General features: G+C 64.9%; 55 protein-coding genes, 2 tRNA genes and 1 riboswitch (2 of these 58 cut by a window edge). Of the genes, 21 read left to right on the forward strand and 36 right to left on the reverse strand.

The genetic code is table 11. The features are described 5' to 3' along the window. From ruvA to AXYL_RS04950, 6 genes are all read right to left on the reverse strand, one after another. Positions 1-42, reverse strand: partial view of a Holliday junction branch migration protein RuvA gene (gene ruvA / locus AXYL_RS04925; RefSeq protein WP_013391723.1) — the 5' portion only. It extends 531 nt beyond the left edge of the window; the window shows 42 of its 573 coding nt (coding positions 1-42); its start codon is at positions 40-42; the stop codon falls past the left edge of the window. A gap of 125 nt (positions 43-167) precedes the next feature. Beyond that, on the reverse strand, positions 168-716 hold the full coding sequence (gene ruvC / locus AXYL_RS04930) for a crossover junction endodeoxyribonuclease RuvC (protein WP_013391724.1): 549 nt from the start codon (positions 714-716) through the stop codon (positions 168-170). Continuing rightward, complete coding sequence (gene purH / locus AXYL_RS04935) at positions 716-2,305, reverse strand: bifunctional phosphoribosylaminoimidazolecarboxamide formyltransferase/IMP cyclohydrolase (RefSeq protein WP_013391725.1); 1,590 nt, start codon at positions 2,303-2,305, stop codon at positions 716-718. The genes ruvC and purH overlap by 1 nt, the downstream gene beginning before the upstream one ends. Before the next feature lie 103 nt (positions 2,306-2,408). After that, the gene (locus AXYL_RS04940) at positions 2,409-2,648 is read right to left on the reverse strand and encodes a helix-turn-helix domain-containing protein (RefSeq protein ID WP_006217670.1); all 240 of its coding nucleotides are present in this window, start codon (positions 2,646-2,648) and stop codon (positions 2,409-2,411) included. A gap of 36 nt (positions 2,649-2,684) precedes the next feature. After that, positions 2,685-3,710, reverse strand: coding sequence for a tRNA dihydrouridine synthase DusB (dusB, locus tag AXYL_RS04945; protein WP_013391726.1), 1,026 nt, complete (start codon positions 3,708-3,710; stop codon positions 2,685-2,687). A gap of 115 nt (positions 3,711-3,825) precedes the next feature. Continuing rightward, on the reverse strand, positions 3,826-4,995 hold the full coding sequence (locus tag AXYL_RS04950) for a UbiH/UbiF/VisC/COQ6 family ubiquinone biosynthesis hydroxylase (protein ID WP_013391727.1): 1,170 nt from the start codon (positions 4,993-4,995) through the stop codon (positions 3,826-3,828). 79 nt (positions 4,996-5,074) lie between these two features. Here AXYL_RS04950 and AXYL_RS04955 point away from each other — a divergent pair, with 79 nt between their 5' ends. Then, positions 5,075-5,539: a hypothetical protein gene (locus tag AXYL_RS04955; RefSeq protein WP_013391728.1), complete on the forward strand. Its 465-nt coding sequence runs from the start codon at positions 5,075-5,077 to the stop codon at positions 5,537-5,539. A gap of 23 nt (positions 5,540-5,562) precedes the next feature. Here AXYL_RS04955 and AXYL_RS04960 read toward each other — a convergent pair whose 3' ends face one another. Beyond that, positions 5,563-6,906, reverse strand: a complete 1,344-nt coding sequence (locus tag AXYL_RS04960; protein WP_041654941.1) for an aminopeptidase P N-terminal domain-containing protein — start codon at positions 6,904-6,906, stop codon at positions 5,563-5,565. Between the two features lie 129 nt (positions 6,907-7,035). Next, positions 7,036-7,235: riboswitch (yybP-ykoY riboswitch) on the forward strand. A gap of 41 nt (positions 7,236-7,276) precedes the next feature. On the opposite strand from AXYL_RS04960, the gene AXYL_RS04965 reads away from it, so the two are divergent. From AXYL_RS04965 to AXYL_RS04990, 5 genes are all read left to right on the forward strand, one after another. Next, positions 7,277-8,281 (forward strand): sodium:calcium antiporter, encoded by a 1,005-nt coding sequence (locus tag AXYL_RS04965; protein ID WP_013391730.1) that lies wholly within the window; start codon positions 7,277-7,279, stop codon positions 8,279-8,281. Between the two features lie 440 nt (positions 8,282-8,721). Then, positions 8,722-9,075, forward strand: a complete 354-nt coding sequence (locus tag AXYL_RS04975) for a hypothetical protein (RefSeq protein ID WP_013391732.1) — start codon at positions 8,722-8,724, stop codon at positions 9,073-9,075. Between the two features lie 422 nt (positions 9,076-9,497). Continuing rightward, complete coding sequence (mgtA, locus tag AXYL_RS04980; RefSeq protein WP_013391733.1) at positions 9,498-12,296, forward strand: magnesium-translocating P-type ATPase; 2,799 nt, start codon at positions 9,498-9,500, stop codon at positions 12,294-12,296. A gap of 52 nt (positions 12,297-12,348) precedes the next feature. Then, positions 12,349-13,452 (forward strand): porin, encoded by a 1,104-nt coding sequence (locus AXYL_RS04985; protein ID WP_013391734.1) that lies wholly within the window; start codon positions 12,349-12,351, stop codon positions 13,450-13,452. An 87-nt stretch (positions 13,453-13,539) separates the two neighbouring features. Continuing rightward, the gene (locus AXYL_RS04990; RefSeq protein ID WP_085947786.1) at positions 13,540-14,415 is read left to right on the forward strand and encodes a cytochrome c oxidase assembly protein; all 876 of its coding nucleotides are present in this window, start codon (positions 13,540-13,542) and stop codon (positions 14,413-14,415) included. 31 nt (positions 14,416-14,446) lie between these two features. Here the strand turns inward: AXYL_RS04990 and AXYL_RS04995 are convergent, their stop codons facing one another. Then, the gene (locus AXYL_RS04995) at positions 14,447-15,298 is read right to left on the reverse strand and encodes a MerR family transcriptional regulator (protein WP_013391736.1); all 852 of its coding nucleotides are present in this window, start codon (positions 15,296-15,298) and stop codon (positions 14,447-14,449) included. 295 nt (positions 15,299-15,593) lie between these two features. Between AXYL_RS04995 and AXYL_RS05000 the strand changes: the two genes are divergently transcribed. Both AXYL_RS05000 and AXYL_RS05005 read left to right on the forward strand, forming a co-directional pair. Then, on the forward strand, positions 15,594-16,958 hold the full coding sequence (locus tag AXYL_RS05000) for an NAD(P)/FAD-dependent oxidoreductase (RefSeq protein WP_237709978.1): 1,365 nt from the start codon (positions 15,594-15,596) through the stop codon (positions 16,956-16,958). A gap of 91 nt (positions 16,959-17,049) precedes the next feature. Next, positions 17,050-18,495, forward strand: coding sequence for an amino acid permease (locus AXYL_RS05005; RefSeq protein WP_013391739.1), 1,446 nt, complete (start codon positions 17,050-17,052; stop codon positions 18,493-18,495). 28 nt (positions 18,496-18,523) lie between these two features. Here AXYL_RS05005 and galU read toward each other — a convergent pair whose 3' ends face one another. Next, on the reverse strand, positions 18,524-19,375 hold the full coding sequence (galU, locus tag AXYL_RS05010) for a UTP--glucose-1-phosphate uridylyltransferase GalU (RefSeq protein WP_013391740.1): 852 nt from the start codon (positions 19,373-19,375) through the stop codon (positions 18,524-18,526). 56 nt (positions 19,376-19,431) lie between these two features. On the opposite strand from galU, the gene AXYL_RS05015 reads away from it, so the two are divergent. Next, positions 19,432-20,958 carry a M48 family metalloprotease gene (locus tag AXYL_RS05015; RefSeq protein ID WP_013391741.1) on the forward strand — a complete coding sequence of 509 codons (1,527 nt, stop codon included), beginning with the start codon at positions 19,432-19,434 and terminating at the stop codon, positions 20,956-20,958. Positions 20,959-20,991: 33 nt separating this feature from the next. Here the strand turns inward: AXYL_RS05015 and AXYL_RS05020 are convergent, their stop codons facing one another. The 4 genes from AXYL_RS05020 to AXYL_RS05035 form a co-directional block, all read right to left on the reverse strand. After that, positions 20,992-22,092: a YheT family hydrolase gene (locus AXYL_RS05020; RefSeq protein ID WP_013391742.1), complete on the reverse strand. Its 1,101-nt coding sequence runs from the start codon at positions 22,090-22,092 to the stop codon at positions 20,992-20,994. 17 nt (positions 22,093-22,109) lie between these two features. Beyond that, the gene (locus tag AXYL_RS05025; RefSeq protein ID WP_013391743.1) at positions 22,110-22,532 is read right to left on the reverse strand and encodes a YybH family protein; all 423 of its coding nucleotides are present in this window, start codon (positions 22,530-22,532) and stop codon (positions 22,110-22,112) included. A gap of 37 nt (positions 22,533-22,569) precedes the next feature. Further along, positions 22,570-22,791 (reverse strand): zinc-finger domain-containing protein, encoded by a 222-nt coding sequence (locus tag AXYL_RS05030; protein ID WP_013391744.1) that lies wholly within the window; start codon positions 22,789-22,791, stop codon positions 22,570-22,572. Positions 22,792-22,869: 78 nt separating this feature from the next. Beyond that, positions 22,870-23,790, reverse strand: a complete 921-nt coding sequence (locus AXYL_RS05035; protein ID WP_013391745.1) for a branched-chain amino acid transaminase — start codon at positions 23,788-23,790, stop codon at positions 22,870-22,872. Positions 23,791-23,986: 196 nt separating this feature from the next. On the opposite strand from AXYL_RS05035, the gene AXYL_RS05040 reads away from it, so the two are divergent. The 3 genes from AXYL_RS05040 to AXYL_RS05050 all read left to right on the forward strand — a co-directional run bounded on the left by AXYL_RS05040 (position 23,987) and on the right by AXYL_RS05050 (position 26,873). After that, entirely contained in the window at positions 23,987-24,736 is a 750-nt protein-coding gene (locus AXYL_RS05040; protein WP_013391746.1) for an AzlC family ABC transporter permease, read from the forward strand. Beyond that, on the forward strand, positions 24,733-25,068 hold the full coding sequence (locus tag AXYL_RS05045; protein WP_013391747.1) for an AzlD domain-containing protein: 336 nt from the start codon (positions 24,733-24,735) through the stop codon (positions 25,066-25,068). Before AXYL_RS05040 ends, AXYL_RS05045 begins: the two co-directional genes overlap by 4 nt. A 323-nt stretch (positions 25,069-25,391) precedes the next feature. Further along, the gene (locus AXYL_RS05050) at positions 25,392-26,873 is read left to right on the forward strand and encodes a DEAD/DEAH box helicase (RefSeq protein WP_013391748.1); all 1,482 of its coding nucleotides are present in this window, start codon (positions 25,392-25,394) and stop codon (positions 26,871-26,873) included. 88 nt (positions 26,874-26,961) lie between these two features. Here AXYL_RS05050 and AXYL_RS05055 read toward each other — a convergent pair whose 3' ends face one another. Continuing rightward, a complete protein-coding gene (locus tag AXYL_RS05055) occupies positions 26,962-27,345 on the reverse strand; it encodes a thioredoxin family protein (RefSeq protein WP_013391749.1) in 384 nt (127 codons plus the stop codon). Positions 27,346-27,408: 63 nt separating this feature from the next. Here AXYL_RS05055 and AXYL_RS05060 point away from each other — a divergent pair, with 63 nt between their 5' ends. The 3 genes from AXYL_RS05060 to AXYL_RS05070 all read left to right on the forward strand — a co-directional run bounded on the left by AXYL_RS05060 (position 27,409) and on the right by AXYL_RS05070 (position 30,100). Next, on the forward strand, positions 27,409-28,218 hold the full coding sequence (locus AXYL_RS05060; protein ID WP_013391750.1) for an EI24 domain-containing protein: 810 nt from the start codon (positions 27,409-27,411) through the stop codon (positions 28,216-28,218). A 34-nt stretch (positions 28,219-28,252) separates the two neighbouring features. Beyond that, complete coding sequence (locus AXYL_RS05065; RefSeq protein WP_013391751.1) at positions 28,253-29,068, forward strand: competence/damage-inducible protein A; 816 nt, start codon at positions 28,253-28,255, stop codon at positions 29,066-29,068. Between the two features lie 168 nt (positions 29,069-29,236). Beyond that, positions 29,237-30,100 (forward strand): IclR family transcriptional regulator, encoded by an 864-nt coding sequence (locus AXYL_RS05070; protein ID WP_013391752.1) that lies wholly within the window; start codon positions 29,237-29,239, stop codon positions 30,098-30,100. Positions 30,101-30,178: 78 nt separating this feature from the next. Here the strand turns inward: AXYL_RS05070 and AXYL_RS05075 are convergent, their stop codons facing one another. Further along, positions 30,179-31,156: a tripartite tricarboxylate transporter substrate binding protein BugD gene (locus tag AXYL_RS05075; RefSeq protein WP_013391753.1), complete on the reverse strand. Its 978-nt coding sequence runs from the start codon at positions 31,154-31,156 to the stop codon at positions 30,179-30,181. A gap of 381 nt (positions 31,157-31,537) precedes the next feature. On the opposite strand from AXYL_RS05075, the gene phaP reads away from it, so the two are divergent. After that, the gene (gene phaP, locus AXYL_RS05080; protein WP_013391754.1) at positions 31,538-32,116 is read left to right on the forward strand and encodes a TIGR01841 family phasin; all 579 of its coding nucleotides are present in this window, start codon (positions 31,538-31,540) and stop codon (positions 32,114-32,116) included. Positions 32,117-32,267: 151 nt separating this feature from the next. Here phaP and AXYL_RS05085 read toward each other — a convergent pair whose 3' ends face one another. The 5 genes from AXYL_RS05085 to AXYL_RS05105 all read right to left on the reverse strand — a co-directional run bounded on the left by AXYL_RS05085 (position 32,268) and on the right by AXYL_RS05105 (position 36,449). Continuing rightward, positions 32,268-33,308: a quinone-dependent dihydroorotate dehydrogenase gene (locus tag AXYL_RS05085; protein WP_013391755.1), complete on the reverse strand. Its 1,041-nt coding sequence runs from the start codon at positions 33,306-33,308 to the stop codon at positions 32,268-32,270. 67 nt (positions 33,309-33,375) lie between these two features. Further along, a complete protein-coding gene (locus AXYL_RS05090) occupies positions 33,376-34,113 on the reverse strand; it encodes an arginyltransferase (RefSeq protein WP_013391756.1) in 738 nt (245 codons plus the stop codon). Positions 34,114-34,154: 41 nt separating this feature from the next. Further along, positions 34,155-34,928: a leucyl/phenylalanyl-tRNA--protein transferase gene (gene aat, locus AXYL_RS05095; RefSeq protein ID WP_013391757.1), complete on the reverse strand. Its 774-nt coding sequence runs from the start codon at positions 34,926-34,928 to the stop codon at positions 34,155-34,157. Next, positions 34,925-35,506, reverse strand: a complete 582-nt coding sequence (locus tag AXYL_RS05100) for an NUDIX hydrolase (RefSeq protein ID WP_013391758.1) — start codon at positions 35,504-35,506, stop codon at positions 34,925-34,927. The genes aat and AXYL_RS05100 overlap by 4 nt, the downstream gene beginning before the upstream one ends. Positions 35,507-35,516: 10 nt before the next feature. Further along, positions 35,517-36,449: a LysR family transcriptional regulator gene (locus AXYL_RS05105; RefSeq protein ID WP_013391759.1), complete on the reverse strand. Its 933-nt coding sequence runs from the start codon at positions 36,447-36,449 to the stop codon at positions 35,517-35,519. A 129-nt stretch (positions 36,450-36,578) separates the two neighbouring features. Here AXYL_RS05105 and AXYL_RS05110 point away from each other — a divergent pair, with 129 nt between their 5' ends. Together AXYL_RS05110 and AXYL_RS05115 are read left to right on the forward strand one after the other, a co-directional pair. After that, a complete protein-coding gene (locus AXYL_RS05110; RefSeq protein WP_013391760.1) occupies positions 36,579-36,980 on the forward strand; it encodes a DoxX family protein in 402 nt (133 codons plus the stop codon). A 96-nt stretch (positions 36,981-37,076) separates the two neighbouring features. Further along, a complete protein-coding gene (locus tag AXYL_RS05115) occupies positions 37,077-37,541 on the forward strand; it encodes a nuclear transport factor 2 family protein (protein WP_013391761.1) in 465 nt (154 codons plus the stop codon). A 9-nt stretch (positions 37,542-37,550) separates the two neighbouring features. On the opposite strand, the gene AXYL_RS05120 is transcribed toward AXYL_RS05115, so the two are convergent. Together AXYL_RS05120 and AXYL_RS05125 are read right to left on the reverse strand one after the other, a co-directional pair. After that, positions 37,551-38,141, reverse strand: coding sequence for a DUF2946 family protein (locus AXYL_RS05120; protein ID WP_013391762.1), 591 nt, complete (start codon positions 38,139-38,141; stop codon positions 37,551-37,553). Positions 38,142-38,143: 2 nt separating this feature from the next. Further along, positions 38,144-38,506, reverse strand: a complete 363-nt coding sequence (locus AXYL_RS05125) for a hypothetical protein (protein ID WP_013391763.1) — start codon at positions 38,504-38,506, stop codon at positions 38,144-38,146. A 157-nt stretch (positions 38,507-38,663) separates the two neighbouring features. Between AXYL_RS05125 and AXYL_RS05130 the strand changes: the two genes are divergently transcribed. Then, positions 38,664-39,137: a hypothetical protein gene (locus AXYL_RS05130; RefSeq protein ID WP_013391764.1), complete on the forward strand. Its 474-nt coding sequence runs from the start codon at positions 38,664-38,666 to the stop codon at positions 39,135-39,137. A gap of 60 nt (positions 39,138-39,197) precedes the next feature. Here the strand turns inward: AXYL_RS05130 and AXYL_RS05135 are convergent. The 14 genes from AXYL_RS05135 to AXYL_RS05205 form a co-directional block, all read right to left on the reverse strand. Continuing rightward, positions 39,198-39,271, reverse strand: a tRNA-Cys gene (locus tag AXYL_RS05135). Between the two features lie 55 nt (positions 39,272-39,326). After that, positions 39,327-39,402: transfer RNA gene (locus AXYL_RS05140), tRNA-Gly, on the reverse strand. Between the two features lie 152 nt (positions 39,403-39,554). Beyond that, positions 39,555-40,202, reverse strand: a complete 648-nt coding sequence (locus tag AXYL_RS05145) for a ProQ/FinO family protein (protein WP_013391765.1) — start codon at positions 40,200-40,202, stop codon at positions 39,555-39,557. A 134-nt stretch (positions 40,203-40,336) separates the two neighbouring features. Then, a complete protein-coding gene (locus AXYL_RS05150; protein ID WP_013391766.1) occupies positions 40,337-40,990 on the reverse strand; it encodes a hypothetical protein in 654 nt (217 codons plus the stop codon). 35 nt (positions 40,991-41,025) lie between these two features. Then, entirely contained in the window at positions 41,026-41,577 is a 552-nt protein-coding gene (locus AXYL_RS05155) for a hypothetical protein (protein ID WP_013391767.1), read from the reverse strand. Between the two features lie 19 nt (positions 41,578-41,596). Further along, positions 41,597-42,097, reverse strand: coding sequence for a hypothetical protein (locus tag AXYL_RS05160; protein WP_013391768.1), 501 nt, complete (start codon positions 42,095-42,097; stop codon positions 41,597-41,599). Positions 42,098-42,105: 8 nt separating this feature from the next. Beyond that, entirely contained in the window at positions 42,106-43,140 is a 1,035-nt protein-coding gene (locus AXYL_RS34825; protein ID WP_148260580.1) for a hypothetical protein, read from the reverse strand. 28 nt (positions 43,141-43,168) lie between these two features. Beyond that, positions 43,169-43,852: a pilus assembly protein gene (locus AXYL_RS05170; protein ID WP_013391770.1), complete on the reverse strand. Its 684-nt coding sequence runs from the start codon at positions 43,850-43,852 to the stop codon at positions 43,169-43,171. A gap of 24 nt (positions 43,853-43,876) precedes the next feature. After that, entirely contained in the window at positions 43,877-46,138 is a 2,262-nt protein-coding gene (locus AXYL_RS05175) for a TcfC E-set like domain-containing protein (protein ID WP_013391771.1), read from the reverse strand. A gap of 68 nt (positions 46,139-46,206) precedes the next feature. Next, the gene (locus tag AXYL_RS05180; protein WP_013391772.1) at positions 46,207-46,734 is read right to left on the reverse strand and encodes a hypothetical protein; all 528 of its coding nucleotides are present in this window, start codon (positions 46,732-46,734) and stop codon (positions 46,207-46,209) included. Positions 46,735-46,904: 170 nt separating this feature from the next. Further along, positions 46,905-47,708, reverse strand: coding sequence for a hypothetical protein (locus AXYL_RS05185; RefSeq protein ID WP_148260581.1), 804 nt, complete (start codon positions 47,706-47,708; stop codon positions 46,905-46,907). A 189-nt stretch (positions 47,709-47,897) separates the two neighbouring features. Then, complete coding sequence (locus AXYL_RS05190) at positions 47,898-50,339, reverse strand: hybrid sensor histidine kinase/response regulator (RefSeq protein ID WP_013391774.1); 2,442 nt, start codon at positions 50,337-50,339, stop codon at positions 47,898-47,900. A gap of 34 nt (positions 50,340-50,373) precedes the next feature. Continuing rightward, positions 50,374-51,606, reverse strand: a complete 1,233-nt coding sequence (locus tag AXYL_RS05200; RefSeq protein WP_013391775.1) for an EAL domain-containing protein — start codon at positions 51,604-51,606, stop codon at positions 50,374-50,376. A 7-nt stretch (positions 51,607-51,613) separates the two neighbouring features. Then, positions 51,614-54,322 (reverse strand): ATP-binding protein, encoded by a 2,709-nt coding sequence (locus AXYL_RS05205; RefSeq protein ID WP_237709980.1) that lies wholly within the window; start codon positions 54,320-54,322, stop codon positions 51,614-51,616. Between AXYL_RS05205 and AXYL_RS35150 the strand changes: the two genes are divergently transcribed. After that, positions 54,321-54,650, forward strand: a complete 330-nt coding sequence (locus AXYL_RS35150; RefSeq protein ID WP_162470880.1) for a hypothetical protein — start codon at positions 54,321-54,323, stop codon at positions 54,648-54,650. The genes AXYL_RS05205 and AXYL_RS35150 overlap by 2 nt on opposite strands. 254 nt (positions 54,651-54,904) lie before the next feature. Continuing rightward, positions 54,905-55,098, forward strand: partial view of an autotransporter outer membrane beta-barrel domain-containing protein gene (locus AXYL_RS05210; protein WP_013391777.1) — the beginning only. It continues 2,803 nt past the right edge of the window; only the first 194 of its 2,997 coding nucleotides appear in the window; the start codon lies at positions 54,905-54,907; the stop codon falls past the right edge of the window.

Genomic DNA, 55,098 nt, shown 5'->3' on the forward strand with positions numbered 1-55,098 from the left:
CGGGAGTTTTTCGATCAGGGTTCCGGTGATGCGTCCGATCATGGTGATGGTGGCCTGGCAATGGTGAGACCGCTGAATGCGCGGCGGATGCGGGGATTCTATACGCGCGGGCGCGCAATCGGCGGGAACCGGTCCCGCCCTGCGGCAAATCGCGGTGAATCAGGCGGTCAGCCGACCAGGCGGCCGTTGCGGATGCGGGTCTTGCCGCCCATGCGCAAGCTCGCGCCCAGGCGTTCCAGCTTGTCCTGCATGGGGCCGACGTGGGCATGGCAGATGGCGCAGGCCAGCGCGTCGGCCGAGTCTGGCGCGGGCGCGCCGTCCAGCGCCAGCAGGTGCTGCACCATCATCTGCACCTGCTCCTTGGCAGCGCGGCCGGTGCCGACCACGGCTTTCTTGATCTGCAGGGCGGTGTACTCGTGCACGGACAGCGAGCTGTCGGCCAGCGCGCACAGCGCGGCGCCGCGCGCCTGGCCCAGCAGCAGGGTAGAAGCGGGGTTGGTGTTCAGGAAGATGATTTCCAGCGCGGCCACGTCGGGTTGCGTGTCGCGCGCCACCTGGCGCAGATTGTCCAGGATGACTTTGAGGCGTTCGGACAGCGCCAGCGCCGGCGGGACCACGATGGTCCCGCTGGCCACATAGCGCAGCCGCGGGCCGTCGGCATCGATCACACCGAAGCCGGTGCGGCGCAAGCCGGGATCGATGCCGAGGACGCGCATCAGTGGCGGAAGTGACGGGTGCCGGTCAGCACCATGGCGATGCCGTGCTCGTCGGCCGCGGCGATGACTTCGTCGTCGCGCATGCTGCCGCCCGGCTGGATCACGCAGGTCGCGCCCGCCGCCACCACTACGTCCAGGCCGTCGCGGAACGGGAAGAAGGCATCCGACGCCACGGCCGAGCCCTTCAGGGTCAGGCCGGCGTTCTCCGCCTTGATCGAGGCGATGCGGGCCGAATCGATGCGGCTCATCTGGCCGGCGCCCACGCCCAGGGTCATGCCGCCGCCCACGAACACGATGGCGTTGGATTTGACGTACTTGGCGACCTTCCAGGCGAATGCCAGGTCGTTCATTTCAGCTTCAGTGGGCTGGCGCTTGCTGACCACCTTGAGCGCGTCGCGCGGCACGTTGTAGGCGTCCGGGCTCTGCACCAGCCAGCCGCCGCCCACGCGCTTGATGTCGAAGGCGTTCTGTCCCGTGCCCATCGGCACTTCCAGCACGCGCACGTTCTTCTTGGCGGCCAGGATGGCCAGCGCCGCGCCGTCATAGGCGGGCGCCAGCAGCACTTCCAGGAACTGCGCGCTGACGGCTTCGGCCGTGGCGGCGTCGACCGGACGGTTGAAGGCGATGATGCCGCCGAAGGCCGAGGTCGGGTCGGTCTTGAAGGCTTGCTGGTAGGCGCCCAGCGTGTCGGCCGCGACCGCCACGCCGCAGGGGTTGGCGTGCTTGACGATGACGCAGGCGGGCGCTTCGAAGCTGCGCGCGCATTCCCAGGCGGCGTCGGCGTCCGCGATGTTGTTGTAGGACAGTTCCTTGCCCTGCAACTGGCGGTAGTTGCCCAGCAGGCCGGCCTGACGCTGCGCGTCGACGTAGAAGGCGGCGGTCTGGTGCGGGTTCTCGCCGTAGCGCAGGGCCTGCTCCTGCTTGACCTGCAGGGTCAGGGTGCCGGGCCATTCGTTGCGGGCCGGCACGGCTTCCTGCTTGGGCTCGGCGTCGACCAGGCTGGTCAGGTAGGCGGCGATGGCGCCGTCGTAGGCGGCGGTGTGGGCGTAGACCTTGGAGGCCAGCGCCAGGCGCAGGCCGTAGGAGGTGTTGCCGCCCTTGTCCATTTCCGACAGCACGCGCGAGTAGTCCACGGGGTCGATCACCACCGTGACGCCGCCGGCTTCGGTGCCGTGGTTCTTGGCCGCCGCGCGCAGCATGGCCGGGCCGCCGATGTCGATGTTTTCGACGGCGTCGGCGAAGGTGCAGTCCGGCTTGGCCACGGTTTCGCGGAACGGATACAGGTTGACCACCAGCATGTCGATACGGTCGATGCCCGCCGCCTTGATGGTGTCCATGTGCTCGGCGCTGTCGCGGCGCGCCAGCAGGCCGCCATGGATCTTCGGGTGCAGCGTCTTGACGCGGCCATCGAGAATTTCGGGCGAACCCGTGTGGGCCGCCACTTCGGTGACGGTCAGGCCGGAGTCGGCCAGCAGCTTGGCGGTGCCGCCGGTGGACAGCAGGCGCACGCCGCGCGCGGCCAGGGCGCGGGCAAATTCAACGATGCCGGTCTTGTCGGACACCGAAAGCAGGGCGGTTTCGATTTTCATGGTGAGGGACGGGAGTGGGGCGGGAGCGCCTTTCTCGTTCAGGTCGGATGGGAAATCTGGGGGGAGCGGGCGGCGCGATGCGCCTGCCGCCCGCGCGCGAAAGCTATACCTGGATATTGTGCGCCAGCAACTTCTTGCGCAGGGTGTTGCGAGTGATGCCCAGCATTTCGGATGCCCGCGACTGGTTGCCGCCCGAGCGTTCCAGCGCCACTTCCAGCACCGGGCGCTCCACGCAGCGCATCACCATGTCCCACATGTCGTGGGGTTCGGATTCGCCCAAGTCTTCGAAATAGCGCTCCAGGCTGGCGCGCACGCATTCTTCCAGGACATCTTTCTTGCTCATTTGAGTACAGATATTTTTATGTTGGTGTTGAGGCGGTTATGCCGCCAGCAGGGCTTCTGCGACTGGCGCCGGATGGGGTCCGCCGTCGCGCGAGATGAGATCGAACCAGTCCGACACGGCCCGCCACTGGTCGCGGGTGTTGTCGATCAGATTCATGCGGGCGCAGAACGAATCCGCGCCCGGCAGGCCGTCCAGATACCAGCCTATGTGCTTGCGCGCCGTGCGTACGCCGGTGTGCTCGCCATAGAACCGGTAGTGGTCGTCGAGATGTTCGAGCAGCAGCTCGCGCATTTCCCCATAGGAGGGAGGGGCCAGTGTTTCGCCCGTGCGCAGGTAGTGGTCGATTTCGCGGAAAATCCAGGGACGGCCTTGAGCCGCCCGGCCGATCATGACCGCGTCGGCGCCAGTGTAATCCAGGACGTGCTTGGCTTTTTCGGGCGTCGTGATATCTCCGTTGGCGACAACGGGGATTTTCAGCTCGGCCTTGACGGCGCGGATAGTGTCATATTCCGCCTCCCCCGTATAGAGGTCGGCGCGGGTGCGCCCATGCAGGGTCAGGGCAGCGATGCCGGCGTTTTCAGCCATTTTCGCCACCCGCAAAGCATTGCGGCTTTCGCGGTCCCAGCCGGTACGGGTCTTCAGCGTCACTGGCACGTCCAGGGGCGCGCAGGCGCCCACCACCGCGTCCAGGATGCGGGCGATCTGGTCTTCATGGCGCAGCAGCGCCGACCCGGAGGCCACGTTGCAGACCTTCTTGACCGGGCAGCCCATGTTGATGTCGATGATCCGGGCGCCCTTGCTGGCGTTGAACACCGCCGCCTCCGCCATCATGGCGGGGTCGGCGCCGGCGATCTGCACGGAAATGGGGGCGATCTCGCCGTCGTGGTTCAGGCGCCGGGAGGTTTTGACGCTATCCCATAGCTTGGGATTGCTGGCGGCCATTTCCGACACGGCATAGCCCGCCCCCAGCTTCTTGCAAAGCTGGCGGAAAGGACGGTCCGTCACGCCCGCCATGGGCGCGACCAGCACGTTGTTGGGTAGGGTCCATTGACCTATGCGCATGCTCACATTTTAACCGGCTCGATCGCACCCCCTTTGTCACCGGGAGAACAATTCGTAACAGAGGAAGGCGAAAACAGACAATCCGCCCCTTTTATCGGGACGGAACGGGTGGAATTCAGGCGCGAAAACCCTGCAGCAAATGCTGCGCCAGCGGCGCGCGCAGAGGGGACGCCAGATCCATCCCCAATAAGGCCAGGCCGCAGGCGTGCTCTACCGGCGCCAGGCCGGTCGAAAAGATGCGGGGCATCAGATCGGTCAGGCCGGCGGTGATGAAGCGGTCCAGGTGGCGCGCGCCGGCGAATTCCGCCAGGGCGGCCCCGGGATTGGCGTCGGGATGGGCCAGCCAGCCGCCCAGGGTCTGGGCCAGGCGGGCCGCGTCGCGCAGGCCCAGGTTCAGGCCCTGGCCCGCGACCGGATGCAGGGTCTGCGCCGCATTGCCGATAGCCGCCACGCGGCCGTGCACCTGGGCGCGGCGGGCGCTGAGCGCCAGCGGAAAGACATGCCGCGGCGCCTGGCTGGACAGCCGTCCCAGGCGGTCGCCGAACGCTGCGGACAGCGCCCGCGAAAAGGCGGCGTTGTCCAGCGCGGCCAGTTCGGCGGCGCGTTCGGGGGCGCTGCACCAGACCACCGAATAGGCGTCCGGGGTCTGCGGGTGCGGCAGCAGCGCCAACGGCCCTTCGGCGGTGAAGCGTTCCCAGGCCCAGCCGCGGCGCGGCAGGGTGGCGTGGGCGGTGGTCAGCACGGCGTGCTGGTCGTAGTCGCGGCGCAGGTCGGTCGCGCCCGCGCCGTCGGATTGCACGGCGACCTGGCACAGCAGCGTCGCGTCGCCTTGTTCGACGCGCACGCCGTCCGCATCCTGCCGGCCGATCCGGGCGGGCGGGCCCTGCAGCACGGTGACGCCACAGGCGGCCACGCATTCATCCAGCTTGGCGTGCAGGCCGGAATAGGCGACCACGCTGCCCAGCTGCGGCACGCCGAAATCGGTGTTCTGGATCAGGGTGCGTCCGAGCCTGCCGCGTTGCGACACATGGATGTTGCGGATGTCGGCCGAGCGCTCGGGCCAGGCATGCAGCGATTCCAGCAGCACCCGGCTGCCGTGGTTCATGGCCAGTACGCGGGGATCCGTGGCGGGCACCGCCGCCGACGGCGCGGCCGGAGCGGGCGCGCTGCTTGCAAGCAGCGCGATGCGCGCCGGGTCCGGCGCCACGCGGGCCAGCATCAGGGCCAGCACCCGGCCCACCGGGCCCGCGCCGAGTATCGCTATGTCGAAGGCGGATGAAGTCATGCCCGGATTTTAACCGTCCACTACAATCCGCAGCAGCCGGCGCGTCTTGGCGCCGTGGTTCCCTTTCCGGTCGATCGATATGACGCAGCTCCAGGCTTCCTCTCCGCTGTCCGCCGTTACCGCCCGCCGCCCGCGCGGCAAAGTCGCGGTAGGGCTGCTGGCCTGCCTGTTCGGGGCGGTGGGGGCGCATTGGTGGTATCTGGGCCGGCGCCACGCCTGGCTGGTGACCGCGTACACCTTGGTCAGCCTGTTCTGCGCGTTCAGTTTCTATCCCGTCTGGTACGACAACCCCGCTTTCTTCCTGGTGTTCATTCCCATGGTCGACGGCTTCATCGAGAGCGCGGTGTTCTCGCTGATGCCGGACGAGAAATTCGACCGTCTCTATAACGACGGCCTGGGCAGGCCGACCCGGACCGGCTGGGGGCCGGTGCTGGTCGCCATCCTGGCCTGCCTGGTCGGCGCCATCGTCTCGATGTTCGCCATCGCCATGGTGGTGGTCTATACCTGGATCGCCATGGGCTGGCTGGACGGCTACGTCTTCTAGCGCGGGCCAGGCGCGTTGCCTGCCTATTCGCGCATCAGCGCTTCGATTTCCCCGGCCTGCACCGGCACGCCGCGGGTGATGAGTTCACAGCCTTCGTCGGTGACCAGCGCATCGTCCTCGGTACGGATACCGATGTTCCAGTACGCCTCGGGAACGTCGTCGGCGGGCCGCACGTAGATGCCGGGCTCGATCGTCAGCATCATGCCCGCTTCCAGCTTGCGCCAGGGCCGTTCGGCGCCATGGGCCGGGCCGGGCTGGCGGTAGTCGCCCACGTCGTGCACGTCCAGGCCCAGCCAGTGGCCGGTGCGGTGCATGTAGAAGCGGCTGTAGTCGCCGGATTCCAGCACGCCGTCCAGGGAACCCTTCAAGAGCTTCAGGTCCAGCATGCCTTGCGCCAGCACCCGCAGGGCGGCCTGGTGGCTGTCGTTGAAGCTGCGGCCCGGCGCCGTGGCTTGGGCGGCGGCATCCTGCGCGGCCACCGTCAGATCGTACAGGGCGCGTTGCGGACCGCTGTAGCGGCCGTTCACGGGAAAGGTCCGGGTGATGTCGCTGGCATAGCTGTCGACCTCGCAGCCCGCGTCGATCAGCACCAGATCGCCGTCGCGCAGCGTCGCCTCGCCAGCCGGGTAATGCAGCACGCAGGCGTTGGCGCCCGCGGCCACGATGCTGTTGTAGGCGACCGATTGCGCGCCGTGGCGGCGGAACTCGTACAGCAGTTCGGCTTCGATCTCGTACTCCCGCATGCCGGCACGGGCGACGCGCATCGCGCGCACATGCGCGCCGGCGGAGATCTTGGCCGCGCGCCGCATCGCCGCGATTTCGGTGGCGTCCTTGATCAGCCGCATTTCGGCCAGCAGGGCGCGGACGTCCTGCTGGCGGGAGGGCGGCGCATGGCCGCCGCGGCTGGCTTCGCGCGCCGCGGCCAGCCAGCGGTGCAGGCGGCCGTCGCTGCGCTTGTCGCCCGCCAAGGGCGCGTACAGGGTGGCGTGGTCCTGCAGCAGCGCGGGCATCAGCTCGTCCAGCGCATCGAGCGGATGCGCGTCGTCAAAGCCGAAATGCGCTGCCGCCGCTTCGGGGCCGAAACGCTTGCCTTCCCAGATTTCATGTTCGATGTGACGCGGGCGGCAGAACAGTATGGCGCGGTCGGTCGCACCCGCGCTCAGCACCAGCCAGGCACCGGGTTCGGTGAACCCGGTCAGGTAGAAAAAATCGCTGTCGTGCCGGTACGGATACTCCGCGTCGCGGTTGCGCGTGGCCTCTGGGGCGGTCGCCAGTATGGCGATGCCGCCGCCATCGGCGCGCATCTGCTCCATCAGGCGTTGGCGCCGTGCGGCGTAGGGGGCAATGTCGTCGGGAGGCAGGCTCATGGCGGACTGGGGCGCGAACCCCGGCAGGGTGAGGATGCCGTTTACTTTACCCGCCATCCCCCGGATGCAACAGCCCACGCGGCCTGCGCGGAATTCACTGGATACCGATGGGCAAGCTGCTACAATCGCCGCTCTGTCATTGGGGAGTAGCCATCCTTTGTCCCCTCAAAGGAGCTAGCGTCAACAGACTTGGTGGTTCAGCGCTGCGCAGCAGCCGCTAGAACTCCATGGCGCTAGTAGCGGTTCCATGCATGTCGGCAAGCCCGCCGCATGGACCAGCCAGGCGAGACCTTTGGCCGCGTTGCGTTCACCCCAGCCGGGCGAGCCGCGACGTCGCGCCAATTGGTTTCTGCTCGTCCGGCTCGCCTATATGTTTCTCACCCTGTTCCTGTTTTTCCTGTCAGCGGCAGTGATCTACTTCGCCTGCGAATATTTCGTAAATGGCGTTGAATGGGTCGGCCATCGCTTTCAGCTCGGCGCCACCGCCACCGGCACCGTGCTTGCCGCGTTCGGCACCGCCTTGCCGGAAAGCGCGGTGACCTTCATGGCCGTCGTGTTCGGCGAAACCCCTGAGCAAAAAGACATAGGCGTCGGCGCGGCCATGGGCGGCCCGCTGGTGCTGGCGACACTGGCGTACGCGGTGGTCGGCCTGGCCCTGTGGCGCGCTCGGCGCGGGCAGGCCACGCAGGCGGACTGTATCAACGCGGACCAGCGCCGGCTGGCCCGCGACCAAGCCTGGTTCATGGGCATCTTCATCTTCAAGGTGGGCCTGGGTCTGCTGGCCTTTGCCTGGAAGCCCTGGCTGGGCATCCTGTTCCTGGCCACCTACGGCCTCTACGTCAAGCGCGAACTCAGCCGCGACGAGGCCAGCCTGGATGCCGAGGAACTGGAACCGCTGAAGCTGCGCCCCCGCGATGAAGACCCGGCCATGTTTTGGGCAGTCGCGCAGACGCTGCTGGCCTTGGTGGTCATCGCCGGCGCATCGCATGTGTTCGTGAATCAGATCGAGTTGTTGGGCGTAGCCATGGGCGCGTCGCCGCACGTTGCCGCCCTGTTGCTGGCGCCGGTGGCGACCGAGTTGCCGGAAATCATGAACGCGCTGATCTGGGTGCGCCAGGGCAAGGAGCGGCTGGCGCTGGCCAACATCTCGGGCGCCATGATGATCCAGGCGACCATTCCCAGCGCGCTGGGGATTTTCATGACGCCGTGGCTGCTGGACGCGCCCTTGCTGGCGGCTGGTCTGTTCACGATGTTGTCTATCGGTCTCCTGTGGTTGCGTTTCCGCCGTTCAGCCATGAGCGTGCCGGCTTTGTCGGCGGTGGGCGGGTTGTATGCGGTGTTCGCCGCCTATCTGGGCTGGCATTTCTACGTCTGACAGTGGTTTGCGCGCGGGGCTGCGGCCCCGCGCCGGTTTTTGCGGCATTCAAGTCCGATTTAGCGGCAAAAACCTTGTCCATAAGTGGAAACCCGCGTAAAATCCTGCCTGTTATCCATCCCAGGAGCAGTCTTCGTGAATACCGATTCCGGCGAAAGTAGTCGATCTTGCATCGACGTCGCTGTTTAACAGGTCCACGCAGAACTCCGTCTGCCGCAGCCTGTTGAACAGGTTGCGGTTGTATCCCAAGCTCCAGGCGCAAGCCCGGGCAATCGCGCAAGCCAGCGGCTTGCCGGGAACCTCCCCAACGTAAACCGCCAGAACCGCCGCCATCCGCAGCGTCAGCGTTCGTGCACGTTTGCCCGTGCCAGTCCGCCGAGCGCCGCGCGAGTGCGCGCGTATTCGCGATCACGCTCCCCATTCTTGCAATGGAGGTCGTTATGCGTTTCTTCGACTTGTTCCTACGCCGCGCCGGCGTGGACCGCGCCACCGCCCTGGGCCGCCGCCGCGGCACTTCGCGCCTGACGGTCATCTGTCCGCGCGACGAGCTGGGCGCCTTGCGCAAGCAGATCTGCCTGGACTTCAGCGCCGCCGGCCTGGATGTCTCGCAAGTGCAGATCGACCAGGGCCGGGATCCTGGCATGGCATCGGCCTGCATCACCGTCAATTGCCCGCCGGAGCTGCGCGGCGAATTGATGTCGCAGGCGCGCCGCCTGAGCGCCAATCCCGCCGTGCGCCACGTCCATTTCGGCGCGCAAGCCACGCAAGCCGCCGCGCAAGCCGCGCTGGCCTGACGGCAGCCGATTCATTCCACAGGAGAGATCATGCCTAGTGCCTTAGACCCCGAGCCTCGATTGCGCCCAGTGCGCGGCGCCGGCATGCCTGTCTGATCTGTCTACTCGCTGCGAGCCGACAGGCAGGATAGTCATCCTGGCCCGTACGGAGTCCGCAGCCAAGAATCCCCGGCCTGGCCCACACCTTGTGCGCCCTTGCCGCCGGTATCGATTCCCCCGCTAGCTCCCTTCCGTTTTCCGCACCCGGCGCATTTCATGCGATCCGGACACCGGCAACATTGCTCCGGCGCCTGCGCACGCCTGTACGCGGCGGCTTGACGGCTTTCTGCGCGAAAGCCGCGGCCTGCTGCTGCCTGCGCGCGGGCGCGGCGGGCAGGGTCGTCCGTGTCTCCGACAACGATACGTACAACCGGAGCACTCCCATGTTCAAGTTCCTCAAGTCCTTCTTTACGTCCGCGGCCGGCCTGCGGCAAACCGCAAGGCACTTCCGCCGCTCGCCCCTGCCGGAACAAGGCGCGGCGGCCGCCGCCGCAGCCTCCGACACCGCGCGCCACGCCAACCGCCAGATGCTGGACCTGTCGCGCATGGACTTCGGCGCCGTGTTCGCGCTGTTCGGCAGCAGCCGCGGCGGGCTGTCGGAAGCCCAGGCACAGGCCGCGCGCGAACGCTACGGCGCCAACGAGGTCGACCATGAAAAGCCGCTCTCCTGGCCTGCCCATCTCTGGCTGTCCTACCGCAATCCGTTCAACCTGCTCCTGACCGCGCTGGCGGCGCTGTCCTGGCTTACCGACGTGCACATGGCCGTCCCGGACGACCAGTCCTGGACGGCGGTGTTCATCATCGGCGCCATGGTGCTCATCTCCACCGTGTTGCGCTTTGCGCAGGAGCAGCGCTCCAGCCGCGCCGCCGAGTCGCTCAAGGCCATGGTGCAGAACACCGCCACCGTGCTGCGCAGCGATCCCGCCACCCAGGCCGAAGGCGACGCCCGCCGCTTTTTTGGCGTGACGCTGCATGTCAGCGGCTCGCGCCAGGTGGAGGCGCCGCTGACGGAACTGGTGCCGGGCGACGTGGTGCTCCTGTCCGCCGGCGACATGATTCCCGCCGACTGCCGCATCCTGGGCGCCAAGGACCTGTTCATCGCGCAAGCCGCGCTGACGGGCGAATCCCTGCCCGTCGAAAAATACGCCACGCAGCGCACGGACACCGCCAACGCGCTGGAACTGGAGAACATGGCGTTCATGGGCACCAACGTGGTCAGCGGCTCCGGCAGCGCCATGGTGGTGGCCACCGGCTCGCGCACCTATTTCGGCCAGCTGGCCGGGCGCGTCACGCAGACCAGCCGAGCCCCGACCCAGTTCCAGCAAGGCATCAACCGGGTGAGCTGGGTGCTGATCCGCTTCATGCTGGTCATGGCACCCATCGTCATGCTGATCAACGGCTTTACCAAAGGCGACTGGATGGAGGCATTGTTGTTCGCGCTGGCCATCGCCGTGGGCCTGACGCCCGAAATGCTGCCCATGATCGTCACGGCCACGCTGGCCAAGGGGGCGGTGCGCATGTCGCGCCGCAAGGTGGTGGTCAAGCGGCTGGATGCCATCCAGAACCTGGGCGCGATGAACGTGCTGTGCACCGACAAAACCGGCACCCTGACCCAGGATCGCATCGTGCTGGAACGCCACACGGATGTGTATGGCGCCAGCAGCGACGATGTGCTGGCCTACGCCTATCTCAACAGCTACTACCAGACCGGCTTGAAGAACCTGCTGGACGTGGCGGTGCTGCAGCACGCCGAGGTCGAGCGCAAGCTCGATCTGGCGGCGAAGTACCGCAAGGTCGACGAAATCCCCTTCGACTTTTCCCGGCGCCGCATGTCGGTGGTGGTGAACGAGACCGAGAACGGCCGCGAGCACCACGAACTGATCTGCAAGGGCGCGCTGGAAGAAATGCTGTCGGCCTGCACCCGCCTGCGCGTGGGCCACGAAGAACATCTGCTGACCGATGCCCGCCGGGCCGATATCCGCCGCGTGACGGCGGACCTGAACCGTGACGGCCTGCGCGTCATCGCGGTAGGGGTCAAGGAAATGCCGCCGACCCAGCAAACCTATGGCGTGGCCGACGAGTCCGACCTGGTGCTGGTCGGCTACATGGCTTTCCTGGATCCTCCCAAGGAATCCACCGCTCCCGCGCTCAAGGCGCTCAGGAACTCCGGCATCGAAGTAAAGGTGCTGACGGGCGACGTCGAGCTGGTAACCCAGAAGGTCTGCCGCGAGGTGGATTTCGAGGTGCGCAAGGTCTACCTGGGCGCCGAGATCGAGGCGATGGACGAGGCGCAACTGGCCGCGGCCGTGCGCGAGGCCAATGTGTTCGCGCGCCTGACGCCAGCCCACAAGGAGCGCATCGTGCACAGCCTGCGGGCCCAGGGCAACACCGTGGGCTTCATGGGCGACGGCATCAACGATGCCCCGGCCCTGCGGGCGGCGGACGTGGGCATTTCGGTGGATTCGGCGGTCGATATCTCGAAAGAGGCGGCCGACATCATCCTGCTGGAAAAGAGCCTGATGGTGCTGGAGGACGGCGTCATCGAAGGCCGCAAGACCTTCTGCAACATGCTCAAGTACCTGAAGATGACGGCCAGCTCGAACTTCGGCAACGTTTTCTCGGTCCTGGTGGCCAGCGCCTTCCTGCCGTTTCTGCCGATGCTGCCCATCCATCTGCTGGTGCAGAACTTGATGTACGACATTTCCCAGACGGCGATTCCGTTCGACAATGTCGACGAAGAGCTGTTGAAGCAGCCCCAGCAGTGGGACCCTGACGGCCTGGGCCGCTTCATGGTGTTTTTCGGTCCGATCAGTTCCATATTCGATATCGCTACGTATGCGCTCATGTGGTACGTATTTCAGGCCAATGCACCGGAACACCAGACCCTGTTCCAGTCGGGCTGGTTCGTCGAAGGCTTGCTGTCGCAGACGCTCATCGTCCATATGATCCGCACGCGCAAGATCCCGTTCCTGCAAAGCCGCGCCGCCTGGCCGCTGATGGGCATGACTTTGATGGTGGTGGCGATGGGGCTGCTGCTGCCGTTCTCGCCGCTGGCGGAATACCTCCAGCTGCAGCCGCTGCCATGGAGCTATTTCCCCTGGCTGGTGGGCATCCTGTTGGCCTACTGCACGCTGACGCAGTTGTTGAAGGGAATCTGGGTCCGCCGTTATGGCTGGCAATAAGTAGATGAGGACCGCGGCGGGCGCATGCCCGCCGCGCAATCAGGAGAAACGCATGAGAATCGCTACTTTTGCCGCGCTGATGGCGGCCGGCCTGGCTCTTCCCCTGGCGGCGCGCGGCGCCGATACCGCACAGGGGCTGTCGTTGTACGGTGTGGTCGACGCGGGCGTGGCCGTCACCAAGGTGTCGGGGCAGGGCAGCCATAGCGGGCTGCTCAACGGCGGCTTGACCGACTCGCTGTGGGGCATGACGGGGGCGGAAGACATGGGCGGCGGCTGGAACGCCCGCTTCCAGCTGGAAAGCGGCTTCGATCCCTCGTCGGGCAAGCGGGCCGACGATGATCGCCTCTTCAACTACGCCGCCTGGGTGGGCCTGGCCCATGACAGCTACGGCGACTTGCGGCTGGGTCGTCAGCACACCATAGGCCAGGTCTACGGCAATTCCCTGGAAATCGCCTCCTGGAAGGAAATGGGGATGGGCGCCACGTTCAAGGCGTCCGACAACTACCAGTTCAGTAACCTGGTCAATTACTACACGCCGGTCTGGCAGGGCTTTCAGGCCGGCATCGGCTATTCCTTCGACGCCGACGACCGCAGCCGCTTCCGTACCGCCAACAATAACCGCGCCCTCAGCCTGGGGCTGAAATATGAGGACGGCCCCTTGCTGGCGGTCGCCACCTGGGACCAATTGCGCCTGGCCGAAGCCCCGCCGGGCAGCAATGGCCGGCCGCAGGCGGTGCAGTTGGGCGCCTCGTATGATTTCGAGGTGCTGAAGCTGTCCCTGGCCTGGTCGCGCCAACGCAACGGCGACGTCGGGCTGGACGGCGGCGATCCGGACGGCCTGGGCATGGGCCTGGGACCGGCCGCCTTCGTGCGCGGCGGCACGGTCAACGCCTGGCTGGTCGGCGCCAGCGTGCCGGTGGGGCCGGGCACGGTGCTGCTGCAATGGTCGCTGGCGCGGCCGGACTGGCATTGGGACAACGGCATGACGGCGCGCAATGCGCAGGTGATGACTCTGGGCTATACCTACGGCCTGTCCCCGCGCACGACGCTCTATGCCTTTACCGGCTATGTGTCGAACTACACGCTGGACGACCAGTTCGATCCTGCCCATTCCCACACCACGCGCGTGGGCACGGGCATTTCACACCGTTTCTGAGCGCCGGGGCAGGGCGGGCCGGGGTCAACTACAATCGGCGGGTGCGGCGCATGGCGCCCGTCCTCGTACAGCCCCGACGTTTTCCGGATGGTTTGCATGGATAGTCTCGAATGGCTCATACCCTGGGAGTTCTCTCCCACGCTGGTGGCCTCCTTCCTGGTGGCCATCGCACTGTTCGTGCGCGGCCAAAAAGTCCATCACGTGACCGTCGCCCGCCGCATCCTGTTCTGGACCGGCATGGTGCTGCTGTACCTGTCCATGCATACCCGGCTGGACTACTACGCCGAGCGCATGTTCTTCATCCATCGCATCCAGCATCTGGTGCTGCACCATCTGGGGCCGCTGCTGGTCATGGCGGCTTTCCCGGGGCAGGTGATGCGGGCGGGGCTGCCCATGAGCTGGCGCATCCGCCTGCGCGACTTCCTGCGCACCGGCGCCGGTCGCGCCACGGTGACGCTGCTGACCCACAAGATCTTCGTGCCGGCGCTATTCGTCTTCCTGGTGATCGTCTGGCTGATCCCGTCGGTGCAGTTCTATTCCATGCTGGACTGGCGCCTGTATCGCCTGATGAACTGGTCGGTGGTGATCAGCGGCTTCATGTACTGGAACCTGATCCTGGACCGCAGGCCCGCGCCGCCGGCGGCCATGACGCCGGGCGGCCGCGTCATTTCGCCCGTGCTGACGATGCTGCCGCAGATGGTGGCGGGGGCCATCATCGCCTTTACTGAAAGCGATATCTACCCGCTGTTCGAGCTGTGCGGCCGGGCCATCGCCATGTCGGCCCAGACCGATCAGACCATAGGCGGCCTGACCATGTGGATTCCGGCTGCGCTGGTCGAAGTGATCGGCCTGATGGTGGCCCTGGGAACCTTGATGCGCCTGTCGGCCAAGGGACGCCTGCGCAAGGCGGACCGCGATGCCCAGGCGCGGGCCAGGGCTCGCGCGCGCGCCGCTTCAGCCTAGGGCTTCATGATGGGGCGCTGCCCTGCGGGCTTCAGAAGCTCTTCGGCGTGTTGACCCAGAACAGTTCCACGGGTTCCTCGCCGACGACTTTCCACGAGTGAGGCCGTGCGCTCAGGAACGAAATGCTGTCTCCGGCATGCAGTGTCACGGGCGCAGACAGATCCACCGTAATGCTGAATTCGCCGCGGAGGACGTGTATGCACTCCTCTCCATGGTGTGCGTAGGCGCCCTCGCTGCGGGCGCCTGGCGCCAGGATCCATTTCTGGCAGTCGAGCGAGGGCAGGCTGGTAGCCAGTTGCAGGATCTGGATGCCGGCGCCGAAAGACGGAGCTTGCGCTTCGTGGCCCCGGCGCACCACCTCCGCCGCGTTGCGCGATGGCTTGGGCGACGCTTCCGACAAGGCGGTCAACGAGGTGCCATAACAGGTGGCCAACAGCTTCAGGCTCGCGACGGTGGCGCCGCGCCCGGTCCGTTCAAAGGTGGAAATGAAGGATACCGGCAGACTGGTTTCGTCCGACGCTTCTTTCAGCGACAGATCCGCGTGTCGACGCGCGGCGCGAAAGCGCAGTCCGAGCGCGACGGCGTCAGCCATTTCGCGGGCCTGAGGCGCGGCGGCGGCCGCACCAGCGGATGGCGGCGGCGCCACGGCCCCGGCCGCGGCCTGCGATTCTTCCAGGACGCGGCGGATTGCAGGCATGTTGAGGCCGTTGATCTGCCGCAGACGAACAATGTGGGATACGCGCGCCAGATCCGCATCTGAATAGATGCGCTGCCCCGTTTCGGTGCGCGCCGGGACGAGGAGTCCGTGTTGCTCCCACAGCCGCAGCGTCGAGATGTTCGTACCCGTGAGACGCGCGACGTCGCCGATTCGATATTCAGACATGCAGTGAGTTCCTATGCAGGGCGCGGGGACCCTTGGCCAGCGTGGCGGACCCGCTGGCATCGTAAGACATACAGAATATATATAGATAAATTATATAAACCTCGTCCTTCATGAATGGACCGTAGGTATAAGGGAAAGCCCCTATTTTTCGTGAAAATCAGCTTGGATAGGATCGCAACCTACAGAAAATATGTAGATATATTTTCCTAAACGATAGTCGGATAGGGACGCTTCGCTCATGCTTACTCCACGCCGTTCAAGGCCTGCCTTGCTCCCTCTGCAACGCAGCTTCTGGATGCAGGAGGCCGAACCCGCCTTGCAGGCGTGCGCGCCCCTGACCGGCAGCCAGGCTGCCGACATCGTGATTGTCGGCGGCGGCTATGTCGGTCTGTGGACGGCGTTGACCATCAAGGAGGTCAGTCCTCAGTCCAAAGTCGTCGTCCTGGAGCAGGACGTCTGCGGGGGCGGGGCTTCAGGACGCAATGGCGGCATGGCCATGTCCTGGTGGCCCAAAATCGCAACGCTGCTCGCTTTCGCCGACGTCGACGATGCCTTGTTCCTGGCCCGGGCTTCGGCGCGCGCCATCGATGACATCGAACAGTTCTGCGGCAGGCATGGCATCGACGCGCACTTTCGCCGCGGCGGATGGCTCTGGACTGCCACGTCCGACGCGCAACGCGAGTCATGGGAAGGCACCGTCCGGGCCTGCGCGCGGGTCGGTGCGCATCCCTTCGAGGCCATGCTGCCGGAGGACGTCGCGCGTCGCACCGGGTCCCGCTTGCACAGGGCGGGCGTATTCGAACGCGGCAACGCCACGGTGCAGCCGGCACGGCTGGTACGAGGCATGCGCCGGGTGGCCCTTGAACGCGGCATCGTGATTCACGAACACACACCCGTACTGGAATGGAGTCAGGGTCGCCCTTCGGTGATTCGTAGCGCCCGCGGCACCATCCTGGCAAAAAGCGTCGTGCTGGCGACCAACGCGTGGGCGGCCTCCATCCCCGGAATTGCACGGCTGATCGTGCCCGTCAACAGTTCCATCGTCGTGACGCAGGCCATTCCCGGCCGCCTGGCCTCCCTGGGCTGGACCGGCGGGGAAGCCATCACCGATTCCCAGTTGATGGTCGGGTACTACCGAACCACAAGAGACGGGCGAATCGTATACGGCAAGGGCACGGGGGCGCTCTCCTGGGGTGGCGCCATTGACGACACCTTCAGCCGCCACGAAGCAAGCTGCCGGATGGCGGAGCAGGATTTCCGCCGCGCCTATCCCACGCTTGCCGACGTACGCGTCTCTCATGCGTGGTCGGGTCCGATCGATCGGACCTATGACAGCCTGCCCGTTTTCGGCACCTTGGCGGGCACCGAGCATATCCATTACGGCGTGGGCTGGAGCGGCAATGGCGTCGCGCCCAGCCTGTTGGGCGGCAGGATCCTGGCCAGCCTTGCGCTGGATCGCCACGATGAGTGGCGCCGCTGCGCCCTGGTCGGCCGCAAGGCCAAGCGATTTCCGCCCGAACCCATCAAGTATCTGGGCGGCTCGCTGGTCCGCAACGCCGTGCGCCGAAAGGAGTGGCGTGAAGCGCGGGATCTTGCGCCGCGCCGAATCGACGTGATGCTCGCGGGGCTGGCTCCCGCTGGCCTTGAAGACAAGGCTTGAGCGTCGCCATCCATCGGGCCTGCCGTGCGGCCCGCCCCGGAAAAATCAAAAAAACGCGCCCCATGCCGGGGCTGCGGTCTAAGGAGAAAGCATGTCTAAGGGTGAGGGACTCAAAGGTGGGCTGCAATCGCGTCATATGACGATGATTTCCATCGCGGGCGTGATCGGCGCAGCCTTGTTTGTCGGGTCCGGCAAGCAAATCGCGCTGGCCGGACCCGCGGTGATCCTGGCCTATCTGGGGGGCGGGATCCTGGTATTTCTGGTGATGCGCATGCTGGGCGAGATGGCCGTGGCCCAGCCAGATACCGGTTCATTTTCGACTTACGCGGACCGGGCCATCGGACGCTGGGCGGGTTTCACCATCGGCTGGCTGTACTGGTACTTCTGGGCGTTGCTGATGGGTTGGGAAGCCTATGTCGCGGGACAGATTCTGCACGGCTGGTTTCCCGCGGCGCCCGATTGGGTCTACGCCTTGCTCCTGACGCTTGGGCTGATCGGCGTCAACTTCATGAACGTCAGGAACTACGGGGAATTCGAGTTCTGGTTTGGCCTGATCAAAGTCGTCGCCATCGTGTTGTTTCTGGCGATCGGAACCTTGGCGGTCGCGCATCTGTGGCCCTTGGGCGATGCCGGCGGGATGTCCAACCTGACCGATAGGGGCTTCATGCCCAATGGACCCAGCGCCGTGGTCACCGCCTTGCTAGGCATCATGTTCGCCATGATGGGCGCGGAAGTCGTCACGGTGGCGGCGGGCGAAACCTCCGAGCCCGGCGGCCAGATCGTGAAAGCCATCCGGTCGGTGGTCTGGCGGATCTGCCTGTTCTATGTGGGGTCCATCTTCCTGGTGGTATGCCTGGTGCCTTATGACACTCCGGCCCTGGTCGATCCCACGCGCGGCAGCTACAACGTGGTCCTGGACGCAATGGGCATTCCCTACGCGCAATGGATCGTCAACGCCATTGTGCTGACCTCCGTCTGCAGCTGCTTCAACTCGGCGCTGTATGTCTCGTCGCGCATGCTCTATTCATTGGCCCGCCGCGGCGACGCCCATCGCATCATGGCGGTGACTGGCGTCTCCACCGGCGCGCCGTACGTGGGCGTGGTCATATCCAGCGTGTTCGCATTCGTTGCCGTCTACATGATGGCAACGTCTTCGATGGACCTGTACGACATCCTCATGCAAACCACCGGTTGCGTGGCGCTGTTTGTCTACCTGACCATCGCATTCTGCCAACTGCGCATGCGGCAGCGCCTGCAGGCTCAAGGCGTCGAACTGAAGTTCAAGATGTGGCTGTTCCCATGGCTGACCTGGGCGGTCATCCTGTTCATCTGCGCAGCCTTGGCGACGATGGTGGTGGAGGGAACGTATCGCCAGGAAGTGCTGTACACGTCCGCGCTGGGCGCCGTGATCGTCCTGATGGGCGCACTGGCGCAGCGTTATGGCATAGGCGGGCCAAAAGGCCGGGATCAGACGGTCCGGAAGGCCCTGGAACAAGGCTTGAGCAGCCCGAGGGAGGCCGCGGCGCTCAAGCCTTGATGGACCATGAACGGCCGCAGGCTTGCGGCTATTCCGGCAGCAGGCCGTGGTACTTCTTGCCCAGCGCCACGGTGGCCTGGAACATGCCGGCCTTGCTGCCGCAGTCATAACGCACGCCTTCATAGCGGTGCGCATACACGGCGCGCTCGCGCATCAGCGAGGCAATGCCGTCGGTCAGCTGGATCTCGTTGCCAGCGCCCATCTTGGTCGAACGCAGGTGGTCGAAAATCGCCGCTTCCAGCACATAGCGGCCCACCACGGCCAGCGTCGACGGCGCGGCTTCGGGATCCGGTTTTTCCACGATATGGGTGACGCGTTCGGTGCGGCCGTGGGCGCTGGCATCCCCCTGGCGGGTGGCCACGATGCCGTACTTGCGGGTATCGGCGCGCGGCACGTCCTGCACGCCCAGCACACTGGCGTTCTGCGCCACGGCCACCTCGATCAGCTGCTTCAGCGCGGGCTGGTCGGAGTCGATCAGGTCGTCGGCCAGCAGCACGGCAAAGGGTTCGTCGCCCACGGCGGGCGCGGCGGACAGCACCGCATGGCCCAAGCCCAGCGGCGCCGATTGGCGGATATAGAGGCAATTCACATGCGCGGGTAGAATGCCCCGCACCATGGCCAGAAGCTCATGCTTGCCCTTGCTTTCCAGGTCCGATTCGAGTTCCGGCGCGGAATCGAAGTGGTCTTCGATGGCGCGCTTATTGCGCCCCGTCACGAAGATAAGGTCCGTGATTCCGGCGGCCACGGCTTCTTCCACGGCATATTGGATCAGCGGCTTGTCGACCACGGGCAGCATTTCCTTGGGCATCGCCTTGGTGGCGGGCAGGAAGCGCGTGCCCATGCCGGCGACAGGGAAAACAGCTTTACGGACAGGACGCATTGAAACCTCGTTGGGCTATCGATGAAACATTTTAAGCGCATCGCTATCATAGGCTTATGAACCGCAGGAAAATGCCATCCATTTGCTCGATTGCGAAACGGGGTGCAATCGTCGGGCTGTCCGTGGCCCTGACCGTGCCCGCTCTCCCCATTGCTGCCTGGGCGCAGCCCGTGGGCCTGCCCTCCATGGGGGCGGCGTCCGCGGCCGAACTGTCCCCCATGCTGGAGCGCAGCCTGGGCGAGGCCATCATGGCCCAGGGGCGGCGCGACCCGACCTACGTGGACGATTCCGAGCTCAGCCAGTACCTCACTACCATGGGGCGCAAGCTGGCGGCGTTCGCGCCCGGCGCGGTCCCCGAGGTCGAGATGTTCGGCGTGCGCGACCCCGAGATCAACGCCTTCGCCATGCCTGGGGGCTTCATCGGCGTCAATACGGGGCTGATCGTGGCTTCCGCCAGCGAGTCCGAGCTGGCCGCAGTGCTGGCGCACGAAATCGGCCACGTCGTGCAGCGCCACATCGCCCGCGGCATGACCCAGCAGAACCAGAACAGCATGGTGATGCTGGCCAGCCTCGCCGGCGCGCTGCTGGCGGCCCTGGCCGGGGGCGGCGGCAATCTGGCGGTGGGCGTGGCGGCTTTCGGCCAAGCCGCGGCCATCAACCGTCAACTGGGCTTTTCCCGTGATGCGGAACGCGAGGCCGACCGGGCCGGGCTGCAGATGCTGACCAAGGCGGGGTACGACGCCGAAGGCATGGCGCAGATGTTCGGGCGCCTGATGAACGCTTCGCGCCTGAATGAAGGCGCCGGCGGCGGCTCATGGGCCAGCACCCACCCGCTCTCCATCGAGCGCATGTCGGACGTGCAGAATCGGGTGCGCAACCAGTCTCCCGTGACGCGCCACGTGGACAGCGACGATTTCTGGTACATCCGCGCCAAGATGCGCGTGGTGCAGGGCCGCGACGCGGTCAGCCTGCGCACCGCCGGCCAGCAGTTGCAGGACGAGGCCCAGGCGCTGTCGGGCGTGCGCAAGTCGGCCGCCTACTACGGCCTGGCGCTGCAGGCGTTCCAGCGCAACAACCTGGCGGAGGCCGAGCGCAACTGGAATCTGGCGTCGGCGGACGGCCGCAGCTCGGCCCAGTTGGCCAAACTCAGCGTGGATATCGCCCTGGCGCGCAAGGAGTACCCCCGGGCGCTGGAGCTGGCCCAGGCCGGCACCAAGCGCTGGCCCGGCCACCGGGCCCTGGGCATCGCCTACGCCCAGGCGATGCAAAGCATCGGCCGCCACACGGACGCGCAGGAGTACCTGCGGGCCAGGATCAAGCAGTGGGGCAGCGACGAGCCCAGCCTCTACCAGATGCTGGCGCAGAGCGAAGACCGCAACGGCAAGCCGGTGGCGGCCCGCCGCGACCAGGCCCGCTACTACGTCATGACGGGCGCCTACGCAGCCGCGGAATCGCAGCTGCAGCAGGCGCGCAACATGTCCACCGATTTCTACGAGCAGTCGCAGATCGACGTGCAGATCAAGGAAGTCAAGGACAAGCTGGCCGAAGAGCGCCAGTTGCTCGAACGCTTCAAATCGGGCTGAGCGCCGGGCCGGGCGGGGTAGGGCGCAGGCGCCCTACTGGCCGGTTTCGAAGAAGCGTCCCAGCCGCTGCGGCAGCCAGTTCAGATGAGCCGGGAAGCTGCCCGTCGGAAAACCGGCATGGCCGCCGTCCGTGGGCTGGTGCAGCAGTATGGCGGGCGAGCAATCCTCGGGTGTCGGCAGCGACGCGGCCGGCACGAACGGATCGTTGCGCGCATTGAGCACCAGCGTCGGCACGGATATCTTCGGCAGCCAGGGCTTGCTGGACGCGCGCGTCCAGTAGTCCAGCGCATTGCGGAAACCATGCATGGGCGCGGTGTAGGTGTCGTCGAATTCGCGCAGGTCGTGCGCATGCGCAATGCGCATGACGTCGACGGCGCCAGGATAGCGATGCGCCTTCTCCAGCACCTTGTGCTTGAGCGTCTTCAGGAAATGAGCGGTGTAGACCCGGCGGTTGAACATGCCGGTGGATAGCGTCTTGCCGCAAGCCACCAGGTCCAGCGGCACGGACACGCCCGCGCAGGCGGTCAGCCAGCCGGTGTCTTCCTGGTGCTCGCCCAGGTACTTGAGCAGGGCGTTGCCGCCCAGCGATACGCCGACCGCATGCCAGCGCGCATGCGGGATGCGCTGGCGCACGGTTTCCAGCATGAAGCCGACCTCGGCCGAATCGCCGGAGTAATAGGCGCGGGCCAGGCGGTTCGGCACGCCGGAACAACCGCGGAAATGCGCGATCACCACGATCCAGCCGCGCGCGCGGAAATGATGCGCGATAGATTGCGCGTAGCGGCTGTTGCTGCCGCCTTCCAGGCCATGGAACAGAATCAGGGCGGGGGTGTCAGGCGTATGCGGCAGGGACTTCCAGTCCGCGTCCGTCATCCACCTGGCCGCGGCAGTCTTGCCATTCGCGACCGGGCGCTGGCCGCTGACGGGCGCGCCGTCGGCGGACTTGTGCGGGAACAGGCCGGGGCCGGTCCAGTCGAAGTCGACGAAGTCGGTATCGGGCGTGTCCACCCGTTCGCGCACGAACGCGATGCGGTGGTACTGCGCGAACAGGGCGGCATAAACCGTCTGGCTGTCGCCTCCGGGCAACCAGGAGGGAACGGGACAGGGCGTTGTATCAAGACGAGCAGCGGCCAACTAAAAATCCACCCGATTCAATGCAGCATGTCGGGTACGTCGTGCAAGTCGAGCACCCCGGCTTCCGTGGGCGCCGGCGAGGCATGGTGCATGACCATGCGCCAGCCGGTGGGGCCCTTGTGGTAGATGTTGGTGGCATAGCAATTGGCGAATTGCGTGCCTTCCCGCGTCTGTACCGCCACCTGTTCCACCAGCACGTGCACCGCGCACATCATGCTCAGCATGACCAGCGGGCGCAGGGGCCGCACGTGCAGCGGGCCGTTGGTCAGCACCTGCTGCCAGGAGTCGTGCACCGCCGAATGGCCGACGATGCGCAGGCCCCCCGGATGGATGCAGACGACTTCCTCGTCGTCCGCCCACACTTGCATCAGGCGCACGACGTCCGCCTGCTCGAGGGCTTCGTAGAACGCGTGCTCTGCTTCTTCGGGCGTGGCGAACATGATGGCGGATACGGGTCGACGTTGTAGAGCGGGTGACTCAGTGCCCGTGGCCGTGCAGCACGGTGCCGGGCTTCAGACGGTACTCGGCGCCGCAGTAGGCGCAGCTGGCCGAGCCGCTGCGGGCCACGTCCAGGAACACGCGCGGGTGCATGCTCCAGAGCGGCGCCTTGGGGCCCGGACAGAACACGGGCAGGTCGTCGGCGCCGACCTCGATGACTTCGTGGGGGTGGGGGACGGCGGCCGGAGCAGCAGCGGTCATGGATATTCCTGAAAAAAAAACCGGTAAACGGCAGGTTGGGGCAATGATGCGGCCTGGTCGGGGACCGGGCCGCGCGGATCAGACTTTACTCAGCCAGTGATGGTACTTCGGGTTGCGGCCATTCACCACGTCAAAAAATGCTTTCTGCAGCTTCTCCGTGATCGGGCCGCGCCGGCCAGTGCCGATCTGGCGGTTGTCCACTTCGCGGATGGGCGTTACCTCGGCGGCGGTGCCGGTGAAGAACGCCTCGTCGGCGATATAGACGTCGTCGCGCGTCAGGCGCTTGGTCACCACGCGCAGGCCCAGGTCGGCGGCCAGCGCATGGATGGTGGAGCGGGTAATGCCGGTCAGGGCGGACGCGATCTCCGGTTCGCAGAGCACGCCGTCCTTGACGATGAAGAGGTTTTCGCCCGAGCCCTCGGCCACGAAGCCTTCGGTGTCCAGCAGCAGGGCTTCGTCGTAGCCGTCCTGCAGGGCCTCGGTATTGGCCAGGATCGAGTTGGCGTAGGTGGTGGCGACCTTGGCGCGCGGCATGGTGACGTTCACGTGCTGGCGCGCGAACGACGATACCTTGACGCGGATGCCCGCGGACAGCGCCTCTTCGCCCAGGTAGGCGCCCCAGGGCCAGGCGGCGATAGCCACGTGCACCCGGGCGCCCTTGGGCGACACACCCATCTTCTCGGGGCCGTAGAACACCAGGGGGCGCAGGTAGCCGGCTTCCAGCTGGTTCTCGCGCACGACCGTCCGCTGCGCCTGGTTGATCGTGTCGCGATCGAAGGGCATGGGGATCTGGTAGATGTGCGCCGAATTGAACAGGCGGTTGGTATGGTCTTCGAGGCGGAAGATGGCGGTGCCGATCTCGGAGCGGTAGGCGCGCACGCCTTCGAATACCGACAGGCCGTAGTGCAGGGAGTGCGTCAGGACGTGCGTGGTCGCGTCTCGCCACGGTACGAGCTTGCCGTCATACCAGATGAAGCCGTCGCGGTCTGCCATCGACATGGTCTACTCCCAAGAGCCCAAGAATCTCGAGGCCCGTATTGTATCAAGCAGCGAGGTTACAATACGCGCCTATTCGCGCCCCGGCGCGGCGCCGCCAGGCCCGCGCGCAGTGATCCCGGCGGGCGAACGGGTTGTCGTGCGTTCCTTTTCCTTAGAGTTTCCATGTCGTCCTGTCCGAATCGCCAGGGGCCTGCCGTTGTCCTCTGAATCTGCGCTTCCTGAAACCGAAGACCCCATTGCGGTCCGCCAGGAACGCGTCACCGCCTTCCGCGCTGGCGTCCACGCCATCGTGCCCGCCCTGATTGCCACCGCCACCTGGGGGCTGGTCACCGGGGTGGCCATGGTCAAGTCCGGCCTGACGGAGACCATGGCGCTGGCCATGACCCTGCTGCTGTACGCCGGTTCTGCCCAGCTGACATCCCTGCCGCTCATCGCCACCGGCGCGCCGCTCTGGCTGATCTTCGCCGCCGGTTGTGTCGTCAATCTGCGCTTCCTCATTTTCGGCGCGGCGCTGCATCCCTATTTCCGCCACCTGTCCTGGCCCAAGCGGCTGGGGCTGGGCTATTTCACGACCGACATGGGTTTCGTGCTGTTCATGCCGCGCTACGGCGATGCGGCCGTGCGCGGTACGCGCGAACAGCTTTGGTTCTTCCTGGGCGCCATCGCGCCGGGCTGGTTCGTCTGGCAGACGTCCTCCATTGTCGGCATCTATCTGGGCACCATGGTGCCGACGGGCTGGTCGCTGGACTTCGCCGCGGTGCTGGCGCTGCTGGCCATTACGGTGCCGCTGGCCAACACCAAGCCCATGCTGATTTCCATGTTGGCCGCCGGCGTCGTCGCCTGGACGGGCCAGGTCCTGCCGCTGCGCCTCGGCCTGGCGGCCGCCGTCGTGGCGGGCGTGGTCGCCGGCATCTGGGCGGAACGCTACTTCAAGGCCCGCGCATGACCCTCTGGCCCGCCGAAATCTATGTCTATTCCGCCATCCTGCTGCTGGCGCTGTGCAGCGTGCTGACGCGCGCCGGCTTCATGCTGTTCGGCGACTACATCCCCCTGCCGGAGGGCGTGCGGCGCGCCTTGCGCTATGCGCCGGCCGCCGCCCTGACCGCCATCATCGTGCCGGACTTGCTGCCCTGGAAGGCTGGCCTGGGGCCGGTGTTCGACTACAAGCTGGTCGCGGGCGTGGTCGCCATCCTGGTTTTCCTGCGCACGCGCAGCGCGGTGCTGGTCATCATCGTGGGCATGCTGGCCCTGTGGGGCCTGCGCTGGCTAGCTGGTTGACGGGTTTTTTTCGAAACGTCCATCCAGTGGACGCTGCTGGTATGCCCGGCGGGCGCTTTCTGGCGGCTGCCGGAAGGCGTTTGCAATGCCTTTCGAACGCGGACCGAACCGTGTGGTAATGCGGCTGCGCTAAAATCATGTTATCCACAGCAATCCGGGCCTGGTACTGCCCTCATAAGTATCGAATCCAGAATGCGCCGCCTGCCCTGCAAGGCAGGATGCTGATTGCGCGTGTTCAGGTTGTTCCGATGCATATGTAGTGCAGTGCGCGTAGCACTCTCGTTTTGTTCTTTTTCACTGGTCCCGGTATCTGCCTAACCCTGATGACTGAATCCACTCAATCCGTAGCACCCGCCGCTGACGCGCCCGCGCCGACGTTCACTGATTTCGGTCTGCATCCCCTGCTGCTGCAGTCCATCGCCGAAACCGGCTACACCACCCCCACGCCCATCCAGGCCCAGGCCATCCCCGTCGTGGTGGAAGGGCGCGACGTCATGGGCGCGGCCCAGACCGGCACCGGCAAGACGGCCGCTTTCACGCTGCCCATCCTGCACCGCCTCATGCCGCTGGCCAACACCAGCGCATCGCCCGCGCGCCATCCGGTGCGCGCGCTGATCCTGACGCCCACGCGCGAGCTGGCTGACCAGGTCTACGAAAGCGTCAAGCGCTACAGCAAGCAGACGCCGCTGCGTTCGGCGGTGGTGTTCGGCGGCGTGGATATCGGTCCGCAGAAGGAAGCCCTGCGCCGTGGTTGCGAAGTGCTGGTGGCCACGCCCGGCCGCCTGCTCGACCACGTCGAGCAAAAGAACGTGAACCTGAGCCAGGTCGGCATCCTGGTGCTGGACGAAGCCGACCGCATGCTGGACATGGGCTTCCTGCCCGACCTGGAACGCATCATCCGCCTGCTGCCCGCGCAGCGCCAGGGCCTGCTGTTCTCCGCGACGTTCAGCAATGAAATCCGCAAGCTCGGCCGCTCGTACCTGAATCATCCGGTCGAAATCGAAGTCGCGGCGCGCAACGCCACCGCCAACACGATCACCCAGATCGCCTACAAGATGCCCAGCGACGCCAAGCGCGCCGCGGTCGTGCACCTGGTGAAGTCGCGCGGCCTGAACCAGGTCATCGTGTTCTCCAACACCAAGATCGGCACGGCGCGGCTGGCCCGCGACCTGGAACGCGATGGCGTCAAGGCCGAGTCGATCCATGGCGACAAGACGCAGGCCGACCGCATGAAGGCGCTGGAAGCCTTCAAGGCCGGCGAACTGGAAGTGCTGGTGGCCACCGACGTGGCCGCGCGCGGCCTGGACGTGGCCGGCGTGCCCTGCGTCATCAACTATGACCTGCCGTACAACGCCGAAGACTACGTGCACCGTATCGGCCGTACCGGCCGTGCCGGCGCCTCGGGCGAGGCCATCGCCTTGTTCACGCCCGACGAAGAGCGTTTCCTGCTCGACATCGAAAAACTCATCAAGCGCGAAGTGCCGCGCGGCACCCTCGACGTGCCGGCCGAACTGGTCGCGCGCAGCCACCGCCGCAGCGACGAGCACCGCGGTTCGTCCTCGCGTGAAGGTCGTGAAGGTCGTGAAGGCCGCGACAGCCGTGGTGATCGCGGCCGTTCGTCCGACCGCCGCTCCGGCTACTCGTCCGGGGCGTCGCGCCAGCCCGTGGACGATTTCTTCCTCAAGCCCTACGAGCCCTCGGCCCCGTCCGCACCGGCCGACGAGCCGGCGCCCAGGAGCAACGGCGCATCCGCCGGGCCGAAGCGCCAGATCGCCGTCTTGCTCGGCGGCAGCCGCAAGCCCTGAACCGGGTCCGCATGAAAAAACCCGCAAGCCTTTGGGCGTTGCGGGTTTTTTTATGGCTGGCGCGCGTAGCGTGCCAGAGCGCTACTGCTCAGGCTGCCAGCAAGCGCGGCAGGTCCGGCAATGCCGCGGCGACGGCGGGACTATTTTCATTCAGGCTTTCGAGCAGGCGTTCCAGGTGGCCGATATGCGGCAGCATCGGGCCGTAGAACACCACTCGCGCGCCGATCTGCACCAGCAGCGTGGGGAAATTCTCGACGTCTTCGTCGCCCAGCAGTTCGGCGTGGTCTTCGATATCGATCCAGGCGAAGACGTGTTGGGGCAGGGCGTCGGCCAGCGCTTGCAGCTTGGGCTTGTATTGCTCACAGGTATCGCACCAGGCCGCGCAGAAGCAGGCTACCAGCCAGGCGTCGGGCGATGAGCCCAGCCGCGCGCGCAGCGCGGCCAGATCGGTATCGGGTACAAGTAGAGACATGTGGGCAGATCGAGGCGTGTTTGACTATCATACCCGGGATGTCTACCCCCTCATTCCTCGTCCATGACCGCTTTGCGCACTGATTCCGTCCCGCCTGAAAACGGCCGATTTTCCGCTGCCGGATCCGGCGCCGTCAGCGTGGGCCAGGCGTTCAAACGCGCCCTGGTGTCCCAATGCCACCCCACCATGCTGTTCGCGGTGCTGCTGCCATTCCTGATTGCGCTGGTGGGGGCCCTGTTGTTGCTGTACCTGTTCTGGACGCCGCTCAATGAATGGCTGGCGGCCGAGGCGGCTCGCTGGGACTTCGTCAATCGGGCCGAGGACTGGATGCTGGCGATGGGGCTGTTCTCGCTCAAGGTCTACATGATCCCCGTGATCGCAGTGGCCATCCTGTTGCCGGTATCGGGCATCCTGGGCCTGGCGATTGCCGCCGTCTTCGTGATGCCGCTGGTGCTGCGTCACGTCAGCAAGCGTGAATACGTGAGCGTCACGCCGCAAGGCAAGCACGCGACCGCGGTCAGCGTGTGGAACGCAATCTGGGTGTCGCTGGCGTTTGCCGCGGGCTGGTTGCTGACGCTGCCGCTATGGCTGGTGCCGCCCATGGCCATCGCCTTGTCGATCTTCTGGTGGGCCTTCGCGTTTTCGCGCATGATGCGGGTGGACGCCATCGTCGAACATGCCAGCCCCGCCGAGCGCAAGCTCATCCTGGAGCGCAACAACGGCGGCTTCTGGACCATAGGCCTGATCTGCTCGTTGCTGAACCTGTTGCCGCCCGCATGGGTCATCCTGCCGGTGTTTTCGGCCCTGGTTTATGCCCACTACGGTCTGGAAGCGCTCAAGCGCTTGCGCGAGGACCGCGTCATCGACGTCTGACCAGCGTCACCCCTCTCAACTTCTGGAATCGGACATGGCCGCAGAATCCGCCGCCCGCCGCATCGGCCTCATCATCGTGGGGGACGAGATCCTCTCGGGCCGCCGTCAGGACAAGCATTTTTCCAAGGTCGTCGAGCTTCTGGGCGCGCGCGGCATGCAGCTGAGCTGGGCCGAAATCGTGCCCGACGACCGCGGCACGCTCATCGCCACCTACAAGCGCAGCTTCGCCACCGGGGACGTGGTGTTTTCCTGTGGCGGCATCGGCGGCACGCCCGACGACCACACCCGCCAGGCCGCCGCGGCCGCGCTGGGCCTGCCGCTGGCGCTGCATCCCGAGGCCGAGCAGGCCATCGCCTTGCGCACGGCCGAGATGGCTGCCAAGGGGCAGGGCACCGCCGACATGAGCGCGCCGGAAAACCAGCAGCGCCTGCAGATGGGCGTGTTTCCGCAAGGCTGCGAAGTCGTGCCAAACCCCTATAACCGCATCCCCGGCTTCTTCATCAAGGACCATACCTTCGTGCCGGGCTTCCCCGTCATGGCCTGGCCCATGCTCGAATGGACGCTGGATACGCGCTATCGTGCGCTGCAGCATGTGCGCGCCCATGCGGAGCATTCCTTCCTGGTGTTCAGCATGCCCGAATCGCGCATCACGCCGGCCATGCAGGCCGTGGAAACGCGCTGGCCGGGCGTGCGAGCGTTCAGCCTGCCCAGCGTGGGCGAGGCTGGCGGCACGCCGCATATCGACCTCGGCGTGAAGGGCGAGCCGGCCGCGGCCGCTGAAGCGCTGGAGTATTTGCGGGCCGAGGTGCTGCGCCTGGGCGGCAAGCTGGCGCCCCCTCCAGCAGCGTGAAGCCAGGGCCGCCCACTATGCGCGGCCCTTTTTTTGATACAAAAACCGGTTGCCAAACGCGCCAGTAAATTTCACAATACGGGAAAGAACTGTTTGCTGCGATGCCGCAAGTCCGGTTCCCGAAGGTGGGGCCCTACAGGCGGCGCGGCTGTCCTCGCCCCCCTTTCCATGTCCCGTCTCCCCACTACCCGCAATGCCCTGGACGCCGAGACCGAAGGCGCCTCCGCCCATCCCATCGCCATCCAGGTGATCGAACGCGCCATGCGCCTGCTCGACGCCCTGGCCGCGCAGCCGGATCCGGTAACGCTCAAGGAACTGTCCGCGACCACGGGTCTGCATGCGTCCACTGCGCACCGCATCCTGAATGACCTGGTCGTGGGCCGCTACGTTGAACGCGTCGACAACGGCCTGTATCAATTGGGCATGCGTCTGCTGGAGCTGGGTTCGCTGGTCAAGGGACGCCTGAACGTGCGCGAGGCAGCCATTTCCGCCATGCGCTCGCTGCACAAGCTGACCGGGCAGACCATCAACCTGTCGGTGCAGCAGGGCGATGAGATCGTCTACATCGAACGGGCCTGGAGCGAGCGTTCGGGCATGCAGGTGGTCCGCGCCATCGGTGGCCGCGCGCCGCTGCACCTGACCTCCACCGGCAAGCTGTTTCTGTCCACTGCCGATGCGCGCCAGGTCCGCGCCTACGCGTTGCGCACCGGCCTGGCCGGCCACACGCGCAACAGCCTGACCGACCTGGACCGCCTGGAACGCGAACTGGCGCTGGTGCGGCGCCACGGCTATGCGCGCGACAACGAGGAACTCGAACTCGGCGTGCGCTGTATCGCCGCCGGCATTTTCGACGACACCGGCAAGCTGGTCGCGGGCCTGTCCATCTCGGCCCCGGCCGAACGACTGCAGGACGACTGGATCAAGGCCCTGGTCGACACCGCCGCCAGCATTTCCGAAGCGTTGGGCTACGAGCCCTCGGTATCCTCCGGCTTCAACGGCCTGGGCATGGCGGCAGAGGCCCTGCGCCCGTAATCCAAGGCGCCCGGCCAAAAAAGAAAAGCCCCTGATGGGGCTTTTCTTCGATGTGCGCCGTACAGGCGCCCGTTCGGATTACTGCTGTTCGACGCCAGCCTTCTTGAACAGCTCGCCCCACTGCGGAACTTGCTGCTTGACCTTGGCATCCAGGGATTGCGGATTGGCTTCGGACGTCAGCACCGTGGCGCCCAGCTGCTTCATGCGGTCCTGGAACTTGGGATCGGCCAGACCGGCCTGCAGGCTCTTGATCAGCTTGTCCACGACCGGCTTGGGCGTGCCCTTCGGCACCCACATGCCATGCCAGATGCCCACTTCAAAACCCTTGTAGCCGGATTCGTCCATGGTCGGCAGGTTCGGCAGCGTGGGGACGCGCTTCAGGCTGGTGACGGCGTAGGCCTTCACCTTGCCGCTGTCGATCTGCTGGGTGGTGTTGGTGGTCTGGTCGCACAGCAGGTCCACCTGCTTGCCCAGCAGGTCGTTCATGGCCGGCGCGGTGCCCTTGTAGGGGATGGTCAGCAGTTGCACGCCCAGCGCTTCGACCAGCATGGTGCCGCACAGATGGCTGGCGGCGCCGATGCCGGCGTTGGCCAGGGACACCTTGTCCTTGTTCTGTTTGACGTACTCGGCCAGTTCCTTGATGTTGTTGGGCGGGAAGTCGGAGCGCGCGATGATGGTCATCGGCACGTCGACCACCAGGCCGATAGGCTCGAAGCTCTTGTAGGGGTCGTACCCCGGATTCTTGTACAGCGAGGGCGCGGTCGAGAAGCCGGCGTGCATCAACAGGACGGAATAGCCGTCAGGCTGCGCGCGCGCCACCTGGGTGGTGCCGATGGTGCCACCGGCGCCGCCCTTGTTCTCGACCACGACCGTCTGGCCCAGGCTCGGCCGCATGGCTTCCGCGAGCGAACGCGCGACGTTGTCCGTCGGGCCGCCAGCGGCGAACGGCACCACCATATTGATGGGGCGATCCGGATATTCGGCTTGGGCGGCGCCGGCTGCGAGCATGGCGCTGGCCGCGAGCAAGGCCGAAAGCGTGCGGGGGATGAGGGTCATGGAGTCTCCAATTGCAGGGTTTTGCTGCTGCGATTTCATTGTTGCGCGCTGACTTGTGGGTTTATTTGTCTGTCATCAGCGTGAAAGCAGTTTAGAAAACAATTGATACGTCGTCACTTCGGGTATTTCCTGAATCCTGGGAAATCTTTGTGCTGGATCAAGCCCGTATGAGGCGTGCACCGTCGAAGTGCAATTCTTTGTTGCGTTGCACAAAAACTCCTTGACAAGTTTTTTTGCCAGTCTAGAATGTGAATTGTGCAGTGCATCAAACGGGCCGGCGGTAGCTTGTAGTACCAGTTTCCGCGCACGTTTCTCTAGTTCGTCGCAGACAACCATCCTTACTTGCCGGACAGCCTCCGGCTACCCCTAAAGGAGCATTCTATGAGCGCTATTCCGCAACAAGTCCTGGACCGTCAAAAGGCCAGCATCAACACCATCGTGGCCGCCCAGACCGCTGTTTTCGCCGGCTTCGAAAAGCTGGTCGAACTGAACCTGAAGGTCGTCCGCGCCACGCTGGACGAAGTCGCCCAGAAGTCGCAGCAAGCCGCTGAAGTCAAGGATCCGCAGGAAGCCGCCGCTTTCGCCTCGGGCCTGCTGCAGCCGGGCGCCGAAAAGGCCATGGCCTACACCAAGCATGTGTACGACATCGTCGCCGGCGTGCAGACCAGCCTGGTCAAGCTGACCGAGGAACAGATCGCCGAAGGCCAGCAGCAGCTGAGCGAAGCCGTCGACCAGTTCTCCAAGAACGCCCCGACCGGCTCCGAAAGCGCCGTTGCCCTGATCAAGTCCTCGCTGGCCACCGCGACCAGCGCCTACGATTCCATGACCAAGGCTGCCAAGCAGGCTGCTGAAGTCGCCGAATCGAACCTGAATGCCGCCGCCAACGCGACCTTCAAGGCTGCCTCGGATGCTGCCGACGCCGCCACCAAGGTTGCCAGCCGCAGCCGCCGCAGCGCCTAAGTTTTTGGCGCGCAGTGCTGCGCAAACCGCAGTTATGTAGTACTGTTGAGTGACAGAGCAGAGCTGGAATTAGGGCCACCCACCGGGTGGCCCCTTTTTTTGCCTGCTTTTTTGTCCTTATCGCCGCGGTGGATGCCGGCGCCGTTTCCGGTCAGCGCGCCACGGCGCGCACGCACTCGCCCACCAGGGCCGGACCGCGGTAGATCAGGCCGGTATAGAGCTGCACGGCGTCGGCGCCCGCGTCCATTTTCTCGCGCGCCTGGCGGCCCGACATGACCCCGCCCACGCCGATGATGGCCAGGCTGCCGCCCAGCCTTTCCTTCAGGCGGCGGATGACTGCCAGCGACAATTCATGCACCGGGGCGCCCGACAGGCCGCCGGCTTCCTCGGCATGCGGCTGGCCGGTGACGGCATCCCGCGAGAGGGTGGTGTTGGTGGCGATGACGCCGTCGATGCCATGGCGCGGCAGCGTTTCCGCGATGGAGTCGATCTGCTCATGCGTCAGGTCGGGAGCGATCTTCACCGCCATGGGCACGCGCCGCTGGTGTTTGTCTTCCAGGGCGCGGCGCTTGTCCGCCAACTGCGCCAGCAGGGCCGACAGCTCGTCGCCGCCTTGCAGCGCGCGCAGGTTCTTGGTGTTGGGCGAGGAAATGTTCACCGTCACGTAGTCGGCATGCGGATACACGCCTTCCAGCCCGATCAGGTAGTCGTCTGCGGCGCGCTCGATGGGCGTGTCCGCGTTCTTGCCGATGTTCAGCCCCAGGATGCCGCCTTGCTTGCGCCAGGCGCTGCGCTGCACATTGGCCAGGAAGGCGTCCAGTCCCTGGTTGTTGAAGCCCAGCCGGTTGATCAGCGCGTTGGCGCGCGGCAGCCGGAACATGCGCGGCTTGGGGTTGCCGGGCTGGGCGCGCGGAGTCACCGTGCCTACCTCGATAAAGCCGAATCCCAGATTGCCCAGCGCGTCGATATAGGCGCCGTTCTTGTCCAGGCCCGCGGCCAGCCCGATCGGGTTGGCCAGTTGCAAACCCATCAGCGTGCTCGGCGCCTTCGGCTGCGCATGCATGAGCTTGCGCGTCGCCCCGCACTCATAGGCGCGTTGCAGGCCCGACAGGGTGACTTCGTGGGCGGTTTCCGCGTCCATGGCGAACAGCGCCGGGCGGGCCAGGGGATAGGCGTGGAAGAGGATAGACATGGGGCGGAATTGTAGAGCGAATTTTGCCGGCCCTGCGCCGCGCCGGGCGCCCCAGGCGAGACCAGAATCAGGCGGGCGGCGGGGCGGGCTGCTCGCCCCACGCGCCGTCGACCAGGAACTGGGCCGGGTGGAAGCTCGATTTGTAAGACATCTTGCGGCTGTCGGCGATCCAATAGCCCAGGTACAGCCAGGGCAGGTTCAGCGTGCGGCATTGCTCGATCTGCCACAGGATGCTGTAGGTGCCCAGGCTGCCGGCAAGGTCCGGATCGTAGAAGGTGTAGACGGAGGACAGGCCGTCGTCCAGCACGTCGATGATGGACACCATGACCAGCGCGCCCGTTTCATCGCGAAATTCGACCAGGCGGGTGTTGACGCGGCTGGTGAGCAGGAATTGCGCATACTGCGTACGGCTGTCCTCGTCCATGCCGCCGCCCGGATGGCGGCCCTGCTGGTAACGCGTGTACAGCCGGTAGTGTTCGGGCGACCAGGCCAGCTCCGCCACGAACGATTGCAGGCCCTGGTGGTCGCGCCAGGCGCGGCGCTGGCTGCGATTGGGCGCGAAGCCTGCCGTATCCACGCGCACGGGGATGCAGGCATGGCAGTTGTCGCAATGCGGCCGGTAGGTAAACAACCCGCTGCGCCGGAAGCCTTGCTCCACCAGTTGCGAATACGTGCCCGCGTTGATCAGGTGGCCGGGCGCGGCGACCTGCGACCGTGCCTGGCGACCCGGCAGATAGCTGCAAGGGTAGGGAGCGGTGGCGTAGAACTGCAGGGTGGAGAAAGGGAGTTCTTTGAGCTGGCTCATCGGAGGTCCCGCGTTGCGGCGGCAGGCCCGCAAGGGGCTGGCTACATATTAACGCCGAACCCCGCGCCCGATGCTGTGTCGGGATGCAAGCGGCCGGCGCTGTCCAGCGTACCGCGGGCCCACGCGATGGCGGGCAGCGCCGTGGCTGCCCGCACATGCTGCAGGAACGCGGCGCGCGGGATGGGGCGCGCGCCCAGGCTGGCCAGATGGCGCGTCTGCTGCTGGCAGTCGATGCGCTCCACGCCTTGCGCCGCCAGGTAGCGCACCAGATAGGACAGGGCGATCTTGGAGGCGTTGGGCGCGCGGGTGAACATGGATTCGCCGAAGAACATGCGGCCCAGGCTGATGCCGTAGAGGCCGCCGGCCAGTTCGCCGTCGATCCAGGTTTCGATGCTGTGCACGTAGCCGGCCTCATGCCAGGCGCGATAGGCCTGCTGCATGGCGGCGGTGATCCAGGTGCCCGGCTGGCCGTCGCGCGGCGCGGCGCATTGCGCCATCACTTCGGCAAAGGCCGTGTCCACTCGCACCTGCACGCGCGGCGCGGCGGCATGCTCCTGGCTGGCGACCTGCCGCAGCAGCTTGCGCAGCGAATGCGAGGGCGCGAAGTCCTTGATGCTCAGCACCATGCGCGGATCGGGACTCCACCACAGAATCGGCTCGCCCTCGGAGTACCACGGGAAGATGCCGTTGGAGTAGGCCTCGATCAGCCTGGCGGTCGACAAGTCCGCGCCCGCAGCGAGCAGGCCGTCGGGATCCGCTAGCGCAAACTCCGCGGGCGGAAAGGGGGTGTCGACGGCTAGCCAGGGTAGTTTCAACGGTGCGATTCTAGGGTGTAGTGATGAGGGGGAAACACGCCCTGCTTGCGGTCGTCGAAGTAGTGGCGCAGCGTCGTGGCCACGGTGCGGAACGCCAGATCATCCCAGGGGATCTCGGATTCGTCGTAATACCGGGCTTCCAGGCTTTCGGGGCCCGGGTCGAGCTCGGCCGACAGCGCCTCGGCCAGGTAGAACACGTGCACCTGATCGATCTGGGGCAGGTCGATGACGGTATAGAGTTCGCCCAGCTTGATGCGGGCGCCGGATTCTTCCAGCGTTTCGCGGGCGGCGCCCTGCGCCGTGCTTTCGCCCAGTTCCATGAAGCCGGCCGGCAGGGTCCAGGTGTTGTAGCGCGGTTCGATGGCGCGCCGGCACAGCAGAACCCGGTTTTCCCAGACCGGCAGGGTACCGACCACCAGCCTCGGATTCTGGTAATGGATTGCGCCGCAGTGATCGCAGATGTCGCGTTCGCGGTTGTCGCCTTCGGGAACCCGGCGGCTGATGGGCGAGCCGCATTGGCTGCAGAAATGCGAACGGCGCGGCGCGGGGAAGTATTCGAGGGGCGATTTTGCGGTCATGGGTACGATTCTAACGGCTGCGGCGGGGGCTGGCGCGCCGGCCTGGGACGGCCGGGGAGGGGGCGCCGAAGCGGCCCTCCAGATGCTCCACGAAGGATCGTACCTTGGGCGACAGGAAGCGCCGGTGCGGGTAGACGGCATACATGGAGATCGAGGTGTGGGTGTAATCGGTCAGCAGCGCCACCAGGCGGTGGGCGCGGATGTCGTCGCCCACCAGGAAATCGGGCTGCAGGATGATGCCGTGGCCGGCCAGCGCCGCGGTCCGCAGCACGTCGCCGTTATTGGCCCGCAGGGCCGCGTTGACGCGCACCAGATGGGTCACGCCGTCCTTCTCGAAATGCCATTCGTTGCCGGTGCTGGCGTAGGCGTAATGCAGGCAGCGGTGCTGCTTCAGTTCTTCCGGCGTCTGCGGCGTGCCGTGGCGTCGCAGGTATTCGGGGGCGGCGCAGACCAGCAGCTGCTGCGGCGCCAGCGGCCGCGCGACCAGCGAGGAATCCTGCAGCGGGCCGATGCGCACGGCAACGTCGTAGCCGTCTTCCACCAGGTCCACCACGCGGTCGTTCAGGTCCAGGTCGATGATCACGTCGGGATAGCGCTGCAGGTACTCGGCAATGGCCGGTCCCAGGTGCAGGATCCCGAACGACACCGGCGCGCTCACCCGCAGGCGGCCGCTGGGCCGCTGGCCCTCGGCTTGCAGCGACAGTTCCAGGTCCGCCACCTCGGCCAGGATGGGCCGCACGCGTTCATAGAAGGCGCGTCCGGCGTCGGTCATGCTCAGCTTGCGCGTGGTTCGGTTCAGGAGGCGCACGCCGTACTTCTGTTCCAGATAGGCGATCTGGCGCGTGACCACGGAGCGGGCCTGGCCCATCTTGTCGGCTGCGGCTGCGAACGAACCCAATTCCACGACCTTGGCGTAGGTCTGCATGGCGGTATGCGTGTCCAAGATTGTTTCCTATCGGGGAACAATAATTTGCAATTCTGCATGTTTATCTTTGTTTTTGGAATCGCAAGAATAGCGCTCATCAAGAATCTTCCCATCCTGGGCGATTCCCCACCGCTCTAGGAGAGTGCAATGGTTGATATCCGTACCGCGCCCTATGCCGCGCTGCTGCTGCGCGTGGCGCTCGGCGTCATGTTCCTGGCCCATGGCCTGACCAAGCTGCTGGTGTTCACGCTGCCCGGCACCGCGCAGTTCTTCGCCAAGATCGGCTTCGCCGGCTGGCTGGCGTATCCGGTGACGTTCTTCGAGGTCGGCGCCGGCGTGCTGCTGATCCTGGGCATCGTGCCGCGCTGGGTCGCCGCCATTGCCGTGGTGCAGTTGTTCGTGGCTTCCACGGTGCATTTCCCCAATGGCTGGGGCTTCGGCAATGCCGGCGGCGGCTGGGAATATCCGATCTTCCTGACCGTGGCGGCCGCCGTGCTGGCGCTGCTGGGCGACGGCAAGTACGCGCTGGTCAAGAGCGGCCGCGGCTGATCGCTGCGCGCACCAGTCTGTCTACCGCCACGGACGTGGCCGACAGGACGGCCGGACCCTAGAATGGCCCGGCCGTTTTCCATTTCTGGAGTTCCCATGTCCTTCCCGAAGTCGTACTTCAAGCGCGCCGCCGCCGCAGCCATGCTGGCCCTGGCCTTGTCTCCCGCCGTCCATGCGTCCGCTGAACAGGAGGCCGCCAACAAGGCGGCCGTGCTGGCCTTCTATGAGAAGGGCCTGAACCAGAAGGACGCGGATGCGGCGCTGAAATACGTGGGCGACCGCTATGTGCAGCACAATCCCAATGCGGCCGATGGCCCCGAGGGTTTCCGTAAATTCATCGCCTTCCTGCGCGACAAGTTTCCGCAATCGCGCAGCGAGATCAAACGCGTCTTCATCGACGGCGACTATGTGATCCTGCACGTGCACGCGGTGCGCCAACCCGGCGACCGCGGCAGCGCCATCATCGACATCTTCCGCCTGGAGCAGGGCAAGATTGTGGAGCACTGGGACGCGGTGCAGCCCATCCCCGAGCAGTCCGCCAATCCCAACGGCATGTTCTGAACTTGCCGGTCAGGCGTGGGGATCCGGGTCGAAGCCGAATTCCCGCGCCACATCTTTTTGCGCGATCAGCGCCAGCGGCGCGGCGGCATAGGTTCCGGGCAGGACGGCCTGTATCGTGCCGCCGGGTGCGAGTTCCGTCAGGGCGTCCAGCAACGGCTCTCCGTCCGCCGTGGTCATCCTTTCCAGCAGCGGCGGCAGATCGCGGTCCAGCACGATGCCCGCTCCCAGGGGCGTCATCGCATACAGCTGACCCGCATCATCCAGCTTCCACGCGGCGACCGAATCGACCGTCTGGTTCGTGTGCGTGAGCAGGCCACTGTTGTCATCGCTCAAGCGCAACACATACGGCGCCGCGTCCAGGCGCAGGAATACGCGCTGGGGACCGTTCTGGAAAAACCAGCGCCCCGCGTCGTCGTGTTCATAGTTGCGGTTGATGAATTCCAGGATCTGCGTGTTGGTGATGGACTCGCCCGGACCGCCCGCGGCCGATTGGCCTTGCGGGTGCAGGCGCCAGCGGCCGCGCGCGTCCAGCGACAGCCAGCCGTACACCGCCGGCACGTCGGGCCAGCGCGCGAGCGCGTCCTTCACCGATTGATCCATGTTCAGGGCCGGATGATGATGGGAGGAGGGTTGATGATGATGGCGGGCGCCGGCATCGCGGGCACCACCACCGGCTGCGGCATTTGCACGTAGCCGTGGCGGTAGTCATCCCGGCATTTGCGCTTTTCCTGGTAGTCGCCGTTGCGCTTCCATTTGCGCTCGACCTTACAGGCGCCGTCCCAATACTGTTCTTTATACTCGCGGCCGTGGCGATGGCGGTGCTTGTCCGAATCCGCCTGCGCCGCAAGCGGGGCCAGCGTGAGCAATGCCGCGGCGGACAGCGTCAGCAACGCGGAGGAAGAGTGGGCTCGGGAGTTCGGAAGCGTGCGCATGGGATCGTCGTCAGTGGCAAACGGCGTCACCATAGCAATCATTTGGTTGACCGCGCGTAGTGATGCGTAACGAGATGCAGGCCGCAATCGTACATGAGATCCTCATCTTCGATCTCGGGCGCCTCAACCAGATGCTTGCGTTTGCGGCTCATACGCAGTTAAACATGATGAATGTTCAGTTGGTGGCGCCATGAACGCATCCCTGGAACGTCTCGCGAAACAGCTCGATCTGGACGCCAAGCGCAACGAACGCCTACGTCTGGCATTCGGTCATGCCTGTGCGCTTCGGGTCGAGCATCTGCTTGAAGAGCAGGAAGTCGTGGATTGCCTGGCGATTCTTGGCCGGTATTTGGACGGCGCTATCGGCCATGAACAGTTGCAGCAGGTTTGCACTCAAGCCTCGCACCTGGCGAACCGGCATCAGGGGTCAAAATCCATCGATGGCTGCGGCCATGCCGCTGTGTCCGCGACCTATGCCGTGGCCAGCGCCTTGGCCGGCAAGGCGCTCCGCGCGGCCGAATATGCGGCTTACGCCGCAGTCTACGGTCAGGGCGGCTATGGCGCTGTTTCAGATCCCGAGTCGTTCGAGCCGGAGTTCGCCTGGCAAGCGGAATGTCTGGCTGCGTTGGCTACCCGCGAGGCCGAATCGCATCCTGCGCCATAGTTGACCGCTCCGGAAAACAAAAAACCCGCAGAGTTTTATCTGCGGGTTTTGAGAAATCACTGGAGGCGCAAGCCGGAATCGAACCGACGTACACGGATTTGCAATCCGCTGCATAACCACTCTGCCATTGCGCCAGCACTTGCAAGAAAAAAGGAAGCGCGGTGTAGGCCGTTGCTTCCTTTTTGTATTTGGAGCGGGAGACGAGTCTCGAACTCGCGACCTCAACCTTGGCAAGGTTGCGCTCTACCAACTGAGCTACTCCCGCGGGGGTACTGCGTTTTTGGTGTGATTTCTGATTTGGTTTTCAGAAGGCCGTGTCCACCAAAGACAGCGATTATACACAGAAATTAAGGCTTGTGTAGCCCGGTTGCGCGGGGAAGGTGAAAAATCCCTGCACAGCCGGGTTGTGTGGTGCCGTCAGGGGGTGTCGCTGGACACCGGCGCGGTGGCCGTGGACTCGGGCGCGGATTCCGGAGCGGGCGCGTCGACGGGCGCATCAGCAGGCGCGGCCGTAGGCGAGGACGCCGGCGCGGCAGCCTTCTTCGCGGGACGGGCCTTGCCGGCCGGCCGGCGCGAGGCCTGGCGGCGGGCATAGGCGGCTTGTTCCGCCGTCACCGTGCCCGCGGGCTCGCCCTGCAGGTCGACGCGCGTGGCGTCCGCCACCATGCTGCCCCAGTAGCGGCTGCCCTTGCACCAGGTGGCGATGGCCTGCTTGAGCTGTTCTTCCGTCATGCCCAGCTTTTCCAGATGCTGGGCCGCGTCGGCCAGGATGCCCTGCTTGAGCGGCAGCTTGGGCGCGGGATTCTTGGGGAAAGCCTGGGGGAAGTGCTTCTGCAGGCGCCAGATGGCCTCGACCGCGGGGTCGACGGGCTCGCGCTTTTGCTGCGGGCGGGCGGCAGCCTTCGCTTGACCAGACTCGCGCTTTTGCTGCGGCCGCGCCGTAGCGTTCGCTTGATCAGGCTCCCGCTTCTTTGTCCGGCCTGCCGCCTTCGGTTGGACCGGCACCGCCTTTTGAGCCTGTGCCCGCAGCTGCTCGCGCAGGTCGGCAAGTTTTTCAAAACCCATTGTTATTTCCAACACCTCAGATTTGTTCAGGCTGAAGGTTACCGCAAGTGCGCGAATGCAGCACTGCCGAAGGGGCGTGTGTGTGGCGTCGGCGCCATGGCCGTTGGCGCCGCCCGGCGCGGATTTGGCGGGAATCAGCGCCCGGAGGGAGGGCAGGATGGCTGGCCGGGAACCAATATCGCGCGGCCTTTCAGCAGAATGGGCGTACCCGGATAGACGTTGAATGGATCCACCGGCCGGCCATCGACGACGGCGTCCTTGACCTGATAGCGCACGTTGCCCGACGCTGCGAGCCAGGCGCCTTCCGGCTCGCAGCGCAGCGACAGTTCCGAGGTTTCGCTCGGCGGCAGCAGCCTGACCAGCGTGCTGAACGCAAGGGTGACGACCACATTGCCGGTGGTACCTTGTCCCGCCCGATCCAGCAGGTTGACGAGGGGCTTGATATCCAGCCGGTAGACCTGCTCCTGATCCACTTCGGCCAGCGGCTTGAGGGTGATGGTCTTGCTCTGCCCCGAGCCTAGCGAGAGCTTGAACGGGTAGACGTAGAGCGCAGGCTGCTCCGTTTGCACGACAGGTTCCAGGCGCTCCTGTTCAGGTTCGACGCCCGGGTTGAGCAGGCGTGACAGGGTAACGGACACGTACTCCGCGCGATCGCCCTGGTTGACGATATGGACCGACGCCGGCTTGCCTTGCACGACGGCGAGCTTGGGCGTCACGTCGATATGTGCGAAGGCAGGCGCGGCAAGCCAGGACGCGAGAAGCAACAGCAGACAACCGGAGGATTTCATCCGCATCTCCGCGAAATTCGGCCGCGTATGGTGCATCAGGGGATCCGAGCGGAGGGTTCAAAGACCAGCGACAGCTCGCCGACATAGCTGCCTGCCGTCTCCTTGAAATTGCCTTCCGGCGGATAAGCCGAAATCGCCAGCCCGTAGTAGCCGATGGAGTCCTCGCCTGCAACCGGCGCAAACGGATTCTGGAATTTCACGTCCAGGCCTACTTCCAGGGTTTTCTGCTCCCCGTCTTCCGCGGCCAGGGAAACCTTGGGCCGACGGAACACCAGGGCCGCGTTGGCCGTGTTGCGGATTTCGAGCGGCCGATCCATGCGCACCTGAAACGCGCCGCTCGAGGACACGATGCGCAAGCGTGCCTGCGTTTCATAGGGAGATTCCCATCCGCGCAGCTGCTGCATGGCCAAGCCCTGGTCGAACCAGCCGCCCTTGTCGTCCGTGACCAGCAGCCTGTTGGCGGCCCTGACCGTGGCGGTGATCCTGCTAGTGGTATCGCCGGTCAGGACGATATCCACGGCGGAAGCTGCGACAGGGAGCATTCCCAGGGCCAGCATCAGGCACGCGCGGATTGAGATTCTGTTCATGTCCGGGTTCTCATGGGTTTCAAGGCTGAGCGTGCTCGGCGATCTGATAGATCAGAACGCCGTACGCCATGTTGATGATCAGGGGCGCGCTGCCATCGGCCTCGCCGCCGTTCAGAATCACCCGCTCCCTGGGCCGGAAGGTGATGCGCCAGACTTGCGTGCGGGCAGGCGCATGCAAGACGCGCACGCTCATCCGGTACTTTTGTCCCGGCGCCAGAATCAGGCGCTTAGGGGTGACCAGCAAGCTGGGTCGCTCTGTTTCGCCAACTGGCGCCAGCACCTCCGGCGTCAATCCGGGATTGAGGAGCAGATGCTGTTCCACATCCAGATAGAGGGGGCTGTCGCCACGGTTTTCCGCCAGCAGTTCGCTCGGCGCTCGACCGGGTTCCAGGCGCAGTTCCGCTCTCGGCAGGTGCAGGATGCCGGCCCCCTGGCCGTGCTGGGGCCAGAGCAGGACGAGTGCTGCGACGACAAACGCGGTGCGGCGGGCGAATTGCCGGGGAAAGACATGAACGCTCATGGCATGAGCTAAGGCCGTGCGACGACCGTGAAGGTGAGCACGTCGCTGTAGTCGCCTTCCTTCGCCGCCTTGGGCGTGTCAGCCGTGAACGTGGGGATGAAGCAGTCGCGTCCGCTGTTGCCCAAGGCGGAAACCATGTTGCTGGTGTTGGGCAGCGCGACCTCGGTACTGGTCGTCGCGTTCCGCAGCACGACTCGGTACGGCACTGTGTCGGAAGGCGAGGTCAGGTGCTTGAGTTGGTACCAGCCATTGCCCGACAGGCCGTTCTGGTTGGTCGCGTTGATGGCGTAGCGCAATCCTGTCCATTTGAGGTGGTCGTAGGTGAAGCACAATTCTTCGCCGGCGCCAGAAAATGGCCTTTCCGCCGGCGCTCCGGGCAGCAACTCTCCGAGGTTCCAGTCCGGCGCGGTCATGTGGATCTTGGGAGCCACAGGTGGGGGCGGAATCTTCGGCTCGGTGATCACATTGCAGTTGCCCGTTGAGCTGTCTGCGCCAATATAGGCCAGTCCGGTTACTTCGACGATGTCGTTCTTTTGCGTGACATTCGCTGCTCTTACCCCAATGGCAGGCCACGGTGCAAGGTGCTTGTTATCGACAACGACCGTTACCCGCACGACTCTCGCGGATGTATCGCGCCAGGTCGTGGCGTAACGGGAATCACTGTTATCGTAGACCATGTAGTCAATGCCGCTTGTTTTACCCCAGTCCCGAACGCCATCCATGTAGACAGCACTGGCATAGTGACCAGACTGCTGCAGTTTGCCGTCTTTCTCATAGGTGTATATAAGGATTCCTCGGCTCAGGAACGGCCCGCTATGCCTGCCTAGGTGACCTTGAATGTTCTTATAGCTGATGGTCACGCCCAGCGTGCTGGTGCCATTGCCATTGTTTTGGTAGGTGCAATCGCTATAGCCGTTGCTCAGGTCGCTGTAGTAGATGCCCCGCCATGCCAAGGCGTCACTACTGGAGATCATCGCGCTTGTTGCCAGTACGGCAGCAACTGGTCGCGGCATCATCCATCCTTTGAAATTCGGCAATCTCATGGTTGGTCCCTCGTACATAGCGCCATGCTCATCCGCGGCAATCGAAACCCTGCGGCGCATCGCCGATCAGCATCGTGAGCTTCTTGCCCTCGAAACGCCGCGACGCGCCAGGAAACAACACCACCCGGTTCTGCTCCAGCCTGCGGTCAGACGATGCGATATCCGCAAGGACCAGCGACACATTGCCGGTATTCTCCAGCCTCACACCCGCGTCTTCGCAGCGATACGACCAGCCCGACCGTTGCTGACCTGGAGGAGGCATGTGCTGGACCAGCACGCCATAACCTATGGAAACTGACATGGGCGCGCTGATCTTGTCCTGGGGCGCCTCTTCGACCTGCATCGCCCTCACTGGCACGACGTACAGGCGGTACATCTCTTCCGCGGTGGGCACGGATAGCGACTTCAGGCTGATCGCGCGGCTTTGGCCCGGCCCCAGCGTCAATTTGTCCGGACTGGCGAGCAGGCCGGGATGCTCGAGCTGGCTCAGCGGCACCTGCTCCTCGGGGTCGAAGCCGGGATTCTTCACCTTCTGCAGCGTGGCCGACAGGTAGAGCGGCGCGTCGCCAACGTTCTTGACGGTGACGCCGTAGTCGTGGCCGTTGAAGACCTTGATCCGGGCCGGCATCACCAGCAGCTCGCCTTCGGCTTGCGCCGGCGGCGCGGCCAGCAGCATCGAAGCGAATAGCGTGAGCAGGGTCTTGCGTGGCATCGTGGTTCCTTGTCGGATGTCCGATTATTGGCAGCGGTAGTAGCTGCCGTTGATGGCGTTGCCGAGGTCGCAGGTGTAGTTCCTGCCGGGCTGCCGCAGCGTGATCTTGGTAAGCACCGTCTTGCTGGCGATGGAGAACAGTCCGTTGGGGTACGCCGTGTCGCCAGTTTCCTGGATGGTTCCGCCCAGGGGCTTGCCGGACGGATCCATCAGGATGCCGCTGTAGACCATGTTGATCGCCACCTTGGCTTGCGCCGCATACACCTGGCCAGGATGGGCGCGCACGACGTTGGCAGGGACTTCGATACTCATGTCCATGTGCTCGCTGTTGCTCAGGACGCGGGCGAAGGGAACGTCGCGGTATTGGCCTAGCGGTACGGCGTAGGTGCCGCCGCCGCCCACCGGATGGCCTTCCACGCTGAATCCGTAGGCGGTGCCGTCGATGGCGGGCGTGTCCAGCAGCATGGCGCTGCCGCTGCTGCTGTAGCGTCCTACCGCTATGCCCTTGGCGCTGGCCGCCAGCATGCCGCGGTAGTTGAAATCCGCGTTGCTGCCGAAGTCGCTGTGGCCCAGGTTGAGGGAGGTATCGCCACGAGTGCCGGAGCGGCTGCCGTAAATGTTGACGCTGTTGCTTGTGCTGCTCCGGTTGACCGTGACGCCAGCCATCGAGGTGCCGTAGCTGTCCTCGAAATCCTTGCGATAGTCGCCGCTGAGTTGCGTTTCGCCGCCCTGGCGGGCAGCGCGGAAGCTGGCTTGCGTCTTGTCCAGGGTCCAGCTCATGTTGAAGTACACGGCGTAGCCGTCGTCGCCCCGACCGTACCCGCCCTTTTGCACGCCCAGGGAAAAGGTCGACCACAGGCCGTTGGGGCGGTAGTGCCAGCGTGCTTCGGCTTGCTGTATTTCGCCGCGGCTGTGCTTGTTGTAGTTATAGCCCAGCATGACATCGCCCACGCTTCTGCTGTATGAAAAGCTGGTGCTGGGCGCGCCCCAATAGAAGCGCGATACGTCTGAAATCTGATAGCGGCTGGCCGAGAGGCTGCCCAGCAAGGGATCGTTCATCGACAGGTTGAAATAGCCGCCCGCGCCGCGTTCGCCGCCTAGGACGCCCACTGTGGGAGTGAGGTCAGCCGTGCCGATGCGGGAGGGGCGCGTGATGTTCAGCTCGCCCGCCCAGCGGGACTGGTCGCCGCTGATGAACGAGGCGTTCAGGTAGAACTGGCTCAGGTTGCGGCTGACGGCAGCTTGAAGCAGCTGGCCGCCTGCGCCCATTTCCTTGCCCGCGGTCATGTGCCAGGAATTGCCGCCGCCGCCGTTGAAGTTCAGGTTGTTGATGTCGCGAGTTTCGCGGTTGATCAGATTGCCGTTGCGGTCCACCAGCCGGATCTCCACCGGGTAGTAGCCGCCAGGCAGGTCGATGAAGCTGATTTCATTGCGGCCGAGTATGGCGGGCCGCTTCAGGATGAGACGTCCGTTGCGGTAGAACTCGTAGTTTCCTTCGGCGGTGGAATACAGCACCAGCGAACCCGTATCGCGGTCGGCCCGCAAATGGTTCTGGCTGCCGATGGTGACGAACTGATCGAAGCTGGGCGACAGCATCGTGCTGACCGAGCCCGAGGCGTAGTCGAGGCTGTTCTGCTTGCCTGCCCGCACGTAGGTGCTGTGAAAATTCTTCTGCAGGAAGTAAGAGGAGATCCCTTGATCGCCATTGCTGCGGCCGCGCATGCGGTTGCGGCTGCCGTACCAGCTCATGTAGCCGAAGCTGCGCAGCGGCAGGCCCAGCCATGTCGTGCCGCTGACGTTCATGGCGCGATAGCTGTCGGAGGATCCGCGCAAGTCCAGCGACTGATTGTTGATCAGCCCCCAGGTGGTCGCGGGAGACAGGTAGTCGTCGCGCGAGCTTCTGATCTGCAATGTGCGGCGGATCTTGTCGATGGTGACGTAGTGCTCCGCCACGCGCAGGTCGCAGCCGTTGATGCATTGCTTGTAGTCGATCGTGGAAACCACCCGGCGGATGGCTTCTATTTCTTCCTCCGTCACGCCGTTTTCCGCGTACTTGACGGGATCGAACGCGAGTCGGTTCTGTTCCAAAGAATAGGCAATCAATCCCGGCAGCGTCCTGCCGTTGAAGCTGGACACGTAGCTTGCGCTGTTGTCCATTTCAACCGCGCTGAAGCCTTCCGGGATGCCGTAGGAAATCTTCACTTGCGCGAAGGCCTGGGTGGAGGACGCAGCAAGAACGCACGGCAGGATTTTTTTGAGGCAAAAGGAAACCCAATGAGCGTGCATGCCCTGCAGTCCAAAAGGGGAAGGAAGAGCCCCGGACGGGGCCTTGGAGAAAGGTGCTCGAGCGAGGCTTAAGGGGCCGGTTCGAAGACCATGACCAGATTGCCGCTGTAGCTGCCGTTGGGGGTCTGGCCGTTGGTTTGCTGGGGGCTATCTACACTGATTTCCAGATTGTGGATTTCGTCGTAGCCACCGTTGCCCTGCACGACCTGGGAAATCTTGTTGGGTTTGTCGTATTCCAGGACTTGGTCGCCTGCGGCGTGGGTCAAGATCACCTGTGCGTTGGTCATCTCGAGGTGTCCGTTGGACATTTTCAGAGGTTGGGCGAGCTTGACGTTAATCCCAGGGGCCTTCGAAAATATGCGGATCGGCAGCGTCTTGGAGAATGTCAGCTGCCTGTAGTCTGCCGGTTCGAGCTCCTCGGTGCCGTACCAGGTGGAGCCGTCGGGCTTGGACACGAAAATCGCGTCGTTGATCTGGGCCGTCAGGGTGATGCTCTTGGTGACGCTTTTGCTTGTCTCCGCAGGGGTAGCCGCATGCGCCATGCCGGCAAACGCGCCGGCTAATCCCATCACGATCAGGATCTTGTTCAGTTTCATATGAAAACCTGGAGTTGATGTTGAATGAATGCCTTCGAAGGTTGTTGAAGGCGGGGCTGTGTAGCGGACGCCTCGTGTGCGTCCGACCCCATGCATCATCCTTGTTCAACGCTGCCCCAGGGCTGAGAAATTTCTTGTTCTGATGCCGAGGAATTCCAGCTCATGCGCGCCTATCGCGCACGGCCCCCCACCTTGAAGTCCCGCCATCGGTCGCCTCCCATCGTCAGCAGCAATTCCAGGCTGTCCGCGCCGATGCGGGTGGACAGCAGATCTCCCTGGAACGTCAGGTTGGGAAACGACCGCATCCAATGAAAATCGGTGGCGTCGTTGATGCCCATCACCAGCACTGGCAGCTTGAACGCCTGCGCGCGCTGCAAAAGCGTGAAGAACCTTCCATGCAGCATGGGATGCGTCGAGAGCCGCTCGGGGATCTTCAGGTGCAGGCCCACGACGCGCAGCACGCCGTGCGGGACCGGCCGACCTTCTACCAGCGTCGGGCTGATCCTTACCCTCAAGCCGGTATTGAAATCGTGCCGGCTCTTGTGGAGTTCGGCATCCGGCAGCAGATCCCATGTCATGGGGATGTTGAGCGTGACCAGCGATGCCGGATAGCTCGGACCCGTCGCGCCGTCTTCGGCTTGGCCGGACTGCAAGCGCAGGTGGTTTTTATCCAGCGCCAGGTTCAGCTCCGCGCACAGGCTCTGCGCCGACCAAGGGAAGCCGGCGGTATCGCGCGCATAGGTGAGTGACAGAGGTATGCCTTGATTGCCCTGCCGGAAGAGGTGTAGCGCGTGCTGGAGTTCGTGCTCGGCGGGATGGCTGTCGAGTCGTGGGAATGATTGGTCTGGCGGCAGATCGGGCAATGCGTATTCGCATACCCGGCCATCTGCGGAAAAGACGGGTTGATAACCGGCTTGTGCCGATGATCGAAATGCTGGGCGGGAATCGGCGCCGCCGCCGGGAAGAGATTCCATTGTTTTGGGCGCAGGTCAGCGCGCTGCCGGCCAGGATGGCGACGACGTGTGTGCGCATGGCATGCATTCTGTTTTTCAGCGTGTGATTCTAGAAATCACTGGGAGTGGGGGCCATGGGAATATTCTTAATTGCTTCGAATGGCATGCATCCGATCCCGCCGCCGTTGCAGAAATTCGGCGCTGGATGGGTCAACCGTTGCTTTCTTTCGCGATTTCTCGCATCTTGCCGCGCAGCTGCGCGATGAGCGCGGCGAGCTGCTGGGGCATCGTGCCGCCCACGCCCTCCTTGCGCAGCAGGGCGGCAAGATCGTCCGCCAGGTTCAGCAGAGGGGCCATGTGCACGGCGGCCAGCCCCCCGCGTATCCGGTGCAGCAAGGCGCGGACATCCGTGCTGTCGCCGTTCTTCATCGCGGTTTCCAGACGCACGAGATCCTTATCCATGGTTTCCAGAAAGATGGCCTTGTATTTGGCGGGGACCCCTGGCGTGCCGGTCCGTGGCGATTCCGTTGCAATCCGCGGCGTCGCGGCCGGGATCTCGGGCTTGCGGGGAGCGGCGGCGTATGCCTGGAGCCGCTGCCTGAGCGCACGCAAGCCTATGGGCTTGGCGAGCCAGCCGTTCATGCCGGCCGCCTCGCACCGCTGTTCCTCCGCATGGGTCGCGCTCATGACCAGGGCAATGATGGGAGCTATGGCGCCCTGGGCGCGCAGGGCCCTGGCGAGCGCATAGCCGCTCATGCCGGGCATGTCTGCATCCGTCATGACCAGATCGAAGGGACGTATGTTCCACAATGCCAGTCCTTCGGCTCCGTCCGCCGCGAGCGTGATGTGGCAACCCAGGCGCATGAGCTGGTCGTGCAGCGTGGCCCGGTTGATGAGATTGCCCTCCACGACCAGGATCCGAAGATTGAGGAGGCCATGGATCGGTGACAGGGTGTCTGGCCCTGGACCGGACTCGCCCCGCATCAGATTCTGCACGGCATAGCCTATCTGGCGCGCGGAATGGCGGTCCACCAGGGCGGCGCTGCCGCCGCTGCCCGCGGTCCCCGCTACGATGCGCGGGCCTTTCCATGGCGCATGTTCGGCATTCTTGTCCAACGCCAGGTCGATCAGCATGCCGTCCCCGTCGCCGGTAGCGACGATGCCGGCAGGCACTGTCCTCGACTGGGCGCCCCAGTGCCGCAGCCATTGGGCCACGCTCTCGCCCGCTTCCTTGCGCGCGCAGCGCACCAGCACGTGCAGGCCCTGCAACTGGGGGGCCGCGCCGGAGGGTTCGTCCGCCTGTTCCAGCACGAAGGAAACGGAAAAGCTGCTGCCCAGCCCCGGTTCGCTGATGACTTGGATACGGGTCCCCATGAACGCCGCCAGGCGGGCGCACAGGAACAGGCCCAGGCCGAGGCCCGCGCCGCGCTCAGCCCGAGGGCCGGCGCCGGCCTGATGGAAAGGCTTGAACAGCATGGCCTGTTCGGACGGGGAGATGCCGATGCCGCTATCGGCAATCTGCAGGTCTAGACGTACTCTGGCGTCGGGCATTGCCTGGGCTCGCAGCCTGGCGACGACGTGACCGGAATCCGTGAACTTGATGGCGTTGCTCAGCAGATTGCTCAGGATTTGCCGGATGCGGCCGGCGTCGCCGTGGACGCAATCCGGCACCGCGGTGTCCAGGCAGCCGTAGATGATCAGTCCCTTCTGTTCGGCCATCGGGGCATGGGCCGCCAGCGTGCTTTCGACCAGCTCGCGCGGGTCGAACGCGCCGGCCTCCCGGGCGAACTGGCCGGACTCTATCCTGGCGATGTCGAGCAGGTCGCCGATGAGCTGTTCGAGTACGAGGGAGGCGTTCTGGATGCGGCCGACGTGCTGCCGTTGCTCCGCGTCAAGTGCGGTCATGCCCAGCACTTCGAGAGTACCCAGCAGCCCGTACAGCGGCGCGCGGATCTCGCGGGTGATGTTGGACAGGATACCGGCCCCGGATTCGTGGACCTTATCGGCCTGGGCCTTGGCGAGGCCAAGCAGATGCTCCATCTCGGCGCGCGCGCTGGTGTCGGCGAAGGCGCACAGCACCACATCCTGCCTGCGGTACTGCGTGGGGGCATAGGCTACCGCCAGCGAGCGGCCGTCATGGGCGTTGAACGCCTCGATGTTGCCTGGCTCCGTTGCAACCAGGGCTTGCTGCAACAGGCGTCTGGCATCGGGCGTATCCGGCAGAGCCTGGCCAGCGCCCGCTCCCAGCCATTGCAGCGCCAGGGCGTTGCTGAAGACCAGCCGGCCGTTGGCGCGGGAGAGCGCGCATAGCGCGCAGGGCACCGTGGCGAGCATCGTCCGGCTGAGCGCCTCGCATTCGGCGAGCGCCTGCCGCGCCGCATTCGCTGGTTGGACGACGCAACGGCTGCACCAGTACCAGAAGATGGCGCACACATAGAGTCCGGCCGCGAGCAGCAGCAAGGCGCAGGCGAAAAGCCAGGCATTAGTGTGCACGAGCGTCGGGAGGTCGAGCCTCAGCAATTCTGCATGCCGCCGCTGGACTTGTTGTTGTCCACAGTAGAGCGCGGCGGCGCAGAGCAGGGCGAGGGGAAGGGCGCAGAGGAACGCGATACTCAGGCGGCGCAGGCCGCGGCTTTTCTTCTTCAGCGGCATATCCAGTGTTGGAGTGGTGACGGCAGGCCCAGCCTTAGTGGGGCGGGGACAGAGGGGTGAAATAGGAACTGGGCTCGTAGGCCAGCAACTCGCAGAAGGTCGCGACATTGACCGCGGCGGAGATCAGGAATCCTTGAGCGACATCGCAGCCGATACGCCGCAGCAATTGCAGATCCTCCAGCGTTTCCACGCCCTCGGCCGTTACTTGCAGGCCGAGTTGCCGTCCCAGTTGGATAGAGGCCACCAGGGCGGCCGCCAGTACCTCGTCCGTTGCGGCGCCGCTGACGAACGCACGATCGATCTTCACCTCGGTGAAGGGCGTGGAGATGAGGCTGTACATTGAGCTGTAGCCCTTGCCGAAGTCATCCTGCGACAGGCCGAAACCCTTCAGGCGCAGGCGGCTTGCCCCCATGTGGAATTGGCCCGCGAGTGTCGGCATCGCGTCTTCCAGCAGTTCGAAGGTCACGTCCGAGGCGGGAACGCCCAGCCGGGCGACCATGGCATGGAGTTCGTCTGGCAGTTGCGGAAGGTCCAGCAGGCTGGCGGAAAGATTGATCGAAATGGGGATGCGGTGGCCCCGCTCGCGCCAGATGGAATAGGCTTTCAGGCCATCGTCCAGCATGCGCAGGAGCAGTTCGTGATCCATGTCGTAGGCGCGCAGCGACGCCAGGAACGAGGACGGCAGCATCAGGCCCAGCTCCCTGTGTTGCCAGCGGACCAGCGCCTCGGCGCCGACGATGTTGCCGGAGACGAGTGATTTCTTCGGTTGGAACCAGGCGTGGATGCTGCCGTCGCGCAGCGCGCTTTCAAGCAGGCGCCGATCAAGCAGCGGCCGGGCGGGGTTGGCGCAGGCGTGGGGCTGCGCGGGTGGCTGCGCGAGCGGCTTTCTCAACAGGCCCACCGCGAGGCTGCCGATCTGCTCCTGGGTCACGGGCTTGATGAATGTGCCCAGCACGGCGAACCCACGCTCTTTTGCCATGAGGCCGATGCTGTTGCTCATGCGGCGGGAACATCCCGTGACGATCGCCAGTATCGGATTCAGATTGCGACAAGCGAGTTCATGGATGAACTGCGCGCCGTCCATGCCGGGCATGTCTACGTCCATGAGCACCAGCTGATGGCCTTCCCTTCGTATCCGCTCCAGGGCATCTTGCGCGTCCAGCGTCGTGTCGACGTGCACGAAGCCCGCCTCTTCGAGCATGTCTTTCAGCAGGACGCACTGGTAGGCGTGATCGTCCAGTACCAGTACCTTGAGTTTGGACAGCATTTTGTTTTCAGCCTTCTGCGTATGCATGCAGGGTTGCGGTCAGGGCCAGGATGGGCAGGGGTTTCAGCAACACCTGGTTCATTCCGGCTTCCAGCCCCTTGGTGATGGTTTCGGGCGCCGCGCTGGCGGTCACGCCCAGTATGGTTCCCTGGTAGCCGAGCTCGCGCAGGGCGCGCGCCAGTTCGTAGCCATCCAGGATCGGCATGTTGATATCGGTGATGACGGCGTCGAATTTGTCAGGGTCCCAGCGCTGCAACGCCTCGCGGCCATTGAAGACGATGGTGGCCGAACACCCCAGATGTTCGAGCTGCTCCCGCAGGATGAGCTGGTTGATCGCGTTGTCTTCCACCACCAGGATCCGTTGTCCCAGCGACAGGCGTGGCGCGCAGGGAGGGGGCAGCAAGGTCTGTTCGCGGCCGTGCTGGGCCATCCCTACCGCCACGCCGATGCTGAACGGATTGCCCTGGCTCGCGATGCCGAGGCGGCCGCCGCGCGCTGCGATGGAAGCATGGTCCGCGCCTGGGACGAGCACGCGGACCTTGCTTCCGGTCCAGGACGCCTCAGACTGTCCGGGCGGCCAGGTCTGCAGCAGGACGGCGTTGTCGGCTTCCGGCACATGGCCCTGTCCTCGATACGGTATGGCAATGGCGCCCCATTTGTTCAGCCATGCGCATGCATTCGCCACGACCTCGGGAATGGCGCCGCTGACGTAGACGGCGCTGCGCCGCAGCTGTATGGGCGATGCCGGATCCATCTCGGTTACATCCAGCGTGATGGCGAATGTGATGCTGGTACCCAGGCCGACCTCGCTGACCAGGGACAGGCTGCCGCCCATCAGATCGACCAGGCGCCGGCTGATGGCCAGGCCCAGACCGGTGCCGGCCGCGTCCTGGACCTGGCCGGAATGCGCCCGGAAATAGGGTTCAAACAGCTGGGTTTGCGATTCCGCGCGTATGCCCACGCCGGTATCCGCGACCTGGAAGCGCAGCGTCGCCTTGCCCGCTGCGACCGCGCTTGTGGTCGCACGCAGCACGACGCGGCCCGCCTCGGTGAATTTGACGGAGTTGCTCACCAGGTTGTTGAGGATCTGCTGCAGCCTGGTCGGGTCTCCCCGCACCATTGCCGGCATGCCGGTGCCGGCGATCGCAAATATCTGCAGTCCCTTGCCCTGGGCGCGGGCGGCATAATTGGCCACGACGCCTTCCAGCATCTCCGTGGGGGAGAACTCCGACAGGATCAGGTCCTCGTGGCCGGCCTCCATGCGTGACAGGTCCAGCGTGTCGTTGATGGTGCGCAACAAGGTCGAGGACGACTGCTGCATGGTGTGCAGGTATTGCTGCTGCTGGGTCGTCATGGGCGTGAGCGCGAGCAGCTCGAGCGTGCCGAGAATGCCGTACAGCGGTGTGCGGATTTCGTGGCTGATCGTGGCGAAGAACAAGGTCTTCGCGTCGTTCGCCTGATCGGCGGCCTGCTTGGCATTGCGCAGGGTGCGCTCCACTTCCTTCTGGGCGGAAATGTCGCTGATGGCGCATATCACCACATTCTCGGATTGGTAGTTGGTCGCGGCGTACGTCAGGCTGACCGTGCGCCCGTCGCCGAGCTGATATTCGTGCCGGCCGGTCTGGTCGCCTGCGGCGCGCGTGTCTTCACGCCAGCTGTCGTGCGCATCCAGCAGATGGCGCGCGGCCTCGTTCGATATGACCTGGGTGCCGTCGGCGGGGCGGACCAGGCTGAGTCCGATCGGTGCGACTTCGATGATCTTCCGGTTCAAGGCGAGGCTATCGATGAGCGCCGTCTGATGCCTCATCGCCGGCGAAACCAGTTTGTCCCTGATGTGGCGTACGCCCAGCAGGACCACCGCGCTCAAGCAGGCCGCGACGGCGCCGACGGCCCAGAGGGCGGATGCGCCATGCCGCAGCACATCCTGCGTCGGCACGTAGTAGATCAGCCGCCAGCCGGCCTCGCCGACGGCCTTGCTCAGCGCCAGGCTATGGGGCAGCCAGCTTTGGCCCTGGAAGCCGAAGGAATCGCGCGCCAGCCGTGCCGATATCGAGTTGCTGGCGGTCGGCTCGGATCCGCCTTGCAAAGCCACCCGGCTGTCGCTGTCGTAAAGCGCATAGCTTGCGCCGTCGCTGGCGTGCTCCGCAGCGATCACGGATGCGATGTCGTCAACCTCCAGCCCGACCCAGGTCTGCTCGCGCCCGGTCGTGTCCAGCGGGGTATAGAGAAACAGATGATCGTGGGAGTCCGTCAGGGGCCGGATCCAGACGACGGGCGCGCGGCCGTCCTCAGGATTCGGCGTGGCGTGGCGCGCGGCCAGGGTTTCGTAGAGCCACTTCTCGGTGTCCCTCGAGAGGGCGTGGCTGCTGCGCCGTGTGTCGTCCAACGCCAGATGCGTCGAGCCGGGTTCGGCCAGCGTGGTGTAGACAATGCGCGCATTGGCGGCCGCCACGTCCGCCCGATTGCGGCGGGTGAGGATCAGCGCCCACTCGTAGGCGTCCGCCCCGTTGGTCAGCGGGATCACGTTGATCTGTCCGGTCTGGCCGAAAGTCCTGGGTGTTTGCTGGGCCGGTATGCGGTCGGTGTTGCGTACCGACGAGCCGGCCACGGCCCGGAGCAGCGTTTCGCGCTGGTCGAAGAAGATCTGCGCCCGGTCGGCGGCGGCGTTCATGCGGCGGCGGTAACTGGAGACCTCGTCGCTGAAGGACCAATACATGGACAGCATCGTCCCGACGAGTATGCATGCCAGCAGCGCCATGGCGAGCAGGTGCAGCAGGATCATCGGCAATCTGCTTGCCGGCATGTATCCGTCGGGGAGGCTGGGGGCGGCCATCATGCAAGCGATGGTATGGGCCGGGCCGATCTGGACGGATAAGAAAATTCTGGAAGCTGGGCCGCGCATTGCGCCCTGCGCATACAGCCCGGCTATGTCAATTTGTTTCCCGAGTGCACTGAAAAGCCGCTGGAAGCATCTCTGGTTTGCTTATCCGGATGGTATCCGTTTTAGAAAAATAATCAATTTGGATATTGTCCAATTTAATTAATTTTCAAAAATGGATGGTATCCAAGTTTGTTTATTTAATTATTGGATGGTATCCATATCATTGATTTAAATAATAAAGATGGTATCTATTAATTAATTTTTGGTATTGAAAAAAAAGGGGTATAAATTGCCTCCTTTTTTCGAGAAACATGTTTCGCCCATTTGGATTGCCCGGTTACTTAATAATACTTTTATAGCGATCCGGTAATGCCTTGGGTTTATCAAATTAATTAATCGACATAGGGAGGATTTACGTTGATACATGACACGAAGAAATGGCTGACGGCGACGCTCGCACTGAGCGCGTCCTACTGCGGTGGCGTCACGGCTGCGGACTTGACGGTGACGTCGGGCAATACGCAGGTGTTCGACGGCTCGGCCAATTTCCCCGGGGGGGTGGATGTCAACGGCGGCACGCTGGTGATCGGCGGCAACGGCGGCGGCTCGGG

The sequence above is a fragment of the Achromobacter xylosoxidans A8 genome, from assembly GCF_000165835.1.
Lineage (GTDB): Bacteria > Pseudomonadota > Gammaproteobacteria > Burkholderiales > Burkholderiaceae_B > Achromobacter > Achromobacter xylosoxidans_B.

What these genes read in the sequence shown, in the direction of transcription:
- ruvC (WP_013391724.1), bottom strand. Translation starts at nt 716, where the DNA reads ATGCGCGTCCTCGGCATCGATCCCGGCTTGCGCCGCACCGGCTTCGGT.
- purH (WP_013391725.1), bottom strand. Translation starts at nt 2,305, where the DNA reads ATGAAAATCGAAACCGCCCTGCTTTCGGTGTCCGACAAGACCGGCATC.
- AXYL_RS04940 (WP_006217670.1), bottom strand. Translation starts at nt 2,648, where the DNA reads ATGAGCAAGAAAGATGTCCTGGAAGAATGCGTGCGCGCCAGCCTGGAG.
- dusB (WP_013391726.1), bottom strand. Translation starts at nt 3,710, where the DNA reads ATGCGCATAGGTCAATGGACCCTACCCAACAACGTGCTGGTCGCGCCC.
- AXYL_RS04950 (WP_013391727.1), bottom strand. Translation starts at nt 4,995, where the DNA reads ATGACTTCATCCGCCTTCGACATAGCGATACTCGGCGCGGGCCCGGTG.
- AXYL_RS04955 (WP_013391728.1), top strand. Translation starts at nt 5,075, where the DNA reads ATGACGCAGCTCCAGGCTTCCTCTCCGCTGTCCGCCGTTACCGCCCGC.
- AXYL_RS04960 (WP_041654941.1), bottom strand. Translation starts at nt 6,906, where the DNA reads ATGAGCCTGCCTCCCGACGACATTGCCCCCTACGCCGCACGGCGCCAA.
- AXYL_RS04965 (WP_013391730.1), top strand. Translation starts at nt 7,277, where the DNA reads ATGTTTCTCACCCTGTTCCTGTTTTTCCTGTCAGCGGCAGTGATCTAC.
- AXYL_RS04975 (WP_013391732.1), top strand. Translation starts at nt 8,722, where the DNA reads ATGCGTTTCTTCGACTTGTTCCTACGCCGCGCCGGCGTGGACCGCGCC.
- mgtA (WP_013391733.1), top strand. Translation starts at nt 9,498, where the DNA reads ATGTTCAAGTTCCTCAAGTCCTTCTTTACGTCCGCGGCCGGCCTGCGG.
- AXYL_RS04985 (WP_013391734.1), top strand. Translation starts at nt 12,349, where the DNA reads ATGAGAATCGCTACTTTTGCCGCGCTGATGGCGGCCGGCCTGGCTCTT.
- AXYL_RS04990 (WP_085947786.1), top strand. Translation starts at nt 13,540, where the DNA reads ATGGTTTGCATGGATAGTCTCGAATGGCTCATACCCTGGGAGTTCTCT.
- AXYL_RS04995 (WP_013391736.1), bottom strand. Translation starts at nt 15,298, where the DNA reads ATGTCTGAATATCGAATCGGCGACGTCGCGCGTCTCACGGGTACGAAC.
- AXYL_RS05000 (WP_237709978.1), top strand. Translation starts at nt 15,594, where the DNA reads ATGCAGGAGGCCGAACCCGCCTTGCAGGCGTGCGCGCCCCTGACCGGC.
- AXYL_RS05005 (WP_013391739.1), top strand. Translation starts at nt 17,050, where the DNA reads ATGTCTAAGGGTGAGGGACTCAAAGGTGGGCTGCAATCGCGTCATATG.
- galU (WP_013391740.1), bottom strand. Translation starts at nt 19,375, where the DNA reads ATGCGTCCTGTCCGTAAAGCTGTTTTCCCTGTCGCCGGCATGGGCACG.
- AXYL_RS05015 (WP_013391741.1), top strand. Translation starts at nt 19,432, where the DNA reads ATGAACCGCAGGAAAATGCCATCCATTTGCTCGATTGCGAAACGGGGT.
- AXYL_RS05025 (WP_013391743.1), bottom strand. Translation starts at nt 22,532, where the DNA reads ATGTTCGCCACGCCCGAAGAAGCAGAGCACGCGTTCTACGAAGCCCTC.
- AXYL_RS05030 (WP_013391744.1), bottom strand. Translation starts at nt 22,791, where the DNA reads ATGACCGCTGCTGCTCCGGCCGCCGTCCCCCACCCCCACGAAGTCATC.
- AXYL_RS05035 (WP_013391745.1), bottom strand. Translation starts at nt 23,790, where the DNA reads ATGTCGATGGCAGACCGCGACGGCTTCATCTGGTATGACGGCAAGCTC.
- AXYL_RS05045 (WP_013391747.1), top strand. Translation starts at nt 24,733, where the DNA reads ATGACCCTCTGGCCCGCCGAAATCTATGTCTATTCCGCCATCCTGCTG.
- AXYL_RS05050 (WP_013391748.1), top strand. Translation starts at nt 25,392, where the DNA reads ATGACTGAATCCACTCAATCCGTAGCACCCGCCGCTGACGCGCCCGCG.
- AXYL_RS05055 (WP_013391749.1), bottom strand. Translation starts at nt 27,345, where the DNA reads ATGTCTCTACTTGTACCCGATACCGATCTGGCCGCGCTGCGCGCGCGG.
- AXYL_RS05060 (WP_013391750.1), top strand. Translation starts at nt 27,409, where the DNA reads ATGACCGCTTTGCGCACTGATTCCGTCCCGCCTGAAAACGGCCGATTT.
- AXYL_RS05065 (WP_013391751.1), top strand. Translation starts at nt 28,253, where the DNA reads ATGGCCGCAGAATCCGCCGCCCGCCGCATCGGCCTCATCATCGTGGGG.
- AXYL_RS05070 (WP_013391752.1), top strand. Translation starts at nt 29,237, where the DNA reads ATGTCCCGTCTCCCCACTACCCGCAATGCCCTGGACGCCGAGACCGAA.
- AXYL_RS05075 (WP_013391753.1), bottom strand. Translation starts at nt 31,156, where the DNA reads ATGACCCTCATCCCCCGCACGCTTTCGGCCTTGCTCGCGGCCAGCGCC.
- phaP (WP_013391754.1), top strand. Translation starts at nt 31,538, where the DNA reads ATGAGCGCTATTCCGCAACAAGTCCTGGACCGTCAAAAGGCCAGCATC.
- AXYL_RS05085 (WP_013391755.1), bottom strand. Translation starts at nt 33,308, where the DNA reads ATGTCTATCCTCTTCCACGCCTATCCCCTGGCCCGCCCGGCGCTGTTC.
- AXYL_RS05090 (WP_013391756.1), bottom strand. Translation starts at nt 34,113, where the DNA reads ATGAGCCAGCTCAAAGAACTCCCTTTCTCCACCCTGCAGTTCTACGCC.
- AXYL_RS05100 (WP_013391758.1), bottom strand. Translation starts at nt 35,506, where the DNA reads ATGACCGCAAAATCGCCCCTCGAATACTTCCCCGCGCCGCGCCGTTCG.
- AXYL_RS05110 (WP_013391760.1), top strand. Translation starts at nt 36,579, where the DNA reads ATGGTTGATATCCGTACCGCGCCCTATGCCGCGCTGCTGCTGCGCGTG.
- AXYL_RS05115 (WP_013391761.1), top strand. Translation starts at nt 37,077, where the DNA reads ATGTCCTTCCCGAAGTCGTACTTCAAGCGCGCCGCCGCCGCAGCCATG.
- AXYL_RS05120 (WP_013391762.1), bottom strand. Translation starts at nt 38,141, where the DNA reads ATGGATCAATCGGTGAAGGACGCGCTCGCGCGCTGGCCCGACGTGCCG.
- AXYL_RS05125 (WP_013391763.1), bottom strand. Translation starts at nt 38,506, where the DNA reads ATGGTGACGCCGTTTGCCACTGACGACGATCCCATGCGCACGCTTCCG.
- AXYL_RS05130 (WP_013391764.1), top strand. Translation starts at nt 38,664, where the DNA reads ATGAACGCATCCCTGGAACGTCTCGCGAAACAGCTCGATCTGGACGCC.
- AXYL_RS05145 (WP_013391765.1), bottom strand. Translation starts at nt 40,202, where the DNA reads ATGGGTTTTGAAAAACTTGCCGACCTGCGCGAGCAGCTGCGGGCACAG.
- AXYL_RS05150 (WP_013391766.1), bottom strand. Translation starts at nt 40,990, where the DNA reads ATGAAATCCTCCGGTTGTCTGCTGTTGCTTCTCGCGTCCTGGCTTGCC.
- AXYL_RS05155 (WP_013391767.1), bottom strand. Translation starts at nt 41,577, where the DNA reads ATGAACAGAATCTCAATCCGCGCGTGCCTGATGCTGGCCCTGGGAATG.
- AXYL_RS05160 (WP_013391768.1), bottom strand. Translation starts at nt 42,097, where the DNA reads ATGAGCGTTCATGTCTTTCCCCGGCAATTCGCCCGCCGCACCGCGTTT.
- AXYL_RS34825 (WP_148260580.1), bottom strand. Translation starts at nt 43,140, where the DNA reads ATGAGATTGCCGAATTTCAAAGGATGGATGATGCCGCGACCAGTTGCT.
- AXYL_RS05170 (WP_013391770.1), bottom strand. Translation starts at nt 43,852, where the DNA reads ATGCCACGCAAGACCCTGCTCACGCTATTCGCTTCGATGCTGCTGGCC.
- AXYL_RS05175 (WP_013391771.1), bottom strand. Translation starts at nt 46,138, where the DNA reads ATGCACGCTCATTGGGTTTCCTTTTGCCTCAAAAAAATCCTGCCGTGC.
- AXYL_RS05180 (WP_013391772.1), bottom strand. Translation starts at nt 46,734, where the DNA reads ATGAAACTGAACAAGATCCTGATCGTGATGGGATTAGCCGGCGCGTTT.
- AXYL_RS05185 (WP_148260581.1), bottom strand. Translation starts at nt 47,708, where the DNA reads ATGGAATCTCTTCCCGGCGGCGGCGCCGATTCCCGCCCAGCATTTCGA.
- AXYL_RS05190 (WP_013391774.1), bottom strand. Translation starts at nt 50,339, where the DNA reads ATGCCGCTGAAGAAGAAAAGCCGCGGCCTGCGCCGCCTGAGTATCGCG.
- AXYL_RS05200 (WP_013391775.1), bottom strand. Translation starts at nt 51,606, where the DNA reads ATGCTGTCCAAACTCAAGGTACTGGTACTGGACGATCACGCCTACCAG.
- AXYL_RS35150 (WP_162470880.1), top strand. Translation starts at nt 54,321, where the DNA reads ATGGACAGCATCGTCCCGACGAGTATGCATGCCAGCAGCGCCATGGCG.
- AXYL_RS05205 (WP_237709980.1), bottom strand. Translation starts at nt 54,322, where the DNA reads ATGTATTGGTCCTTCAGCGACGAGGTCTCCAGTTACCGCCGCCGCATG.